This is a genomic window from Microcoleus sp. T3_D1, from assembly GCF_036700405.1.
Classification (GTDB): domain Bacteria; phylum Cyanobacteriota; class Cyanobacteriia; order Cyanobacteriales; family Microcoleaceae; genus Microcoleus.
Window position 1 is genome coordinate 1 of record NZ_JAUBOV010000045.1, and the last position, 57,671, is coordinate 57,671.

General features: G+C 46.5%; 56 protein-coding genes and 1 tRNA gene (1 of these 57 running past the window's edge). 31 read left to right on the forward strand and 26 right to left on the reverse strand.

Annotated elements, in window-relative coordinates:
* Window positions 1-85: 85 nt before the first annotated feature.
* Entirely contained in the window at window positions 86-2,404 is a 2,319-nt protein-coding gene (locus tag QT992_RS20075) for an IMS domain-containing protein (protein ID WP_333339998.1), read from the reverse strand.
* A gap of 445 nt (window positions 2,405-2,849) precedes the next feature.
* Between QT992_RS20075 and pdhA the strand changes: the two genes are divergently transcribed.
* A complete protein-coding gene (pdhA, locus tag QT992_RS20080) occupies window positions 2,850-3,887 on the forward strand; it encodes a pyruvate dehydrogenase (acetyl-transferring) E1 component subunit alpha (protein ID WP_333316602.1) in 1,038 nt (345 codons plus the stop codon).
* A gap of 241 nt (window positions 3,888-4,128) precedes the next feature.
* The gene (locus tag QT992_RS20085; protein WP_333316600.1) at window positions 4,129-4,581 is read left to right on the forward strand and encodes a clan AA aspartic protease; all 453 of its coding nucleotides are present in this window, start codon (window positions 4,129-4,131) and stop codon (window positions 4,579-4,581) included.
* 95 nt (window positions 4,582-4,676) lie between these two features.
* Here the strand turns inward: QT992_RS20085 and QT992_RS20090 are convergent, their stop codons facing one another.
* Window positions 4,677-4,835 carry a hypothetical protein gene (locus QT992_RS20090; RefSeq protein WP_333316598.1) on the reverse strand — a complete coding sequence of 53 codons (159 nt, stop codon included), beginning with the start codon at window positions 4,833-4,835 and terminating at the stop codon, window positions 4,677-4,679.
* A 525-nt stretch (window positions 4,836-5,360) separates the two neighbouring features.
* On the opposite strand from QT992_RS20090, the gene QT992_RS20095 reads away from it, so the two are divergent.
* From QT992_RS20095 to QT992_RS20125, 7 genes are all read left to right on the forward strand, one after another.
* Complete coding sequence (locus tag QT992_RS20095) at window positions 5,361-5,555, forward strand: hypothetical protein (RefSeq protein ID WP_333316596.1); 195 nt, start codon at window positions 5,361-5,363, stop codon at window positions 5,553-5,555.
* A gap of 35 nt (window positions 5,556-5,590) precedes the next feature.
* Window positions 5,591-5,788, forward strand: coding sequence for a 50S ribosomal protein L35 (rpmI, locus tag QT992_RS20100; protein ID WP_006634164.1), 198 nt, complete (start codon window positions 5,591-5,593; stop codon window positions 5,786-5,788).
* Between the two features lie 19 nt (window positions 5,789-5,807).
* Window positions 5,808-6,164 (forward strand): 50S ribosomal protein L20, encoded by a 357-nt coding sequence (rplT, locus tag QT992_RS20105; RefSeq protein ID WP_006634165.1) that lies wholly within the window; start codon window positions 5,808-5,810, stop codon window positions 6,162-6,164.
* Window positions 6,165-6,436: 272 nt separating this feature from the next.
* Window positions 6,437-6,967 (forward strand): tetratricopeptide repeat protein, encoded by a 531-nt coding sequence (locus QT992_RS20110; RefSeq protein ID WP_333316594.1) that lies wholly within the window; start codon window positions 6,437-6,439, stop codon window positions 6,965-6,967.
* A gap of 237 nt (window positions 6,968-7,204) precedes the next feature.
* Window positions 7,205-7,582, forward strand: a complete 378-nt coding sequence (locus tag QT992_RS20115) for a response regulator (RefSeq protein ID WP_333316592.1) — start codon at window positions 7,205-7,207, stop codon at window positions 7,580-7,582.
* A complete protein-coding gene (locus QT992_RS20120; RefSeq protein ID WP_333316590.1) occupies window positions 7,579-8,184 on the forward strand; it encodes a chemotaxis protein CheC in 606 nt (201 codons plus the stop codon). Before QT992_RS20115 ends, QT992_RS20120 begins: the two co-directional genes overlap by 4 nt.
* Entirely contained in the window at window positions 8,181-10,373 is a 2,193-nt protein-coding gene (locus tag QT992_RS20125; protein ID WP_333340003.1) for a diguanylate cyclase domain-containing protein, read from the forward strand. The genes QT992_RS20120 and QT992_RS20125 overlap by 4 nt, the downstream gene beginning before the upstream one ends.
* A gap of 178 nt (window positions 10,374-10,551) precedes the next feature.
* Here QT992_RS20125 and QT992_RS33690 read toward each other — a convergent pair whose 3' ends face one another.
* From QT992_RS33690 to QT992_RS20160, 8 genes are all read right to left on the reverse strand, one after another.
* Window positions 10,552-10,869, reverse strand: a complete 318-nt coding sequence (locus QT992_RS33690; RefSeq protein WP_445305800.1) for a zinc ribbon domain-containing protein — start codon at window positions 10,867-10,869, stop codon at window positions 10,552-10,554.
* On the reverse strand, window positions 10,835-11,812 hold the full coding sequence (locus QT992_RS20130) for an RNA-guided endonuclease InsQ/TnpB family protein (protein WP_445305371.1): 978 nt from the start codon (window positions 11,810-11,812) through the stop codon (window positions 10,835-10,837). Before QT992_RS20130 ends, QT992_RS33690 begins: the two co-directional genes overlap by 35 nt.
* A gap of 331 nt (window positions 11,813-12,143) precedes the next feature.
* Window positions 12,144-13,862 (reverse strand): ATP-binding protein, encoded by a 1,719-nt coding sequence (locus QT992_RS20135; protein ID WP_333340006.1) that lies wholly within the window; start codon window positions 13,860-13,862, stop codon window positions 12,144-12,146.
* Between the two features lie 166 nt (window positions 13,863-14,028).
* Complete coding sequence (gene iscB, locus QT992_RS20140; RefSeq protein WP_333340040.1) at window positions 14,029-15,285, reverse strand: RNA-guided endonuclease IscB; 1,257 nt, start codon at window positions 15,283-15,285, stop codon at window positions 14,029-14,031.
* A complete protein-coding gene (locus QT992_RS20145) occupies window positions 15,272-15,355 on the reverse strand; it encodes an HNH endonuclease (protein WP_333318109.1) in 84 nt (27 codons plus the stop codon). Before QT992_RS20145 ends, iscB begins: the two co-directional genes overlap by 14 nt.
* Window position 15,356: 1 nt before the next feature.
* Window positions 15,357-16,985, reverse strand: coding sequence for a group II intron reverse transcriptase/maturase (gene ltrA, locus QT992_RS20150; RefSeq protein WP_333318105.1), 1,629 nt, complete (start codon window positions 16,983-16,985; stop codon window positions 15,357-15,359).
* A 577-nt stretch (window positions 16,986-17,562) separates the two neighbouring features.
* Window positions 17,563-17,718: an RRXRR domain-containing protein gene (locus tag QT992_RS20155; RefSeq protein WP_445305372.1), complete on the reverse strand. Its 156-nt coding sequence runs from the start codon at window positions 17,716-17,718 to the stop codon at window positions 17,563-17,565.
* A gap of 209 nt (window positions 17,719-17,927) precedes the next feature.
* Window positions 17,928-18,302 carry a hypothetical protein gene (locus QT992_RS20160; protein ID WP_333157049.1) on the reverse strand — a complete coding sequence of 125 codons (375 nt, stop codon included), beginning with the start codon at window positions 18,300-18,302 and terminating at the stop codon, window positions 17,928-17,930.
* Window positions 18,303-18,480: 178 nt separating this feature from the next.
* On the opposite strand from QT992_RS20160, the gene QT992_RS20165 reads away from it, so the two are divergent.
* Both QT992_RS20165 and QT992_RS20170 read left to right on the forward strand, forming a co-directional pair.
* The gene (locus QT992_RS20165; protein ID WP_333340009.1) at window positions 18,481-19,527 is read left to right on the forward strand and encodes a M42 family peptidase; all 1,047 of its coding nucleotides are present in this window, start codon (window positions 18,481-18,483) and stop codon (window positions 19,525-19,527) included.
* A gap of 87 nt (window positions 19,528-19,614) precedes the next feature.
* Window positions 19,615-19,687: transfer RNA gene (locus tag QT992_RS20170), tRNA-Glu, on the forward strand.
* Between the two features lie 245 nt (window positions 19,688-19,932).
* Here QT992_RS20170 and QT992_RS20175 read toward each other — a convergent pair.
* Window positions 19,933-20,424: a helix-turn-helix domain-containing protein gene (locus QT992_RS20175; RefSeq protein WP_333340014.1), complete on the reverse strand. Its 492-nt coding sequence runs from the start codon at window positions 20,422-20,424 to the stop codon at window positions 19,933-19,935.
* A gap of 222 nt (window positions 20,425-20,646) precedes the next feature.
* On the opposite strand from QT992_RS20175, the gene QT992_RS20180 reads away from it, so the two are divergent.
* Together QT992_RS20180 and QT992_RS20185 are read left to right on the forward strand one after the other, a co-directional pair.
* Window positions 20,647-21,501, forward strand: a complete 855-nt coding sequence (locus tag QT992_RS20180) for a hypothetical protein (RefSeq protein ID WP_333340017.1) — start codon at window positions 20,647-20,649, stop codon at window positions 21,499-21,501.
* A gap of 63 nt (window positions 21,502-21,564) precedes the next feature.
* A complete protein-coding gene (locus QT992_RS20185; protein ID WP_333340021.1) occupies window positions 21,565-23,010 on the forward strand; it encodes a hypothetical protein in 1,446 nt (481 codons plus the stop codon).
* An 84-nt stretch (window positions 23,011-23,094) separates the two neighbouring features.
* On the opposite strand, the gene QT992_RS20190 is transcribed toward QT992_RS20185, so the two are convergent.
* Window positions 23,095-24,243, reverse strand: a complete 1,149-nt coding sequence (locus tag QT992_RS20190; RefSeq protein ID WP_333340023.1) for a beta-glucosidase — start codon at window positions 24,241-24,243, stop codon at window positions 23,095-23,097.
* 441 nt (window positions 24,244-24,684) lie between these two features.
* Window positions 24,685-26,568: a glycoside hydrolase family 2 TIM barrel-domain containing protein gene (locus QT992_RS20195; RefSeq protein ID WP_333340026.1), complete on the reverse strand. Its 1,884-nt coding sequence runs from the start codon at window positions 26,566-26,568 to the stop codon at window positions 24,685-24,687.
* 123 nt (window positions 26,569-26,691) lie between these two features.
* On the opposite strand from QT992_RS20195, the gene QT992_RS20200 reads away from it, so the two are divergent.
* The gene (locus QT992_RS20200) at window positions 26,692-26,880 is read left to right on the forward strand and encodes a hypothetical protein (RefSeq protein ID WP_333377613.1); all 189 of its coding nucleotides are present in this window, start codon (window positions 26,692-26,694) and stop codon (window positions 26,878-26,880) included.
* A gap of 1 nt (window position 26,881) precedes the next feature.
* Here the strand turns inward: QT992_RS20200 and QT992_RS20205 are convergent, their stop codons facing one another.
* The 6 genes from QT992_RS20205 to QT992_RS20230 all read right to left on the reverse strand — a co-directional run bounded on the left by QT992_RS20205 (window position 26,882) and on the right by QT992_RS20230 (window position 32,975).
* A complete protein-coding gene (locus QT992_RS20205) occupies window positions 26,882-27,238 on the reverse strand; it encodes an STAS domain-containing protein (protein ID WP_333321317.1) in 357 nt (118 codons plus the stop codon).
* 104 nt (window positions 27,239-27,342) lie between these two features.
* Complete coding sequence (gene glf / locus QT992_RS20210; RefSeq protein ID WP_333321319.1) at window positions 27,343-28,590, reverse strand: UDP-galactopyranose mutase; 1,248 nt, start codon at window positions 28,588-28,590, stop codon at window positions 27,343-27,345.
* A 115-nt stretch (window positions 28,591-28,705) separates the two neighbouring features.
* Complete coding sequence (locus QT992_RS20215; RefSeq protein WP_333321321.1) at window positions 28,706-30,007, reverse strand: glycosyltransferase family 1 protein; 1,302 nt, start codon at window positions 30,005-30,007, stop codon at window positions 28,706-28,708.
* An 835-nt stretch (window positions 30,008-30,842) separates the two neighbouring features.
* Complete coding sequence (locus QT992_RS20220) at window positions 30,843-31,358, reverse strand: aldo/keto reductase (RefSeq protein ID WP_333340043.1); 516 nt, start codon at window positions 31,356-31,358, stop codon at window positions 30,843-30,845.
* Window positions 31,358-32,623, reverse strand: a complete 1,266-nt coding sequence (locus QT992_RS20225; protein ID WP_333340030.1) for a transposase — start codon at window positions 32,621-32,623, stop codon at window positions 31,358-31,360. The genes QT992_RS20220 and QT992_RS20225 overlap by 1 nt, the downstream gene beginning before the upstream one ends.
* A 79-nt stretch (window positions 32,624-32,702) precedes the next feature.
* Complete coding sequence (locus tag QT992_RS20230) at window positions 32,703-32,975, reverse strand: aldo/keto reductase (protein ID WP_333321323.1); 273 nt, start codon at window positions 32,973-32,975, stop codon at window positions 32,703-32,705.
* 424 nt (window positions 32,976-33,399) lie between these two features.
* Between QT992_RS20230 and QT992_RS20235 the strand changes: the two genes are divergently transcribed.
* Window positions 33,400-33,801: a fasciclin domain-containing protein gene (locus QT992_RS20235; RefSeq protein ID WP_333321325.1), complete on the forward strand. Its 402-nt coding sequence runs from the start codon at window positions 33,400-33,402 to the stop codon at window positions 33,799-33,801.
* Here QT992_RS20235 and QT992_RS20240 read toward each other — a convergent pair.
* Window positions 33,781-34,146, reverse strand: coding sequence for a hypothetical protein (locus QT992_RS20240; RefSeq protein ID WP_333340033.1), 366 nt, complete (start codon window positions 34,144-34,146; stop codon window positions 33,781-33,783). The two genes, QT992_RS20235 and QT992_RS20240, sit on opposite strands and share 21 nt — an antisense overlap.
* A 112-nt stretch (window positions 34,147-34,258) precedes the next feature.
* Between QT992_RS20240 and QT992_RS20245 the strand changes: the two genes are divergently transcribed.
* Window positions 34,259-35,419 (forward strand): GTP-binding protein, encoded by a 1,161-nt coding sequence (locus QT992_RS20245; RefSeq protein WP_333321327.1) that lies wholly within the window; start codon window positions 34,259-34,261, stop codon window positions 35,417-35,419.
* Between the two features lie 308 nt (window positions 35,420-35,727).
* A complete protein-coding gene (dtd, locus tag QT992_RS20250; protein WP_333340036.1) occupies window positions 35,728-36,183 on the forward strand; it encodes a D-aminoacyl-tRNA deacylase in 456 nt (151 codons plus the stop codon).
* A 192-nt stretch (window positions 36,184-36,375) separates the two neighbouring features.
* On the opposite strand, the gene QT992_RS20255 is transcribed toward dtd, so the two are convergent.
* On the reverse strand, window positions 36,376-36,675 hold the full coding sequence (locus tag QT992_RS20255; RefSeq protein WP_333340039.1) for a hypothetical protein: 300 nt from the start codon (window positions 36,673-36,675) through the stop codon (window positions 36,376-36,378).
* A gap of 29 nt (window positions 36,676-36,704) precedes the next feature.
* Between QT992_RS20255 and QT992_RS20260 the strand changes: the two genes are divergently transcribed.
* The 3 genes from QT992_RS20260 (at window position 36,705) to QT992_RS20270 (ending at window position 41,084) form a co-directional block, all read left to right on the forward strand.
* Window positions 36,705-37,940 carry a HetZ-related protein gene (locus QT992_RS20260; protein ID WP_333321333.1) on the forward strand — a complete coding sequence of 412 codons (1,236 nt, stop codon included), beginning with the start codon at window positions 36,705-36,707 and terminating at the stop codon, window positions 37,938-37,940.
* 988 nt (window positions 37,941-38,928) lie between these two features.
* Window positions 38,929-39,840 carry a DUF2382 domain-containing protein gene (locus QT992_RS20265; RefSeq protein WP_333321334.1) on the forward strand — a complete coding sequence of 304 codons (912 nt, stop codon included), beginning with the start codon at window positions 38,929-38,931 and terminating at the stop codon, window positions 39,838-39,840.
* Window positions 39,841-40,265: 425 nt separating this feature from the next.
* On the forward strand, window positions 40,266-41,084 hold the full coding sequence (locus QT992_RS20270) for an ion transporter (protein WP_333321624.1): 819 nt from the start codon (window positions 40,266-40,268) through the stop codon (window positions 41,082-41,084).
* Window positions 41,085-41,102: 18 nt separating this feature from the next.
* Here the strand turns inward: QT992_RS20270 and QT992_RS20275 are convergent, their stop codons facing one another.
* Both QT992_RS20275 and QT992_RS20280 read right to left on the reverse strand, forming a co-directional pair.
* Entirely contained in the window at window positions 41,103-42,071 is a 969-nt protein-coding gene (locus QT992_RS20275) for a TIGR03885 family FMN-dependent LLM class oxidoreductase (protein WP_333321625.1), read from the reverse strand.
* 306 nt (window positions 42,072-42,377) lie between these two features.
* The gene (locus QT992_RS20280) at window positions 42,378-43,229 is read right to left on the reverse strand and encodes a DUF1206 domain-containing protein (RefSeq protein WP_333321627.1); all 852 of its coding nucleotides are present in this window, start codon (window positions 43,227-43,229) and stop codon (window positions 42,378-42,380) included.
* A 985-nt stretch (window positions 43,230-44,214) separates the two neighbouring features.
* On the opposite strand from QT992_RS20280, the gene QT992_RS20285 reads away from it, so the two are divergent.
* Window positions 44,215-44,790, forward strand: a complete 576-nt coding sequence (locus tag QT992_RS20285) for a DUF3611 family protein (protein WP_333289664.1) — start codon at window positions 44,215-44,217, stop codon at window positions 44,788-44,790.
* Between the two features lie 430 nt (window positions 44,791-45,220).
* On the forward strand, window positions 45,221-46,852 hold the full coding sequence (locus QT992_RS20290; protein ID WP_333341789.1) for an alpha-amylase family protein: 1,632 nt from the start codon (window positions 45,221-45,223) through the stop codon (window positions 46,850-46,852).
* Window positions 46,853-46,875: 23 nt separating this feature from the next.
* Here the strand turns inward: QT992_RS20290 and QT992_RS20295 are convergent, their stop codons facing one another.
* Together QT992_RS20295 and QT992_RS20300 are read right to left on the reverse strand one after the other, a co-directional pair.
* On the reverse strand, window positions 46,876-47,841 hold the full coding sequence (locus tag QT992_RS20295) for an S-layer homology domain-containing protein (protein ID WP_333341787.1): 966 nt from the start codon (window positions 47,839-47,841) through the stop codon (window positions 46,876-46,878).
* Between the two features lie 50 nt (window positions 47,842-47,891).
* Entirely contained in the window at window positions 47,892-48,812 is a 921-nt protein-coding gene (locus QT992_RS20300; RefSeq protein ID WP_333321632.1) for a DUF2382 domain-containing protein, read from the reverse strand.
* 496 nt (window positions 48,813-49,308) lie between these two features.
* On the opposite strand from QT992_RS20300, the gene QT992_RS20305 reads away from it, so the two are divergent.
* The 6 genes from QT992_RS20305 to QT992_RS20330 all read left to right on the forward strand — a co-directional run bounded on the left by QT992_RS20305 (window position 49,309) and on the right by QT992_RS20330 (window position 54,817).
* Window positions 49,309-49,920: a hypothetical protein gene (locus tag QT992_RS20305; RefSeq protein WP_333321634.1), complete on the forward strand. Its 612-nt coding sequence runs from the start codon at window positions 49,309-49,311 to the stop codon at window positions 49,918-49,920.
* 155 nt (window positions 49,921-50,075) lie between these two features.
* A complete protein-coding gene (locus QT992_RS20310; protein WP_333321636.1) occupies window positions 50,076-50,414 on the forward strand; it encodes an SH3 domain-containing protein in 339 nt (112 codons plus the stop codon).
* A 14-nt stretch (window positions 50,415-50,428) separates the two neighbouring features.
* Window positions 50,429-51,550, forward strand: a complete 1,122-nt coding sequence (locus QT992_RS20315; protein WP_333321638.1) for a hypothetical protein — start codon at window positions 50,429-50,431, stop codon at window positions 51,548-51,550.
* A 170-nt stretch (window positions 51,551-51,720) separates the two neighbouring features.
* Window positions 51,721-52,725 carry a mechanosensitive ion channel family protein gene (locus tag QT992_RS20320; protein ID WP_333321640.1) on the forward strand — a complete coding sequence of 335 codons (1,005 nt, stop codon included), beginning with the start codon at window positions 51,721-51,723 and terminating at the stop codon, window positions 52,723-52,725.
* On the forward strand, window positions 52,722-54,047 hold the full coding sequence (locus QT992_RS20325) for a DUF2254 domain-containing protein (protein WP_333341785.1): 1,326 nt from the start codon (window positions 52,722-52,724) through the stop codon (window positions 54,045-54,047). Before QT992_RS20320 ends, QT992_RS20325 begins: the two co-directional genes overlap by 4 nt.
* A gap of 17 nt (window positions 54,048-54,064) precedes the next feature.
* Complete coding sequence (locus QT992_RS20330; protein ID WP_333341783.1) at window positions 54,065-54,817, forward strand: hypothetical protein; 753 nt, start codon at window positions 54,065-54,067, stop codon at window positions 54,815-54,817.
* Between the two features lie 92 nt (window positions 54,818-54,909).
* On the opposite strand, the gene QT992_RS20335 is transcribed toward QT992_RS20330, so the two are convergent.
* Window positions 54,910-56,046 carry a transposase gene (locus tag QT992_RS20335; protein WP_333341781.1) on the reverse strand — a complete coding sequence of 379 codons (1,137 nt, stop codon included), beginning with the start codon at window positions 56,044-56,046 and terminating at the stop codon, window positions 54,910-54,912.
* A 141-nt stretch (window positions 56,047-56,187) separates the two neighbouring features.
* Between QT992_RS20335 and QT992_RS20340 the strand changes: the two genes are divergently transcribed.
* The 3 genes from QT992_RS20340 to QT992_RS20350 form a co-directional block, all read left to right on the forward strand.
* Window positions 56,188-56,445: a hypothetical protein gene (locus QT992_RS20340; RefSeq protein WP_333341780.1), complete on the forward strand. Its 258-nt coding sequence runs from the start codon at window positions 56,188-56,190 to the stop codon at window positions 56,443-56,445.
* On the forward strand, window positions 56,442-56,948 hold the full coding sequence (locus QT992_RS20345) for a hypothetical protein (protein ID WP_333341778.1): 507 nt from the start codon (window positions 56,442-56,444) through the stop codon (window positions 56,946-56,948). The genes QT992_RS20340 and QT992_RS20345 overlap by 4 nt, the downstream gene beginning before the upstream one ends.
* 172 nt (window positions 56,949-57,120) lie before the next feature.
* On the forward strand, window positions 57,121-57,671 hold the beginning of the coding sequence (locus QT992_RS20350) for a bifunctional serine/threonine-protein kinase/ABC transporter substrate-binding protein (protein WP_333341776.1). 1,876 nt of this gene lie beyond the right edge of the window; the window shows 551 of its 2,427 coding nt (coding positions 1-551); the start codon lies at window positions 57,121-57,123; the stop codon falls past the right edge of the window.

Genomic DNA, 57,671 nt, shown 5'->3' on the forward strand with positions numbered 1-57,671 from the left:
CAACTGTCAACTGTCAACTGTCAACTGTCAACTGTCAACTGTCAACTGTCAACTGTCAACTGTCAACTGTCAACTGAACAATTCCTTACTTAATCACTTGCCAATCCATAATCCGCCACTGTCCCTCTTGACGGATCAAGTCGTAGCGCACCCGCAGGTTTTCATTACGCGATGAAACGAGTTGAGAACGATCGAACACTTCGGCTTTTTCCGAGACTTGTGCTTCTACTTGGGCGCGATCGGGATTAGTCGGATTTGTGGTAACTCCATTAACTTCCAGCTTGTGTACATAACGCTGGTGCGCGTTGTTACGCTGTTGAGCTTCTGCCATCAATTGCCAGCGAGACAAAGCCGGTTCTGTCAGAACTTGCTTTAATTCTTCGACAGCGTGATTGGGGCCCAAAGCCGCTGCTTTCGCCGATAGCCAGCTTTGAACTAAGTCTTTTGCTGCTACCTCAGTGATTTCTCCCGACACTGCGCCTGCTGCGCTCGGCTCTGGGGCCGGGGCCACGGCAGGGATTTCCAGCGGCGGTTCTTCGAGGCGAACCAGGGCTTGCTCTCCTTGGAGGGGGCCCGATAGGGCTTGCATCGCGCTAGCCAAGAGACTGAGTATTAACCACAGGAGTAACAGGCTCAGGACACCTGCGACTAGAAACAAAGCCAGCCTGTTTGGAGGCATGGACTTGACTTGGGCGGTAATTTCTGCTGCCTTGGTGCGCGCTCGATCGGCAAAATCGCCCTTTAGCCCTTTGCCGCTGGCTCCGCTGCGCCCTGAATATTGGCGTCTGCGATGTTTGGAAGTCGATTCTGCAGGGTGTGGCACTGTAGCTATCGGGAGAGAGACGGGGGCAACAGCGCTAGGCGCGGCCACCGTTCCCTGGGATTTCGCCCCCGAAGCTGCGGTAGAAGCGTCGCCCGGTACGGGGGTCAAGGTGACGGTACTGGCTCCCTGCTTGGCTGTGGGTGGCTGTGGGGGTATGGCAGCGGGCGATCGGCCTGCTGTCGGTTGCAGTCGCCCTGGGGGCTTGCCGGCGCGGGGCTGCACGACGACCCATTCGTTGGCGGTTTCTGCGTCTTGTGGCAAAGCTTCTAGGTAAGCTTGTACTTTCGGGTCGGCAAAGTAGTCTTTCAAGGACACTGACTCGTTGGCCAAGTCGCGGAAGTGGGGAAACACTTCTTCTTGTAGCCAGTGTTCGGCGTACAAGCACAGTCCGGGCAACAAGTCGGGTGAATCTTGGGAATGTTCGCGAATGAAGGCCAGGGGTTCTTTTTCCGAACTGAGTTCGAGGGCTCTGCTGGCTTCTTCTGTCTGGCCCAGCAGCAGGGAACAGACGGCTTTTTCCAGGTGAACGTCTTGGCGGCGACCGAGCTGCATCAGCATCAGCTTTGCCCGACGGATCATCGATGGCTGTCTGGCTGCAAATCCTTGGGCTAACAGGGTGTAGACCGAGAGGTAAGTGGCTACTGCGGAGGGGCGGCCGGCTTCGGCTTCAAATAGCGCCTGCTGCTCGCTGCTGGTTAGGTGTTTACGCATTTGCTGCACGAACCGGAGGAAGTCTTCTATTCCTAAACCCGATCGATCGTCTCCCGAACCGTCGATTCCGCCTCGTTCTTGAAGCATTTCTCGCAGGATTTCCAGTCCCTTGCGACGCTCGGCGACTTTTTCTTCGGGAAGCGATAATAGCTCTAAAATGTTGTACGGACGGAGTTTGTATATGTCGGCTTGCATTTCACCCCTCACGCTTGCAAATAGGCTTTCGCGCAGCAGCAATTCTTGACCTGCTTCTAATGATTTTGCGGCATTTTCGTACTGACCTTGCTGCCACTGTTCGCGGCCGAGTTCTAGACAGGCAAGGCTGACGGTTAAAACTATATCTGGCCTCACGAGCTGAGGGTCGCCGAAACGACCTTCTGCGATCGCGATGCTGCCATTGTTAAGATACGGGCGACCCAGCTTCTGTACGATTTCGTATTCTCCCAGTTCTTGCAGTATGAGCAGGGCTCCTACGAATTGGTTGTCATCGATTTCAATACTTGGAGTGTGGGGGTCGGGAGCAGCCTCTAAAGCCTTGGACTCTGCCGGAGCGGTTTCTCCTGCGTCTTGCAGGAAGGTGGCCGTGCCTGCTGAGGTTTTTGACCTCTGGTGCTTGGCTTCCTGTGCCGCTTCCGACTCTCGATCGTAAGTTTTGGCTAAAAAACTGGCATCGTAAGCTTTGCGCCCCTCTGAGTCTGACAGAACGGCGCAGGCTTCATCGAGCAGTTGTTTGCGGGCGACGATCGCAACTTCGGAATACTCCCTGCGCGGAAGCTGTAAAGTTCGATCGCGGTGAGCCTGCTGCAACTGTTCGGCAGTAGCTTGAATCGGTAGACCCAAAATCCGGTAGTAATCTAGTGGAATTAACACTGTCCACTTCCCCAAAGCGCTAGCAACTGAATTAGCCTATCTTAAGTGAGATACTCCCGCAAACCAAATCAAAAATTCTGGTGTTGGCTTCCAACCGCCCAATTCACGGTATGTTGGAGTTACCGTAGAGATCCTCTGATTTTTTTCCCTCTACAGCGTTTTACAGTGAGGAAAATGGAAAGTCCCACTGCCCCTGAGCTAAATGAGTTGTTTGACTCTTGAGCATTTTCGGGTTTGAGAGTAATGGAATTATATCATTGGTTGGCATGGGGTTTGGATGGGAGTTGGTTCTCCGAGTCCGGGCAATCCGCCCCGATGGCCAACTCAATTTAACAATTGGTGAAGTGCTGCACAGAAAAGGTGCGATCGTTTTCGGCTGCGGTTGTGTCCCATCTCGGTTTAAATTTAGATGTCAAGGAAGCTGATCGTCGGGTATTAATTATTTATGGTTCAGGAACGGACTTTACCAGTTTTTGACGCGCAAAGCGTAAACATTTCTCGGGATGAGGGCTTGATGCTCTACGAGGATATGGTCTTGGGGCGCTATTTTGAGGACAAGTGTGCTGAGATGTACTACCGGGGCAAAATGTTTGGTTTTGTCCACTTGTACAACGGTCAGGAAGCTGTGTCTACTGGCGTGATTCGATCGATGCGCCGGGATGACACCGATTACGTCAGCAGCACCTACCGCGATCACGTTCACGCTTTGAGCGCGGGCGTGCCGGCGCGGGAGGTAATGGCGGAGTTGTTCGGGAAGGAAACTGGTTGCTCGAAGGGCCGCGGCGGTTCGATGCACATGTTTTCGGCCGAACACCGACTGTTGGGAGGTTATGCTTTTGTGGCTGAGGGGATTCCTGTAGCTACGGGGGCGGCTTTTCAATCGAAGTACCGCCGCGAAGCTTTGGGGGATGAGAGTTCCGATGGCGTGACTGCTTGTTTTTTTGGCGATGGTGCTGCAAATAACGGGCAGTTTTTTGAATGTTTGAATATGGCGGCTTTGTGGAAGTTGCCGATTATTTATGTTGTGGAAAACAACAAATGGGCGATCGGGATGGCCCACGAGCGAGCTACTTCTGACCCGCTGATTTACAAGAAGGCTCATGCTTTTGGCATGGCTGGTTTTGAGGTTGACGGGATGGATGTTTTGGCGGTGCGGGAAGTGGCCAAAGAAGCTGTGGCGCGGGCGCGGGCCGGCGAGGGACCGACTTTGATTGAGGCTTTGACTTATCGCTTTCGCGGCCATTCTTTGGCCGATCCTGATGAGTTGCGTTCTAAGGAAGAGAAGGAATATTGGTTCCCCCGCGATCCGATTAAGAAGTTGGCTGCTGAGTTGATCGATCGAACTTTGGCGACTGCTGAAGAATTGAAAGAGATCGATAATAAGATTCAAGCAGTAATTGATGATGCAGTCGATTTTGCTGAGAAAAGTGCCGAGCCAGATCCTAGCGAATTGTATCGGTTTATCTATGCAGAAGATGAGTAAGCTGTGGTGCATTTAACTTGTATGTTTAGGGCGGGCAGGATGCCCAACCCCTACTCCCCACAAGAGTGATATATCCCCGTAGGGACACGGCGAAAGCCTTTGTCCCTACTGCACTTCATAAACCGGAAATGCGCTGTAAGACTTACGTACAAACTTTACTTGTAGGGTGTGCAGTGCGAACCTTACAACCATCAATTACGGCTAGAATCAAAGGTAGACTTTCTAGACGAAAAGAGGCGATATGATAAATCTCGATCGCGATCTAACTCAAGCCAGCAAAAATATGGGTGCAGTTCGAGTCAAAGTCAAGCTAACGAATGCCATTGATGAAGAGTTAGTCAAGAGAGGATTGCTCAATCCCAATCTGTTGCGCGTGTACGAAGCAGAAGCACTGATAGATACTGGCGCAGTACGCACAGCTATTCCTGTAGAAGTCTGCGAACACCTCGGTTTAAGAATTCGGAGTCAGGAAATAGCAAAATATGCTGATGGCAGACAAGAAACAGTGGGATTAACAGGGCCTGTTATCCTTGAAATAGAAGGGCGCGAGACAATTGAGGCGGCAATGGTTTTAGGCGATATGGTGCTAATCGGTCAAACTGTGTTAGAAACTTTAGATTTGCTGGTAGATTGCAAAAATCAGCGTCTAGTTCCCAATCCCGAAAATCCCGAAAGACCTGTATTGAGAGTTTAATACTCAATCCAGCTTAAATACCTCCTTTATTTATTATGTTCGACTGCCGCGATCGGTATGATATCAGCATTTTTAATCAGCACCTATTCCAAGGTTTATGAAGGCTTGTAGCCGTAGAACCATTCTTGAAACTCATCTTTATTCATTGGCGACGGCTTCATCATTTGCCAGAATGTTGTCTCGCTGTCTGCCTTGTAGGAGCGTTCACCCTGATGGGTACACTGACTCAACCTGTTAACTAACAATGCACCCACTCAAAGAGCGAACCCCCCAGTAAAGCAGAAAAAACAGAGCATGAAAAACTGCTGACGTAAACCCCCCATCCACATTTACAAAAAAAACACGGGAGGCGGAAAGCGAGCGTATCTTCCGATCGCAGATGCAAGCGACACGGGGGTTTCAACAGCCTTGAACCTTTCTTAGTTTTTCTTAATTAAATAGCTCAAATATATCGTGTAATATAAACATATAAGTCAGTTATAAAATTCGTATTAAATTGTTTGAGCGCGGATGCTAGTTGGTAATGATTAAACTCAAAACTTGAATATGTGGCTGCAAAGTCCGTCAATCGATTTTAGATTTTAGATTTTAGATTTTAGAGGCGACCCCACGGATAAATGCGGGGGCAATAAGTGATTTTCGATTTTCGATTTTGGATTGATTCCACGGATAAATCACGTGGCGGGTACCACCTTTGAAATTCGTGGTCAAGAAACTTATGGTTTAATTATTGCGAAATAAATCCACCGAGAAAGGTAAGGCTCAGCTCGCCGGAACCTGTGGAACTAAATCTTTTTGAGATGGAATTTTATGAACGCTTAATGATACAGCAAGTGCGGCATAACATTTTATACCAGGTGTCAACTCCCGCAAACTACCGCAAGATTACCCGATCGCCCATCCTGTATATGGCAGCAAATGCAGCGCTACCCCCAAACCGCAAATCTCCCTTGCAGAAAGTAGCACAAACGTGATACGGTATAAGCTTGTGTCCAAATAACACCAGTTCATGCCAAAACTCAAAACTCGCAAAGCAGCCGCAAAGCGCTTTAGAGCGACCGGCAGCGGTAAAATTGTGCGCCGCAAAGCTTACAAAAGCCACTTGCTACAGCACAAAAGTTCAGCTCGCAAAAGCCGTCTATCTAAGCTGGTCGTCATCGACGAGACCAACGATGCTAACGTGCGGTTAATGCTTCCATACTTGTAAAGTTTAACGGAAATTAAAGATGACACGGGTAAAACGCGGTAATGTCGCCAGAGCGCGCCGCAAAAAAATTCTCAAATTAGCCAAGGGTTTCCGAGGCGCACAGTCGAAACAGTTCCGCACAGCTAACCAACGGGTGATGCAGGCCCTGCGTAACGGTTATCGCGATCGCAAAAAACGCAAACGCGATTTCCGCCGCCTGTGGATTGCTCGGATCAATGCCGCATCGCGCCAGCACGGCACGAGCTACAGCAGACTGATCGGCAACATGAAGAAAGCCAACATCGAAATCAACCGAAAAATGCTGGCACAAATGGCGATAATTGACCCCGCAACATTCGGTAAAGTTGTGGAAATGGCCAATCGAGCCGGAGCCTGAAAGTTCGCTTGATTTTCAGAATGCACAAAGCAGAAGTAAGAAAGATTTAACTGTCTGCCAGAGAAGGAAAACTCCTGATGAATTTAGGAGGTTGAGACCAAGTTTCCTTCTTTGTTCTTACTTCTGGATTTTTGCTTTTTCAGAAATCGCGATCGGGCCGGTCGATCGCTATTTCCTTGTTTTTTATACAGTTGCAGAGGCACATCTCAGAGATTGCTAGCGCCTTAAAATAAATAAAACCTTCCACAGACATACCTAAATTTAAGAAAAACATGGATAGTAATTTGCTCATTCTTTACCTGACAGTCCTGCTCGCTATACTCGGCAGCACTTCCTGGTTTGTGGTGCGCCAGATTCTCAAAACTCGGAAGCTGGAAATGTCTCTGGAACGCTTAGAAAATAAGCTGACGGTAGAAAAAGGAACAGCACAGGAATACTACGAATTAGGAAGTATATATCTAGATAAGAAGCTTTACTCCCAGGCGATCGTACTGTTTCAAAAAGCCCTGAAAGCCAAAGACTTAGAAGGCGAAGAAAATCAAGCTGTTATATACAACGCCCTCGGTTTTGCACACTTCGGCCAAGAACAGTACGACATCGCGATCCGCCAGTACAAAGAAGCCCTGAAGTTGCAGCCAGAATACGTTACCTGTCTCAACAACCTGGGTCACGCCTACGAGCGCAAGAAATTAACCGCTCAAGCCTTGGAAATGTACGAACAAGCTCTCGCCTGCGAGCCAGACAATACCACGGCCAAACAGCGAGTAGAGTCCCTTCGGAAGCGTTTGGTAATCTATAATTGAGCGCCCCTGTTAGGAGCAATAGAGATCCCGCAAACCTGGTTTCATTCAGAAACCGGGTTTTTTCTTAACATAGTCCAAGATACTAAACTATCCAACACATTAATGCGTTAGTTTTTAAGAACAGGAATTCCAAGTGAAGCTCGATCGCACACCGTCCCAGCACTTTAAATTACTGTCAAGATAAAACCAGTACCTGCAACGTCGGTCAGTCCTAAACAATAGAAGGAGGAGAACGTAGTGACATCAATTCTCGTTGTCGAAGATTCGTGGTTGACTCGGAGGGTAATCTGCAAAATCCTGCGAGCAGAAGGATACGAGACTTGGGAAGCATCCAGCGGCCCAGAAGCTCTAGAACTGCTCGGCACTAAAACCCCAAACTGTATGCTCTTAGACCTGCTGATGCCGGAAATGGAAGGTAGGGAAGTCCTGCAAGCCATGCGCGATCGAGGATATAAAATTCCAGTGATCGTAATTACCGCAGACATCCAAGCAACCACCCGCTCCGAGTGCATGGCACTCGGAGCCCTGGCAGTCATTCACAAAATGCCCAACTCAGACGAACTAATCGGGTGGATCAAAAAAGCTCTGAGTGTCAGCGAGGAGAGCGCACAATGAAATTAAGCACTCGACAGCTCGATGCTTTGCAGGAACTCGTCAACATCGGCATCGGTCAAGCCGCAGGGGTTTTGAACGACATGATCGACTCCCCGATTCGCTTGCAAATCCCCTACCTTCAGATTCTGACTCCCATCGACGTGGAAGAAGAGTTAGAGCAACACCTCAACGGCGAGCAAATCGCCGCTGTCCAGCTCAAATTCACAGGCTCCTTTGGAGGCATTGCCCAGCTAGTCTTTCCCACAAACAGCGCTGCTATGCTGGTGACGATGCTCACAGGGGAAGAAGGAACTCAGGATCTCGATTCAGTCAAAATTGGTACGCTAAGTGAAGTGGGAAATATTGTAATTAATGGGGTCATGGGTGCAATCAGCAACGTACTTCAGCAGCGCCTGAACTATTCAATTCCCACTTATAGCGAAGGGACGATTGCTAGTTTGCTGATCTCTGGCGGTTTAGCTACTGATACAGTTGTTTTATTAGCCCAGACCAGTTTCATGATTGAAAGGCTTCACATTGAAGGAGATATCATTCTTATTTTCAATGTTAATTCCTTTGACACCTTGTTGACTGCTATCAATCAACTTGCCGGGGGTCTATGATTGAGGAGAGCAAAAGTATTAAGGAAAAGTTTGGGGTTCTCGACAGCGTACCAGTCGGCGCCTGCTTGCTGCAAGATGATTTTGTGGTGCTGTTTTGGAACACTTGTCTGGAAGAGTGGACTAAAATTCCCCGCAGCCAAATATTGGGAACAAAGATCACAACCCATTTTCCTCACCTGAGTCAGTTAAAGTACGCCACTCGCTTCAAGCAAATCTTTGCAGGAGGCCCGCCAACAATTTTTTCTTCTCAAATTCACAAACACCTGATTCCGGCAACTTGGCAAGACGGCCAGCAGCGAATTCAGCAAACTACTGTGACTGCTGTGCCGGCACTGGAGGCTGGCATTGAAGAACAGGAGATTAGAGACTGGATTCTCCATACTCTTGAGTTGGAACCAGAGGGTAGTGTCGGAGTCGGCTCATCAAGAAGTGCTTTTTTGTCTAGGGAATCTCCACCCTCAGCTTCGTCATCAATATGGCCGGGGGTCAATGCCCCATCGTTCTACGCGCTGCTGGTGATTCAAGACGTGACCGACCTCACCCACCGCATCCAAGCTTACCGCACAATGCGGGATCAAGCTTTGGAAGAAGTGCAAGTGCGCCAGCGGGTGGAGGAAGAATTGCGATCGAGCCAGCATTTCATCCAGCAAATTGCTGACGCGGCGCCTTATTTGCTCTACATCTACGATTTGACCCAACAGCGCAACGTCTACGTCAACGGTCAAGCTTCTAAATTGCTGGGCTACACTCCCCAAGAAATTTTACAGATGCAAACTGCTTTGTACTCGAGTTTGGTGTACCCAGAAGATTTGCCGAGGCTCAAAGCCCACCAGAAAAAATTTCCCTCGACTCAAGACGGGCATATTTTGGAGTTGGAGTATCGGCTCAAACATCGATCGGGCGAATGGCGCTGGTTTCGCTGCCGCGACCAAGTTTTCGCCCGCACAGCCGACGGCTGCCCCAAACAAATTTTCGGCACCGCTCAAGATATCACCGAGTACAAACGGGCACAAGAGGCGCTGCGGCAGCAGAACGAACGAGAACTGCTGATGGCGACGATTACTCAGCATATCCGCCAGTCTCTGGATTTGGGTGAAGTGCTCCGCACGACAGTGACAGAAGTGCGTCAGTTCCTTCAGGCCGATCGAGTGATGATCGTGCGCTTCAACCCCTGTACGGGCAGTGTCTGCGCCGCCCCGGCGACGGGGGCGGTAACAGTGGAATCTGTAGCGACCAACTGCAAGCCGATGTTGGGGGAAACCCTGGAAAAGTTCTGTTTTGACGAGTTCTATCTCGAAGCGTACCAACATCGGGCGATCCGACCGATCGCCGATGTCTTGAGCGCCGATTTGCCGCAATATCAAATTGACTTGCTCGCACAATTCGCGGTGAGAGCTTATTTGGTTGTGCCTTTAGTGCAAGGAGACGAATTGTGGGGGCTGCTGATGGCCCACCAGTGCAGTCCCCGGCAGTGGATGCAGTTGGAAGTAGAGTTGCTGTCTTCTCTGGCCACCCAGTTGGCGATCGCCATCAAGCAAGCAGAACTCTACCAGCAGTTGCAAGCAGCCAACCTCAAGTTAGAGCGCTTGGCTACTTCGGACGCACTCACGCAGCTAGCAAACCGCCGACGGTTCGATCAGTATTTAGAAATGGAGTGGCGCAGACAAGCGCGGGAACAAACGCCCATGTCCCTAATTCTGTGCGATATTGATTCTTTTAAAAGTTACAACGATACTTACGGGCATCAAGGCGGGGACGAATGTTTGCGACAAGTCGCCGCGGCGATCGCCGATGCAGTCAATCGCCCCGCCGATTTAGTAGCTCGCTACGGAGGCGAAGAATTTGCCGTTATTTTGCCAAATACCTCGATTCAAGGCGCAGTGATCGTAGCCGAACACATACAGCTCACAATCGCAGCTTTGCAGCTTCCGCACGCTGGTTCTCAGGTGAGCGAGTACGTCACTCTCAGCCTGGGCGTAGCGAGTATTGTTCCTGGATCTGAATCGAGAGCCGAAATTCTGATTGCCGCAGCCGACCAAGCCCTGTATCAAGCTAAACGACTTGGGCGCGATCGTATCCAACTTTACCAGCCCGATCCTGCTGGCAAGGCGAATGGCACAGGCACTTCGATACTTCCTGTAGATTTTTCTCTCCCACACACTAATTTACCATCTCCCACAAGCGCTTGACAAATTCCCATATTTGTGCATTCTGAGTAGTTATAGCACTCCACAAAAAAATGCCACTGTAAGCCCGTGAGCCAAACCCTGATATCCCTCTTCTGTCACTCTGCGGATTAAAGAAGTAAGAAATAAGCCAGCTCATATGTGACATCACTCCGACCTGAAGGTACGGAGCTTCTAAGAATCACTTCTTAGATTTCCTAGTTGTTCCCTTGCGGGTTTTCGACTTTGACCTAGACTGAGATATCTCAACCCCTGGCAAACCGTCTGCATAGGCGCTTTGGATTCCCGACTGTCCATCGGTACGTTGCAGTTCTATTCCCCTATTTCTAATCACTTGACTGCTGGCAACGTCCCTATCCGTTGTATAGCCACAATTAGAACAAGCATGAACTCTAACACTCAAGTCTTTTCTAACTTCTGTACCGCACTCAGGACACTCCTGAGAAGTTCTCCTAGCGCTGACTTCACCTGCATAATTTGCCACGCTTCCAACACACATACTTGGTGATAGTTCGGAACTGCCCAAACCCAGCATCAAGCATTTGTTTGCCCAGCATTCCTTTGGCTAGGATTCGGTAATCCAAGTCTTCCATGAAGACCATATCGCCAGCATCACAAAGGGTATGAGCTTGTTTGAAGTGGAAATCTTTACGGGTGTTATCAACTGTGTGGTGAAGTCTAGCAACCTTAATACGTTGTTTCTCGTAATTTTTAGAGCGCTTCTTCTTTCGAGAAAGTCTGCGTTGCAGCAATTTCAGCTTGCGGAGCATTACTTTCAGGAACTTGGGCGATTTTACAAGAACTCCGTCGCTAGTTGCCAGAAATTTTTCAAGTCCCACATCTACCCCAATGGGATGACCATGTGGCATTGGATGGGGAACGCTAACATCACATTGAATATTGATGGAGGCGTACCAAATATCTGCTTTGTTGATTATTCGGACTTGCTTTACTACAAACCCCTGTGGGATTGGGCGATGCAGTTTAATTGGAATTAACCCCAATTTTGGTAAGGCAATATGTGCTCCCGTCACAGGATTATCCTTGAACTGGGGAAACAACAAAGACTTAAATTGCCCAAACTTCTTGAATCGAGGGAACCCATGCCCAACTTTTTGAAACCCATCAAGGGCTCTGTGCAATTGTTTTAGTGCCTGTTGTAACACTTGACTTGGTACTTCGCTCAAACGGGGAAATACCTTTTTAGCGCCAGGCAGCGCGTTAAGTTGTTTTAATTCGCTGGGGAAAGGAGCATTCGCAGCTATGATGTACTCATGGCTTATAGAGCATCTGTCAACCAGGCATTTCCGACTATTGCACCAATCCTTGATTTCTCGCAGCCCGTAGTTATAGGCGACGCGACAAATGTCCATCCACTCAAAAAGCGACTGTTCTTGAGCGATGTTTGGATAGATTCGATAGCGGTAATTCAAGGTTAGCATTCCAGTATTTTAACACATTTAGTGGTGAATGTGTCTCTGGTAAATATAAAGCCGTCCTACAAGGACGGGGTTTTCAACCCAATTTTTCGATAAATTAGGATTTGGAAATATTTGTAATCAAGGATAAATCAACCCAAATATAAGGATGGGTTGGATAAGCTGTTGTGCAGTTAAACAGTGATACAATAATTACCCTTGTTTGTGTTTTTAGCCTCCAACTAATAATTAGGGCTTGCTGAATAATCGATCGCATATTACGTGGTCTGGGTTAAGAGATAGTGCGATCGAGAGTGTCAATCTCAAACGCAACATTTGTTCTTGAACACCTGGGTTAGAATCTGCTTATACGTCCGGTGAGGCTGGCAACCACCGCCACTAACTCGGCAGCATCTACGGGTTTGGTCAAATGTATCTGAAAACCTGCTAATAGTGCCTGCTGACGATCGTCATTCCGGGCATAAGCCGTCAGCGCGATCGCGGGTAGCCTACCGCCCCGCTGCACTTCAAGTTGACGCAACTTGCGGATCAGGGAGTAGCCATCCTCATCCGGCATCCCAATATCGCTCACTAAAACATCGGGGCTGCGATCGCTTGCGGTTTCGATAATGGTCAAGGCGTCCTTTACCGAAGCAACAGCCATGACATCAGCACCATACTTTTCGAGAATCGTGCTCAGCAACTCTAGCGCGTCAGCCTCGTCCTCTACCACTAAGATTTTTAAGCCTTCAAGGGTCGGCGAGCCCTGAAACCTCCCCTTCGCCTCGACGATCGAGTTTAATGGCTCTGGATCGCTGGGTGGTAGATGGATAATCATCACAGGAAGTTTGACTGTAAAGGTCGTCCCCTGTCCTATCCCTGGACTCACTACCGTTACAGTCCCGCCATGTAATTCAACTAATTGACGCACAATGGCTAACCCTAAACCCAACCCCCCATAACTGCGAGTGGTCGTGCTGTCGTGCTGGCTGAAGCGATCGAAGACAAACGGTAGAAATTCCGAGCTGATGCCTGCCCCAGTGTCGCTGACAGTAATTTCCACATGGGAATTAACCCGCTGCAAACGAATCTCGACTCGCCCGTCTTTAGGCGTAAATTTGAGGGCGTTAGAAAGTAGATTCCACACAACTTGCTGCAACCTATCGGCATCACCCAAGAGCGGGCCAACTTCAGAATCGAGCCGGCTTTGCAGGCGAATTGACTTTGCCTCAGCCGCCAAGTTTACAGACTCAATCGCCGATTCAATCACCGGCACGAGGTTGACAGGGCGGACTTGGAGGCGCAGTTTACCCGTGATGATGCGAGAAACATCGAGGATGTCTTCGATGAGCTGGGCTTGAGACTTCGCGTTTCGCTCGATCGTCTCCAAAGCCCGCGCCACCTTATCCTCACTCAGGCTTTTTTGCCGTAACATCGTTGACCACCCTAAGATCGCGTTGAGAGGAGTTCTGAGTTCATGAGAAAGAATCGAGAGAAACTCATCCTTGGCACGGTTGGCGGCCTCTGCGTCTGCCCGAATTATTTGTTCACGCATCAATAATTCGTCTTTCGTGCGATTAGACGCTTCCAGTTGGGCAGTGCGTTCATGCACCCGTTGCTCTAGCTCCACATTAATCGCCTCGATACGGCGGCGACTCTCTTCTAGTTCCTGGTTTGTAAGGGCTAGTTGGGCTGGACTTGGCGCATCGAGTGCCACTGGAATTAAGGGAATCAGTAAAAAGGTGAATGTATAGAAAGACCAAACACCAGTGAGAGCTTTGATCAGTCCTGAAACCCAATAAATGGGGTGCCAAAGAGTCACTATTCCCATTAGGTGCGTCGTGCCACATAAGGCAAAGATAAAAAAGAAACCCACCAGCAGCATCACGGTGTGAGCAGGCAGATCCTTACGCTCATTCGTAAAGTAAACAATGGCAAACGCCACCGAGTAATAAGCGAGGGTAGTCAAGGCATCGGACGTTAAGTGCAGCCAGACTAACCCTGGTTTCCAGAGGTAACAATGCCCGTGAGGAATGAAATTATTAGAAAAGAAGGTGCTCAAGAGGTCAGGCATATTAGTTTACGGCACTGTCAAGTTAATTTAGGGGGTGTCATCAATTCAACCAGATGACCGCAGCAGCCAGAAGAATCGCACGCCGGAAGATTCACCAGAAAACGAGCGAGAAGCCCCGGGCTTTAGACATGGGGAGGAAAACGGCTGCAACTTCAGTCGCCTTGAATCAAAATCCATAGGAATAGCCATCTTTTTTGTGAATAGGTTGACAATATTTATGGCTGATTCCTGCTATTCTTCCCTTCGCTGTAGCGATGTCGAACGAGCCGGATGCACGGCAAAGAATTCGTCCCACGTAGGAACCAACTTTCTTGCCTGCGGTGACGGTAGCGCTGACAAGATCGCCAGTTTGAAAGCCGAAATGGATTTGCTTTCTTGATTTATGGCGAGTTGGAAAGCCAAACCGATCTGTGCCACACATTTGTCGAGTACCGTGTCCTGCTGCTTTTATTAGCAGCGGTTGAGAAGTCAGCACCTTTAATTCTTCGACTTTTCCAACACAAGCTGCATCTAACCAGTGAGTTTTAGCTAAATTCAATCGAGTGCGGTTGAACTTTGTCAAGCCGCCACTGCCAGTAGAAACTGGCAAATCAGTCATGCAAAGTCGATTAAACAGTGCCCAACGAGTCGAATTAACGGCTGTCGCGTCTTTTAATGGACGTTTTGCTTGAGATTGAATCCGTTTCAAAACCTCTGGCTTTTTAGAGAGGAATTGCTCAATACCTTGAGTGCCTTTCTTTTTATTGCAAGCATCGCACGCAAGGCAAAGATTAGAAACGCGGTTAGATCCGCCTTTGGCTTTGGGATGAATGTGTTCGACCTGTAGCGGTGTATCCGTAATTCCACAATAGGCGCACTTTCTGTCCCATTTATTCAACAAATATTCGCGGATCTCGTAGCCACACAAAACGCCTTGCTGGTATTCAATTCCAGAAATTTCGGGGTTTTCTAGTTGCTGTAAATCGAACCGCACAAGTTCTTGAACAATAGAGACAATAGGAGCGAGTTTCATCAATTTAGTTACCCAGGTTAGGGTTGTTTCGACACGATGTTGTAAGCTTGGCGCTAGCCACCCTTTAGGGCGAACCCTATTTAGGAATCTCGCTGGACGATAGCGGGTATGGCGATTTCTTCTACCTCTACGCAGTGAACGGCGAGACTCCAAACTGGCTTTGATTGCTTGTCCTCGGTGAGCTAGTTCTGCACCAAAGATTATGTTTTCTCCTTGCACTAATGCGATTCCAGTAGTTTGGGAACCAGGGTCTAATTTAAGAATGATTGGTTTTTGAGGTCCTATAACGTCTGCTTTGAGGTCGGGTAAGAGGGCATACGTCGCCGTATCCCCCTCCCCAACGAACCGGACGTGACACTTTCGCATCATCCGGCTCTGGCATTCTTGGACTCCGAGGTTATTTAGTACCATGAACCTTCCTGTGACAAATTTGGTGAAGGTGTATAAGATTGTCGATTTCATCTGTGCCTCCATTTGTCACTTCAGTTATGTGGTGAGTGTGGATTTGTTCTCCGTTTAGCAGGTAGTCTCCGCATGAGCGTGCATCTCCAGTGCTGGAATTGAGCCACTTTGTAGAGCTTTGAGCCTTTAGCCCATACGCTACTACCCAGTTTTGATTGGCGTTTCTTCCAGTAATCTACTTTGGTTGAGTCATCTGGACTAGCTGTGCCTTCAACCTTTGTATGTCTCAGGATTGGGATGTCACTTACATCCAGGAGATAAAGTCTCTTTCTTTTTCCTGTTCTATCCTTGGTGTCGGCAAAGAATGTCCAGTGGTCATTTCCCAGTACGGTAAAGTATTTGTTCTTTACCCATTTGAGATGTTTCTGGTGGTGTCGTCTTTTACACCATTGCCATAGCATTTGTATCATTCTATGGTTGAATGTAGCGAAGATTTCCTTGCTGGAGCAGTGCCTGTAATAGTTCGCCCATCCTCTTAGTATAGGGTTTAGATGTTTGATGACTTCTTCCGGTTTTACCGTTTTGTGTCTTTTGAGCCATCCTCTAATTTCTCTGAGTTTGGCAATCATCTTATCCTTTTGAGGTTTGCAGAGCGTCGTTCCGTCTGAGTAGCTTCGGATTGTAAAACCAAGGAAGTTAAACCCATCTCGCTTATTTACGATTCGGGTTTTTTCTTCGTTTAGCTCTAGTCCACGCTTGTTCAGCCATTCCTTTATTTCAGGCATAACGGCTTCCAAGTCTTCCTTTGTTTCGGCTGTGACAAGGAAATCATCGGCATATCTGATGTACCCAAATCTAGGATAATACCTGTTTGTGTAGTAGGTTTTGCCTTTGTATTCCCCACTCTTGCTCTGTTTGACTTTCTGGTGGTTGGATAATACTTCTCCTTCCAGTCCGTCTAGGGCGATGTTAGCCAGAAGTGGGCTAATGATACCGCCTTGGGGAGTGCCTGTTTCTGTTGGGTTAAACTTGTTAGCCTCCACGTAACCTGCTTTTAGCCACTGTTTGATTAGTTCTTTGCTAGGAATTTCTCCAATAGCATTGAGTACGTATTCGTGGCTGATGTGGTCAAATGCTCCTTTAATATCTGCGTCTAGAATCCATTCATCGCCTCCCTTTCGTAATCGGGTATGAACTTGTTCTATTGCATCGTGACAGCTTCGCCCTGGTCGAAAGCCATAGCTGTTGGCTTCAAATAAGGCTTCCCAACTCGGCTCCAGTGCGTTTTTGACCACTGCTTGCATCACTCTATCCTTGAGAGTTGGTATCCCCAAAGGACGCTTTTTACCATTTGCTTTTGGAATGTATATCCTTTTAGCAGGCTTTGCTTTCCAAGGGTTCAGCTTCAGGATTTCGTGTATTAGTTGGATTCTCATCTGAGGGTTGAGAGCAAGTTGGTTATCCACTCCTGCTGTTTTCTTCCCTTGGTTAGTTTGAGTGACCCGTCTAACTGCAAGTAGCAGGTTGGACATACTTTTTAACATGAGTAGAGTAAGGCTCCTGACCTGATTCCACTCATTCCTCTGAGTCGCACGATAAATCCTCTGTCTGAGATTTCTCACCACCTTTGTAGCAGCTTTCCAATTCAGGTCTACCCATTTCTCAGGTAATGCGTCTGTTCCGATTTCGTTACCGAATCTATCTTTCACAGAAGTTTGATTTCCTTACATTGGTTTATCGTTAAATACCTGCCAGAATTTGGCTTCCTTTGAGTTGGAGCAAATCTTGAACTCCTATCTGTGGCATTACCCACAGCATTCGCTTTTTCTGGCATCCTTTACCCTCTAAGTATTCTGCTTTCCTTACGGTTGGCTTACTCAGACTTCGACTTGTACTGAGAACCTATAGGGCTTTCCGCAGTTCTATGTGTTTGAGATTCGTCACGGGTCGGGTTCCATCTCTGCTCCGGTGGGATTATATTTCGTCGAACTAGAGAATCATCAACTCTAGTTCTACCCACTTACCTTTTGGTGAGAGTGTTTCAGCCTTATTTCACTCTTTATTCATCACGAAGTGTACAAACGATGGTTACTGGTGATTAACCCTTTCGTGCTTCCCCTTGCTCCTTTCCAACGCGAGGCTGTTAGATGAGGCTACTTTCGTGGTCTGCATTCCATTAGGTTCATTATTTACTACTAACGTGACCGGGGTAGCGTGACCCTTTTACGTGGGGACAACGGGACGAAATCCGTTGGGAGAGAAGGCTCTCCACTCATAACACGTAGCTTAACTACGTCGCGCAATTATTGTGAACGGATACCTTTTAAAAACAGCAGCTTTGCCAGTGGTTAGCAATTTACGAGCCAGTCCTGGGCGAATTGGATCGAGCGGTCGTTTATGGGTATCAATTACAAAAACGAAATTAGACACCAAGTCCTCCATTGCTGGGTAATGTTCGCTTCGAGAATGTTTCCTGAGCTTGTTATGTCAAAAGCACTGGTTTAACCCCGTAATCCTGTTTAACTTTTGACGACAGAGCGGAAAACTAGCGTCGCATTTTCCGGTGTCGTGACTCAAGAAACGTAGGTCTAATCCTGTCTCTGGTAAGGTTCGGGCTTTTTTCTTGCACCGCTCGGAACGAGCCGGACTTCCTAAAAGCCCCCGCTTTTAAGCGTGGGGTTCCTTACCGCCCTAGGGTGACAGCGCGTCGCGATTGCCTGATACTGCTTGAGCTTGGGGAAAAAGTTCTCAATCAAATGACCGGCTTTGTACAATTGAGCATCGTAAGTTTCCAGGGTCTTGCAATTGCGACGAGGTGAAATGACGGTGATCTTCCCCTCGGCATTGAGGCGGTCAATCACACGCTGATCTGGATCATAGCCCTTGTTAGCCAGCAGTGTATCCGCCACCAGTAATGGCTGCAGTTGGTCGCCTCCTGCTCGCGTCACCAGTTTGTCGGGGGGTGAGGTGAAACTCCAACGGATTGCCCAACGCATCCACGCGATCGCATGAATCTTGTTACTCAATGGCCCTTTGCGGCCTCCAATTGCTTCATTCCTACGCTCCTCAAAAAGCTCAGCAGGAAGATGTTTCTTTCAAGTGGGAAAATGCCTGAATTGAAACTAAGTGTACCGCCGGGAAATAGTGGGTAAATGTGCTTTAATATATGTCGTCAAAATTCGCTCCTAAAAACGAAAATAAAAAATGTTAGAGTTCGATCGCCTATTCCAAACAATCGAAGAATTAGTAATGCTGCACTCACCCAGCGGTGCGGAATCGGAAATTAACCAGCGGTTGATGGAAAAATTCGCCGCCCTGGGAGTGAATGCTTGGCTCGATCGCGCGGACAATGCGATCGCCCTAATTAAGGGTCGCAATCCCGAAAAGTCGATCGCCATTACCGCCCACAAAGACGAAATTGGGGCCCTAGTTAAAACAATAGGCGAGAGTGGCCGCGTGGAAGTCCGCAGATTGGGCGGTGCATTTCCTTGGGTTTACGGCGAAGGCGTGGTGGATTTGCTCGGAGACAAGCAAACAATTAGCGGCATTCTCAGCTTCGGTTCCCGCCATGTTTCTCACGAATCTCCTCAGAAAGCTCAGCAGGAAGATGTTTGTTTAAAGTGGGAAAATGCCTGGATCGAAACTAAGTGTACCGCCGAGGAATTAGCCGAGGCCGGAATTCGACCGGGCACGCGGATGGTGGTGGGAAAGCACCGCAAGCGCCCGCTGCGGTTGAAGGACTGGATCGCGAGCTACACTCTGGACAACAAGGCTTCAGTCGCGATTTTGCTGGCTCTGGCGGAATGTTTGAAAGAGCCTGCGGTGAATGTTTATTTGGTAGCGTCGGCGAAGGAGGAGGTTGGGGCGATCGGAGCTTTGTATTTCACGCAGCGCCAGCCGTTGGACGCGCTGATCGCTTTGGAAATTTGCCCTCTGGCGCCGGAATACCCGATTCGTGACAGCGAAAACCCGGTTTTGCTGGTTCAGGACGGCTACGGAGTCTACGATGAAGGATTGAACGCGCAATTGCGCGCAGCCGCCACAGCAGCCGATGTAGAGGTGCAGTTGGCGGTAATTAGCGGTTTTGGAAGCGATGCTTCGATCGCCATGAAGTTCGGCCACGTAGCCCGCGCCGCTTGTTTGGCTTTCCCCACCCAGAACACCCACGGCTTTGAAATTGCTCATCTCGGGGCGATCGGCAATTGCGCCGCCATCCTCAAAGCCTACTGTGACGTGCTTTGGGACGAGTAGAAAAAAAAGTTTCGCAAAGTAGTTGACAGATTGGGAAAGATTAGTTAAGGTAATAAAGGTGCGGAACACAAGCAAACGCAACGACGCGCCCCCATCGTCTAGAGGCCTAGGACACATCCCTTTCACGGATGCGACGGGGATTCGAATTCCCCTGGGGGTATTAAAAATTTAAGTCTGATATCAAAGCGATATCTAGTATGTGGGGTGGGCATTTTGCCCGCCCTTATTGCTATTAGGACTAACATTAAGTTGATGCGTTCGATCGCACATCTTGCACCATTCTCGCTTAACAGGCTTTTCGGCCTGTTCCACAAAAAGTGAATTTTCTTGTGGAACAGGCCGAAAAGCCTGTTCATAAACAAGTAATTGAGAATGGTGCAACATCTCAGTTCGATCGCACTTTCCTTAGTTTGCACCATTGCGATTGATATCAAACTTTTCTATAATGGGAATTTCTGAAGGTGAGGAGGCCACTATTCGCAGGTTTATATCAACTATGATTTGATTTTTCTCAAGAACTACATTTGCTTTTTTTATTATAATTTTTGCCGATAAACAATCCTCTGATTCAGGTTCGGGAGACGACTGAGTTTTATATCCTGCGTCCTCCAGCCATTCACAAATCTTCCTCCAGTTTTCTACCTTTTCATCAGCTTTACCTACAAGGTTTTTTACATATTGGTATAAAGTATTACAAAAATCTACCGCAATTCCCTTGGGGTTTTTACTGAGCCTTTCGGCAATTTCGGCGGGACTGTAGCCGCAGAGTAGACCCCGTAAATGTTGTTTCTCTGTGGGCGTGAGCCGCTTTCCCTTGGCGGATGCTAGGTCTGTGTAAAGAGTTTCTAAGTCCCAGTCGCGCGCAGCTTCGGAGAAGCGATCGTTAGAGGATGCCATTGCAGGGGATAGGTTTCTGGATTTTTTATAATCAAAGTCTAGCACAATTCCTAATGCTGATTAGTTTCTTTGTTAAAGGTAGTTAGATTAAGATCAGGGAAAGCAGGATCGTGATTAATTTTACACAGGAAATTCTGGCAAGGCTCACTTCTTGCGAGGTGCCGTTTTCTGCTCGACAGAGTTATCAACACAAACTCCTCATAATTAGGTATTTACCCGTAAATGTTTAACCACGAATACAAAAAAGAGGCACAAGATAGACTGCGCCGTGCAGTAGAAAAGTACCAAAGAGATTGTGAGTATTTACAAAATGCCGCTGGAAGTCTTTATCAAACGCGAGTCAATCGTGGGGTTGAGATCATCCAACTATGCGAAAATTACATTAACACCTTGGCCAACTCGCCAAAAGAGTTTAGCAAAGTCGTTACAAAACTGAAGTTTCAGCTCAAGGAAATTACTGGCAAAGATTGGGATCTAATTTATTCGGCTCATAACAGCAATGTAGCCGCCGCAGCAGGTGGTGCAGGAGTCATGGCTGGAGCAGGAGTTGCCTGTTTTGGGCCAGCAGCCGCAATGGCAATTGCCACAACTTTTGGAACAGCCTCAACAGGTACTGCGATTGCTTCTCTTTCCGGTGCAGCCGCCGTTAATGCTGCTTTAGCCTGGTTAGGAGGTGGCGCTCTTACTGTGGGTGGTGGCGGTATGGTGGCTGGAAATGCACTGCTGGCACTAGCAGGGCCGATTGGCTGGGGGATTGGTGGTGTAGCTTTGGCTGGTAGTGCTTTTTGGACAAATAGCGAGAATGAGAAAATTGGGAACGAAGCCAACAACCGCGCTCTTGAAATTGAAGGTGACACAGCTAAAGTCAACATAACCAAGAAAGAAGTCAATCTTCTGGAGGGGGAAACTGTCAAACTAGCTAACTTGATTCAAAGTGAACTGCAATACTTCAAGCAGAATGCACCTTTAAATTACCTGAATTTTAGCCAAGCTCTCAAACAAAGGCTGGGGACTTTAATCAATTCGATTACTTCCCTGAGCGAGTCTATTAAAAAGACTGTAAACCTGACAATGTAATTATAATTTGGAGTGCAGCATTAGGCTCTAGCAATTAGGGAGTAATGCTGCATTTTTTTAAACATGGAAAACAGAGAAGATAGACATCTGACAACTCAATTCGTTGCTGCAATAGTAGCCCAGGAAAATCTGCGCCATGCAGAACAGCTTGAAACGGAACTCAGTAAACAAGACCGAGCGTTTTTTGCAGCGGTCGGAGAGATTGATAAAGTTCGTGATTTTGTAGGTAGTCCCGAAAAAATTCTGGGAAACACAAGCACAAAACACGGTGAAATAGCTGAGCAAGTGGAAGTTGGTATTCGCAATGCAAAATCTCTTTTGAACTCCTCTGAAACTCGCGCTACTTTTGAGGGAGTGGGTAGAACAGCACCGGAAGATTATTTAATTGATGGTATTAAAGTACAGTCTAAATTTGTGAATGGGGTTGGCAATAATTTAGACCACGTTCTCGACCACATGAAGAAATACGAAAACTTTGGCAGAGATGGGTCATATTACCATATCCCTAAAAACCAATATGAAATTATTGATAAAATATTGAAAGGGCAACAAGTCGAGGGAATAACAAGTCGTACTGCTCAAAAAATACAAGAAAAAGCTCAAGAAATAGAGCAGATGTCTGGTCGTCCTTTCAGTCAGACTGTTCAAGCTGGATCGTCTAACTATGAAGATGTGCAAATAGGCAAAGTTGACGAGACGCTAGACCGCAAAGAGCATGAATTAAAGCAAGAACACAAACAAATTAAGGATGGGATACGCTACGAGGCTCAACCTACTCTGGCTGATTTTGGTAACGTTGCTGTTAAAGGCGCCGTTATTGGTGGTAGTATTCGATTTGCTACTAAGCTTTACGCTAAGTATAAGCAAGGTAAAAACGTTTTTAAGGGTGAGTTAACCCCCGAAGACTGGCAAGAAATTGGAATTGATACCGCAAAAGGAGCTGCACTTAGTGGTATATCGGCAACAGTTATTTATGGGTTAACCAATTTTACCCAAATGTCTGCACCTTTAGCTGGTGCTTTTGTTAGTGCAGGCTTGGAAGTTGCTAGTTTAGTGGGTAGTTTGAACCGAGGGGAAATTACTGCCGATCAATTCGTTGAATTAAGTTTATTTGCTTGTGCTGATTCAGCCATTGTTGCTGCTGGAGCTACTATCGGACAAGCTTTGATTCCGATTCCTGTTGTTGGCGCTGTCATTGGTGCGATCGCGGGTCGAATCGTGACTGGTTTTTGCAAGCAGTTATTGGGACAAGATACTCATCTTGCTCGACAAGTGGAACAATATTATCAACAGTCCCTCGCTAAAATTGATCGCGCTTATAAGGCAGCCGTTGCTAATCTTGTTGCTACCTATGAACGATTAGGTAACTTAGCGGAAGCAGCTTTCGATCGTAACTTAAACCTTGACTTGAGATTGCAAGCTAGTATCGAATTAGCTGAAGCCTATGGCGTTCCTGATGCCAAGATTATTCACAATGTAGATGAGCTTGACTCTTTTATGCTGGGTTGAGCGAATACAAAGGAAATCAAATTTAGTATTGTTAACGCAGATTTAGTATAAGGTGCGCCGAAGCGCACCCTACAGAAGCAATTATCAATCGCGCGACTTCAGCAACGGTTCAATCTGCTGCCTTTGAAACTGCAATTCATCCGCCAAAGGCTGGTAAATTTCCCGATCGCCCGATTCATTGCAATAATCCCACAAACCATTGTAACAGTGCCTGTCGTCGTCCCAACCCGGATGGTTAACAATCGGATACAAGCAGATTCCCTCTATCGGAACTCCTGCTTTCATCGCCGCCGCTACCTCAGTGCACACATAATTAAACCAGACAGGTCTAAAATCGTCTTCAGTACCCGTTTCTGCTATGAATAAGGGGCGGCCGTAGCGCTCAAACACTTCTTGCAGCATTTCACGAAACGGGCGGTACAGCGGATCGGTGTATTTCATCGGCTCTTCATTGTGAATCCACTGATTGCGATCGTAATAATTCACCCCAATAATATCGAGATATTTTTCCTTACCGCCGAGTTCCGGGCGAAAACGTCCAGCCAACATATCCCAAGCTTGATATTGAGATAAGCGATAACCTTCCGCTGCGTCCCGATCCTCCGGTTTGTCAGGGTCAGCAATAATGTTAATTGTGGGGTCTATTTGAACGATCCGGGTGCCGGGATTGACTTCCCAAACTGATTCTATCGCTGCGATCGAAGCTTTGATTAACTGGATTTTTAGCTCGTCTCCCCGCCCTTTTGCAAACGGATTGATGTAGGCGACATCGCCGCCGGCCCAAGCAATAAATGAAATTTCATTGACAGGTGTCACGAAAGGTGTTTGGTCTGTTTCCTCAGTTAGCACTTCCATAAAAGCGCGCACCATGCTTGCAAACCGGGACACAAATTCGGGACTGAAAATATCAATATCGTCTGGCCAGCCGTAGTGAAACAAATCCCAAATTACCTGCATTTTCATGTCGCGGGCGGCCCGGATAATTGGCAGGGAACTGGAAAAATCGTATTTTCCGGGTGTCTGTTCGATTAAGTGCCAGCGGAGGCCTTCGCGGACTGTGTAAATGCCTTGCTGCTGCAAGCGTTGGTAGTCGGCTGCTACAAATTTATCGTGGCCGGTGGCGGCTGTGACATCGAGACGCTTTCCTGATAGCAATTTGTGGGTGGAACATTCAAAGCCGCCCATGAAAAAACTTTGAAACATCGATCGAATGGGTAATGGGTAATGGGGCATGGGTATCAACAAACACGTCAAACCCTGTCACAGACTGCTGTTTGACTATTAACGCCAGATCCCCCTGGCGCCAAGGGCGGGCACGGGGGCACCGCCCCTACGAAGGGGGGGACTGGAAACGTCTTCAAGTTTCAAAAGCGAACATCATTGCACGTTCTGCCTTTTCCCCTTCTTAAGGCAGGGCGGTTTCATTCTCAAGAAAACGATGATTTTGTAGGGGTAGTGCCCCCGTGCCTACCCTCCCCATCCACGATTTGCTCGTGTTTCAGAGATTGGGGCAGCCACGGGGGGCTGCCCCTACAAGAGAATGAAACAGCCCTGCTTCTTAAGGGGGGGGACTGGAAACGTCTTCAAGTCCCCCTTCTTAAGGGGGATTTAGGGGGATCTCAACTCGGGTATAAGCGAGATTTCTCAAAGGTTTTAGTCTTAAGTTGACACCAATTAGCCGTGAGTAATAGCTGGCGGCTGTGAACTTTCTTCGGGAATATCCCAGCCAAGAGTTGCCGCCGAGATGACCTCTAGGGGGAACTTGGGAGTGCGATCGGCATACAGCAAACCGTTAGCTTCTTGGTAAGTATCGGTTAACTGCGTGTAACAAAATCCGCTGAACATTTCCACTCGGTTTACCACCTTCAACAGCGCGCTGTAGCGCCTTTGGAGTTCCAGCGTGTCCTCCGCGCGCACGTAGCCCCAAACCCTGTAAAAATCGGGGTTTTCGCGACCGGCGCAGGCGATGCCACCGAATTCTGTCAGCATCACCGGCTGTCCTTGATGCGGGTGGCCGTCGAGGGTGAGGACTCGCCCGCCGGGACGCCCGCGATTAAACAAATCGGCTAGCTGGACTTCGGGCCCGTAGCGCTTGGCTAGGGTTTGCGGGTTGTTGTCGTAGTCGTGAATCGCCAGGATGTCGGTATCGATACTTTCCCAGCCGTCGTTACCGATGACGGGGCGAGTCGAATCGAGGGTTTTGGTCAAGAAATACAGCGCTTGCACGTAGTTGCGGTGGGCTGCGGCTTCGACTAAATTCGGAACTCCCCAAGATTCGTTGAACGGCACCCAGACTACGATACAGGGGTGGCTGGCGTCGCGGTCGATGACTTCCGTCCACTCCCGCGTCAGCCGTTGCACGGCTTTGGGAGTGAAGCGGTAGGCGCTGGGCATTTCTTCCCAAACTAGGAGCCCGAGCACGTCAGCCCAGTACAAAAATCGGGGGTCTTCGATTTTTTGGTGCTTGCGGACGCCGTTGAAACCCATTGCTTTGACTAATTCGACATCGTGGCGCAAAGCTTCGTCGGAAGGGGCGGTCATCATGGTGTCGGGCCAGTAACCTTGGTCGAGCACCAGTCGCAAATAGTAGGGGCGGCCGTTTAGCATGAAGCGATCGCGCTGGATGCTGACCGTCCGCATGGCGGTATAAGATTTAACCTCGTCGAGTAGTTTGCCGTCGGCCCACAACTGCACTTGAGCGTTGATTAGCGTGGGCTTTTCGGGACTCCACAGCAATTCGTTGCGGTAGTCGTCGATACCAGGGTCGGAGAGGGCGATGCGACGGTGGATTTCGCCGTTGATGACTTCGTAGGTGTCGTTGACCAGCAGCATACAGCCGATCGACAGTTTAACTTTAATTTGGATTCCCGACTGGCGATCGCCGGCGACAAACGCTTCAAAACCGATTTCCCAGCGTTCAAACTGGGGAGTCCAGCGGATGCGCTCGATATAAGTGTGAGGCACCAATTCTACCCAGACTGTCTGCCAAATGCCAGTCGTGCGCGGATACCAAATACTGTGGGGCTCTATTTGCCAGTCTTGCTTGCCGCGCGGTTGCTCCAAATCTTGTGGGTCGTCCTGGGCCCAGACTGTCACCCGCTGTGGCCCGTTGAGGTTTACAACTGGTGTAATGTCTACGCTGAAAGGAGTGTGTCCGCCTTCGTGTTCGATGACATACTGACCGTTCACCCAGACGCGGGCGCGGTAGTCTACGGCCCCAAAGTGGAGGAGAACTCTGCCTTCTGTGTGGGGTACGTCAAATTCGCGTTCATACCAGCAGTTGGCGTGAAAATTCGTGTCGCCGATCCCGCTTTTTGCCGATTCTGGAGCAAACGGCACTTCTATAGTGTGAGTCCACTCAGAAATATCGATCGGCTGCACGCAGCGGCCTGCGTCATCGTAAGCAAATCTCCACTGACCGTTGAGACAAATCCAGTTGCTCCGGCGCAATTGGGGGCGCGGATAACCTGTTTTCCGCCCTTGAACAGTCACCTTACTATCAAGAGTGGAAGACTCTTCAATTTCGCAATTTTCTAGTGCTCTTCCTAACCAACTCATCGGCACATCTACCTGAAGTTATATATATAGGTTAACGACAATTGCCCTGACTTTGACAAGTTTTTTGCTGATTAATTTGCAAAAGTTCTGCACCTTAAAACAGCCTCATCTAAAGGCTGTCTTGTGCTCAAGGCAGAAGTCATTAGTCAGAAGGAACGAAGAAGGAAGAAGGAAGAAGGAAGGAAGAAGGAAGAAGGAAGATTTTTCCCATCCCCCACTCGCACACTTCGTCACTCTGGGCCTCTCCGAGTCTCCCTCTCTCCCCCTCTGAGCCACTCTCACTCGGAAACTCTCCCCAACTCAAAACTCTAGTTTAGGTGGCAAGACTGTGCAAACCTCCTAACGGTTCAGTTAGCTCACTTTTGAGAGAAAATTCTTCGGCAAACGGCAAACAATGAAATATTTGCTGTAGTCCCGTGAGTTCAAATAGAATTCTAACTTGTTCGCTCATGGCAGAGATCAAAAGTATACATTTGCTGTCTCTAACTAATTTCACGATCGCCACTACAGCCATTAACTCGGAATTTTTCAGGAATTTTATTTGTGAGAAATCCAGCATAAGAATTTTGCCACCGCTTTCAATGAGGCGCTGTATTTCTTTCTGAAACTGAGCAAATTGAGAATTTTCCAAAACCTCATGAGACAAAACAATTTTCACTAGAACGTTCATTTTTACCTCTATGCTTGTTTGAATTATTAAATAACTTTTGATGAAAACCGAGTAAGGTGCTCTCTCGGCACCTTACCGTTTTACCCGTAACTCGCAGCTTCCCGCTACTTGCTAGCAGATTTGCCGTTGCCGTTGGCGTTGCTGTTGCCGTGGTTGACAGCAGCGACTTCTAGAGAAGTGGTGGCGGGGCGATGGGCGACTCCATTGGATGTGCTGACATTAGAGGCAGAACCGTTAACATTTTCTACCAATTCAATCACCGGCTTGGTAGTAATTTGTTTGTAAGTTGTCAGAGCTTGAGCGACCACTTGATCCATGTTGTAATACCTGTAAGTCGCCAGCCTTCCCACGAAAGAGACTCCCGGAGTTGAATCAGCCAAAGCCTTATATTTCTTGTAAATTTCGGCATTTTCTGGACGCGGAACCGGGTAGTAAGGGTCTCCCTCAGCTTGGGGATATTCGTAGACAATGCTAGTTTTTAGATGCTCTTGTCCGGTGAGGTATTTAAACTCGGTACAGCGAGTATATAAATGCTCGTTGGGGTAATTTACCACCGGTGCTTCTTGGTGTACGGCTACGTTCAGTGTTTCGTGCTTGAATTCCAAGGAACGGTAAGGAAGTTTGCCGTAGCAATAATTGAAATAGGAATCGACTGGCCCGGTGTAAATCATTTCTCCGTAAGGGATAAAACCCTCAATTTCCCGGTAGTCGGTATTCAGCATCACTTTGATGTTTGGGTGAGAAAGCATCTTTTCAAACATCCGAGTGTAGCCGTGCAGCGGCATTGCTTGATAGGTATCGGTGAAATAGCGATCGTCCCGGTTAGTGCGAGTAGGTACGCGCGCAATCACTGAGTTGTCGAGCTCCGACGGGTCCATTCCCCACTGTTTGCGGGTGTAGTTGCGGAAGAATTTCTCGTAAAGTTCGCGACCGACTTTGCTGACAACTACATCTTCGGAAGTGCGAATGTAATCCTTTGGTTCTGCTACTTTCGCGAAGAAATCTTCTACTTCAAATGAGGTGAGATTCAGTCCGTAAAGTTTATTTACGGTGTTGAGATTGATCGGAATTGGCAGCAGTTGACCGTCAACGCTGGCGAGGACGCGGTGTTCGTAGGGCCGCCACTCGGTGAAGCGCGAAAGATACTCGAAAACGGGGCGCGAATTGGTGTGAAAAATGTGGGGGCCGTATTTGTGTACGAGGATGCCATGATTGTCGTAGTGATCGTATGCGTTGCCGCCGATGTGGTTGCGGGTATCAATTATCAGGACAGTTTTTCCGGCTTCATTTGCTAGTCTTTCGGCAATGACGCTACCTGCAAATCCTGCTCCGACGATTAAATAGTCAAACATGGAAACACCTCTGAGTTTGGGTAAGGGTAAGGGTAAGGAATAATTGGTAATTGGAGATACAGCGAGGAGTTTTGAATCCGTAAAGTGTCACTCTTTAACTTCAACCTCAACATTCCTAACTTAAAACTTTCATCCGGTCTTCGGCTTTCTGCTTTTTATCGTCGATCGCACTTTCGATCAACCCCAGCATTTGGCCCCAGGTATTGTCCCAAGAATTGTCTGCTAAAAAGGCGTCTACTTCACTCAGCCACTTGGTGCGAACGTCCGAACTTTCGCTGAGGATTTCTTGGGCACAAGCAACGAATTCTTCAGAATTGCTAGCAATCCGAACCAAGCCGTTTTCTCCGTAGGGCCGCACCACGTCGCGGATAGGAGTAGAAATCACAGGTTTGCCGGCAGCGAGGTATTCTGGAGTTTTCGTGGGACTAATAAACTTAGTCGATTCGTTAATCGCAAAAGGCAGCATTGCGATCTCCCACCCGCCCAGATACGCTGGCAGTTCTTGATAAGATTTGCCGCCGAGATAGTGGATATTTGGGTGAGTTGGCAGAGTTGCCGGATCGATTTTCACCACCGGGCCAATGATGACTAAATGCCAGTCCGGCCTTGCTTGGGCCATGCCCGCCAGCAGTTCGATATCCATGCGTTCGTCTATGACGCCATAAAATCCCAAACGCGGGTGAGGAATGTCTTTTTGATCCGCCGGTTCTTCTGAAAGATTCCTGGCTGTCGCAAAGTGTTCTTTTTCGATACTGCTGGGGAAGGGGTGAATATTTTCGTGCTGGTGCTGTTTAGCTTCGTAAAGGTTGTGACCCCCGGTAAATACTACGCTGGCGCGCTTTAATAATTGGTTTTCATTGGCTTTTAAATCCGGGTGCGCGCCTTGGAATGCTGACAGTTCATCCATGCAGTCGTAGACTACAGCTAGCGGCTTTAAGTGGCTTGTGAAACTGACAGCCATTGGTGTGTAATACCACAGGATGTACTGGCTAATTTCGGCCGCTTGAAACAAATCATCTAGCATGGCTTGCTGAGCAGTTTGTGCTGTTGCTTCGCTGGTTCCTTCGCTCAGGTGCGGTACTATTACCCAGACTCCGCTTTCGTGGATGCTGACATCAAGCCACCAATCTGTAGCTGCGCTAAAAACAGGTTCTTCTACAAAGAAGACGCGACGATTTTTCGCACAGCGACTCAAGAGATGTTGCGGACGCTGATAGACAAAATTCCACCGCAAATGAGACAGGCAAACTAAATCTGGTGCATCTAAAGCCTCAGTTTTTGATAAGTTGGCGCGCAATGCGGGCGAGGGAGCGAATTGAGAGGGCGATTTGGCTGGATCTATAGAGGTAAATCGGATCTCCCATGCTCGCTCTTTATTGCTATAATTATTGTTTACTGAGTTTTCTGGGGGCGACATATTAGCCTCTGGAATTTGTCAATGAAAATTTGTCCGTTAAAATTGGTCAATAGGATATATTTCTCAGCAGTGTCTTACTGAAAGTCACAAGCATAAATCTGAGAAGTTTTATTGACGAGCAAGCGCCGCATTCATTGAGCAAAACAAAGAAACTGTTTAGCTGCGGAAAAACAGGCTTATCTGCTTTTTTCAGAAGTGAAACGGGGAGATAAGTTAATATTGTTTGACTTGCTATTGCTGTTAAATATAACGCAGTTTTTCGGCCCTAACTTCTATCTGAAGGATGACTTTTATCTCAGGAGACACCTAGCTTGCACGCTGGGTTCAAAAGCCGTTAAAATGCCGATCGACCTTGTAAAATGACTTTTAACGGGCCGGTACGGGGTGAAAAAAGAGCGAGTTTTATTGCTTTATTGGAAGATGAGAGAAAATTTGCCATCAAGTTTATGTTGCTTTTTGATTTGACAAACCTTGCTTTTTTTTAACTCATCCGATCGCTAATTTGGGAAAATTGTATCCTAATATACCAAGTAGCCCCAGAGATATCTGACTTCCGATAGATTAACAATTGACTGTTTATGCACTGAGGTTAAACTCACGGAACAGCACCTGTCTCAACAATACCAGAGAAACCAGGCAACGGCAACGATAAACCTAAGATTTTGCGCGAGTATAGGCCAAGAAACCAAGGTGAGGACTTTTGCGCTGTGGGCGTGAGTTTAACCTCGCGCCCACAGCACAAATGTCAATCATCCCTCTAAGGGCGGGTTCGCCGATATCTCCAATCAAACGCCAAATATCCACGTAAACCCGCGACTAGAAAATAGCAGCAACTTTACAGTCGGCGGCTGTCAATTTTGGCGATTCCTCCTCCAAAGGCAAAATCTTGCACCCTCGAACTCTTTAAGAAATCGTGAGGGAAACCCAATTCAATTGCACTTACTTTGTCTAACTGCTGCATTTGTTCCGGGGTTAATTCAAACTCCAAACAAGCGAGATTTTCCTGAAGTTGCGAGAGTTTGCGCGAGCCCACAATCGGAATAACTTCGACTGGCTGTTGGATCAGCCAATTTAGGGCTACTTGAGAAGCAGGTTTGCCAATTTCGGCTGCTATGAAGCTAACTTCGTCAGCAATTTTGAGGTCTCGTTCGTTAATTGTTCCAGATTCAGGTGAATTAAGCCGTTTAGCTTCGCTGGCGGTTTCTGAAGTGTTGTATTTTCCTGTCAGCAAACCGCCTGCTAGGGGACTCCAAGCTGTGACGCCAATATCAAAGGCTTTTGCCATAGGGATCAAGTCCCGTTCAGGAGTTCGCTCTTTTAAAGAATAGCTGGCAAAAGTATAGTCATTTATTACATGGCATGGGAGGCGTTAAGTCCCTCCCCCTTCACTTTTACTTCGAGCGGATTAACCCGCCTCGGCTGAACTACGCAGCTCTCTATCCCATCGCTGAACGCATTTGGGATTGCTTTTCTGAGGATGTTGTAAGACCCGTTCACATCGGAATTAATTAATTGCCCGACCGATGTCTTGTACAAACCTCTCTTGATCCGCTTGCCACTAAATACAGCATCCTTATCGGTCTTTCCATAAACAGGAATCGGATCTAGAGTCAGAAAATTTGATTTCGAGGTATAAGATTCTTCTTGTACAATCACCTTAATCCCAACCAATCGAGCCTTATATTCCAACATCTCAATCAGTCGAGTATGAGGAATGCCGACGAAGTTTTGGTTGGTTTGCTTTCCTAAATCAATCTCGGTTTTCCATTGTGCATTTTTGCCTACAACTAGCGTCCCAATTTGATGGGCGACCAAAAGGTCAACAATTAGGCGACTGGTATGATGCAAGTAATTATCGACTTTTTGGTGGCGACAGCGAGTTAAGCGTTGAATGCGGGGTGAACTCTTGCGACTTCCTTTTAACTGAGATTGTAACCGTGCTTTACGTTTGTTGTAGAACTGGTTGATTGATTTCAACGGACGCCCGTTAATCAACAGAGGTATAAAACCCGGCTGATTTGAAGTTAACGCCGCTAAATTATTCAGACCTAAATCAATACTAGCTACGAATTTATCGTCGCTGGCGGTGGGCTCCGGTTCATCGTATATTACCTCAATCACATAAGAATCACATTTGGGAACCAGTCTAACTTGACAGATTCGATCGGGTTCGAGCTGGGTTTTGATTGAGAGATTAGTTCCCGAAAGCTTGACGATTCCTTTCTTTAATTGCTTGCTACTAATTGCCTGAATCGTATAGACAAGGATATTCCGACCCTTGACTTTATCTTTGTACTTCGGTAGCTTCGGGCGGCCAGTAAATTTAGAGTCATCAGCTTTGTAAGCTTTAACTGCTTCAAAAAAGGACTTCCAATTCTTGTCCAATATCATCAGTATTTGCTGACTGACCTTTGCTGGCAAAACCTTGTATGCTTGATGAGATTTCATCAAACGGTTCATCTCGTTGTAATTAACGTAACCCCATCCATAGATAAAACTCTGACGAATGACGTAGTTAGCGACATTGTAGAGATTTTTGGACTTAAATGCTAATTTATCAATTTCGGCGAAACGGTGTTCCGTAGATTTAATGATGTGCCTCTCTGCTAGTTGCATTCTGAGCCTCCATCTTTTAACAATCACAACATTTTTTTGACTTCCATGACTATACGATACTACTATTGTTTATTGATGCTTACCAACTTAATGAAGTTTCACAATACTTAGTGGCAACTACCCATTTTGCGCGATCGGCTGCGATGAACTCGCCCACATATTTTTCGCTAGTACCGTTGGTGTAGAGATTCGCGGTATCAATGAAATTGCCACCCGCTTCTGCAAAGGCGTCGAACATTTTCCGGCTTTCGTCGTAGGAACTCCCCCAACCCCACTCTTCCCCAAAAGTCATGGTTCCGAGGCAGATTTCGGAAACGCGAAGTCCGCTGTGACCTAGTAGTTTATATCTCATGTCACTCTTCCCCTAATTAATGGTTGTTAACAGTTTAAATCGGGATTTCCCAAACTGTTGCCATCAGTCGGGGTGGCGAGTTTTACGGGGCCTTAGTGCTGTGCTTAATGTTGAATGTTTTGCCAAGTCAATCAAAATGCCTTAGCTTCCGGGGCTCCTGGCCGTCGCCCCTGCGTTTACTTTTAACACCGCGCAGGGGCGATCGGCTTACCAATGTATTTAGGATTACATTGCTTTCTTAAAATACAGCAAAATCGGTAAATTCTAATCTACCTTTAGGTAGGTATTTACTGACATGAGTTATATATAAAAAAATGTTCTATTTTATATAAGAAAACCAAACTGAACGATAAAAAATATCTGTAGCTAAATTAACTTTTTAGCGTTATAGTGATTTATAGATTACAAAAACTAGGTGACTCTCTTGGCTGACATCGTTGATACCGCCGTTTCGGCAGGCTCTTTTACTACCCTAGTTGCTGCCGTCCAAGCCGCTGGTTTAGTAGATACTCTCAAAGGCGCTGGCCCCTTCACCGTTTTCGCTCCTACAGACGAAGCTTTTGCTAAGCTTCCCGCAGGTACTGTAGAAGCACTGCTTAATGACATTCCTAAACTCACAAAAATCTTGACTTATCATGTCGTTTCCGGCAAAGTTATGGCCGCTGATGTGGTCAACCTGACATCTGCCAAGACAGTTGAAGGTTCAGAAGTGAAAATTGATGCTTCCAATGGCGTCAAAATCAATGATTCTACCGTTACAACAGCCGATGTTGCTGCTGATAATGGTGTCATCCACATTATTGATTCAGTCTTGCTTCCTGCGTAAGCACAAACTTAGATAGCGCAATACTATCTTGAGGGCGGTGGCTATAGTTAGCCGCCGCCCTGTTTTAGTTGATAGTTGAGATTTAAATATTTTACGCAGGTTGATAATTAAAACTATTATAGAGTAGCGGGAATTTGCCGATCGCACTGGGCTTGAGTCTGCCCCAAATTTGTCGCTGCTGGATTTACCGGGAAAACTCGTTGCAGGCAAACACCGACAGGTACTCGGAAAAAAATTATCCAAAAAATAAAAAAGTGCGATCGACCGGGTTAGCAATTGCCGATAATTAGCGGCCCACTTATTTTGCACTCTTGGGCTGATTCCCGGTTGATGCGTAGATACCATGCCACCAAACCCAACATTTCTCCGAGAAACTGGGTTTACGAGGCCTTGTCCTAATTAAGATACAATAAGAACCACAAAGAAAGTGCGATCGACATTATTTGACATTCAAGCTATGCAATCTACAACTCAGTCCGAGACAGAACTGGCGATGGACGCTCCCAAACACGGATTGCCCGTTACCATCATTACAGGATTTCTCGGCAGCGGCAAAACAACCCTGCTCAACCACATCCTGACCAACCAGCAGGGTTTGAAAACAGCAGTTTTGGTAAATGAATTTGGCGAAATCGGCATCGACAACGAACTGATTGTCACCACCGACGACAACATGGTTGAGCTGAACAACGGCTGCATCTGCTGCACAATTAATGAAGATTTAGTTAATGCAGTTTACAAAGTTCTGGAACGTCAAGAAAATCTCGATTATCTGGTAGTCGAAACAACCGGACTCGCCGACCCGCTGCCAGTAGCAATGACTTTTTTAGGCACAGAACTGCGCGACCTGACGCGTCTCGATTCGATAGTTACAGTAGTAGACGCAGCCAACTACAGCTTAGATTTGTTCAACTCTCAAGCAGCTTACAGTCAAATAGCTTACGGCGATATAATTATCCTCAACAAAACTGATTTGGTTGAGGAAGCAGATTTAGATTTGTTGGAAGTTAAGATTCGCGATGTCAAAGAAGGTGCTCGAATTCTGCGAACAGTAAAATCGCAAGTTCCCCTGCCGCTAGTCCTCAGCGTCGGATTGTTTGAATCGGACAAATATTTCCAATCTGAAGAAACTGCTAGCAGTCACGACCATCACGACCACCACGACCATCACGACCATCACGACCATCACGACCACAGCCATCACGACCACCACGACCATCACGGCCACGAACATCACGACCACCACGACCACAGCCATCACGACCACAGCCATCACGACCACTCCGACCATTTAGAAAATGACGGATTTACCTCAATTTCTTTCCTGAGTGACAAGCCGTTTTCTCTGAGAAAATTTCAATATTTCTTAGACAAACAACTGCCAACAAATGTGTTTCGCGCGAAAGGGATTATGTGGTTTGAAGAAAGTCCGAAACGACATATTTTTCACTTGAGCGGCAAGCGATTTACGATGGACGATGACCAGTGGAAAGGCGATCGCAAAAATCAGCTTGTTCTCATTGGTCAGGGTTTGGATACCGAGACTTTGCGATCGCAACTCGAAAACTGTCTTTGTATGCCTTCCACCAGTCGCGGCAAAGGTTTTGGGAAAAACTAAAGGTTGAAAATTAAACAGAACAGACGTGCGCTGGCTAGAAACCCGGTTTTTTTCGTCGAGACTTCGCGGTTAAAACTTATATCTTGCACCACTCTCAATTAGCCTTTTAGGAACAGGCTTTCCGGCCTGTTCCACAAGAAAATATACTCTTTGTGGAACAGGCATCTTGCCTGTTCTTGAGAATGGTGCAAGATATAAGTTTTAACCAAGATTTATCGGAGAAACCGGGTTTTTTTTCATAATTCCTATTCAAAAGGTAAGTTTACCTTTTGATTTTTAGTTTTAAATTTAAGCATTTCTAATTTCCCATGCGAGTCATCATCCAGCGAGTAAAATCATCTCAAGTCGAAATAGACGATCGAATTGTCGGCAAAATTGGCTGCGGGCTTAACTTGCTTGTAGGTATTGCAGACACCGACACCGAAGCAGAACTCGATTGGATGGCTCGCAAATGCCTGGAATTGCGTTTGTTTCCCGACTCTGCCGGGGATACCGGCCGTTGGAACAAGTCCGTACAAGACATCGGCGGCGAGTTGCTGGTTGTCAGTCAGTTTACGCTCTACGGGGACTGTCGCAAAGGTCGGCGGCCTTCATTTGACCGAGCAGCGGCTCCTGAACGAGCCGAAATTTTTTACGATAAATTTGTCGAAAAGTTGCGCCAGAGCGGCTTAAAAGTCGAAACAGGCTTGTTTGGAGCGATGATGCAAGTCTCGATCGACAATGACGGGCCGGTGACTTTGGTATTAGAGAGAGAATCAGGGTGAATTGTTGGCAAACAAAGCTCTCTGTGCTTCTTTCTGATTCCTTCTTCCTTCTTGAATAAGATCAAATTTTCAGATTAACCGGGTTTCCTAACTGCTGTTGCGTAGGTTCTGAAGACATTGCAGTTAGCTACACTCTGCCAAGTCTCGATTCCACAATCTCTAACGGCCAAAACCCCCTCAAATAGCCAGTTATTAGATTGTCCACTCAGCGGCCTGGCAGCACCCTCCATTTTCCTCGCGATCGCCCCACCAAAATAACAGCTCAGAATGCTTGTACAGTAAGGCTTTAACGGCAATAAAATCAATCTTCCACAGCCAGCGCTTAGAATCAGATTCAGCAGCCAAAAACTGTTGCATGAGAGAGTGGAACACTGGCATAACTACGGTTATCTCTACTTCCGTAACATTCAATGTATAGAGAGTTGAATCCGCCGTGCCAAGCGAAACCGCCAGCAACTGCCACCTCACTCTCTGACAAATGTCCTCGCACACCCGCTGTGCCCTACCACCCGATAAATGCCATGACTGTCAAAACTGCCACCACCGTCAACTGCAACACCGCTTCTGGCTTCAACTGCATTCCGGCTACCTCCAGCGAACCAAACGCCGAAATCAATACTGTTCCCAGCATCAATGTCCTGGCTTTGGCTGACTTCGCCCTCAAAGAATTGCAAGCCGAAATGAAAACTGCCAGCCGCAGCGCTCAAGCAGTGGCGATGCGGATTGCTAAGGAAGTCGAACGGATTTGCCAAAAGAGCGATCGCATCCAAATTTCCGGCGAAGTTGAAGCTTGGCAAATCACCTTGGCGGAGCACCGGTTGCAAAAAACCCTGCAATACTACCGCCTCGGTTCCAAGCAAGGCCGCGTCGAACTGCATTCTCACCTCGCGGCTATGATTTACCGCCATGTTGCTTCTTTCCGATCGAACTTGAACTTCCAAGCTCGCTACAACATGATTGAAGACTTTTTGCAAGGCTTTTACATCGAATCTCTGCGAGCTTTCCGCCGCGAACATCAACTCGATGTCACCTACCAGCCCCGCACGCAGCTAGAATTGGCTGAGTACATGGCTTTTACCGAGCACTACGCTAAGCGCCAAATCGGCTTACCGGGCCGCAACCGCCAGCGCCTGATCGTGTTGCGTGCTCAAGGATTTGCCAAGGGCCAGCCTCCCGAAACTGCGATCGACATTGAAATGGCTGTAGAGTCGGGCAAGGGAGAAGATGCGGAAATTTACAGCCGCTCTCCGGCGCTGCAACAAGTGCGCGAGCAAATGGTATCGGAAACTGTCGATCCGGCTGATGCTGTGCTGCGCGATCGAGTAGTCTCGGAATTGATCGCCTATCTGGAATCGCAAAATCAGCCAGAATGCGTGAATTACTTAACTTTAAAATTGCAAGACCTTTCGGCTTCGGAAATTGACCGCGCGCTCGGTTTGTCTTCCCGCCAGCGCGACTACTTGCAACAACGTTTCAAGTACCACGTCGAAAAATTTGCCCGCACTCAAAATTGGAAACTCGTCCACGAATGGCTGGGTGCTGATGTCGATCAAAAGCTGGGAATGACTTCGGACAAATGGGAAGCATTTCGCGCTCAACTTGCGCCCGAAATGCAGCAACTGTTAGAAATGAAGCGGAATCAAGAAAGCGACAAGGCGATCGCCACCGCGCTCAAATGCACTCCCAAACAAGTCCAAAAACGCTGGGCGCAACTGTTGGAGCTGGCTAGCCAGACTCGCAACAGCAGCCAAGCTTAACTGGTACTCAAATATGAATGCAACTGTTTTCTTGAGACTGGAAAATGCGATCGGGTGCGGCATCTACACTGGACTGCCCGCCCCGGCGTCCGCTCTCAACTCAACCAGGGCTGCTACTTATTTATCGCCGCTTTTTGGCAAATTCAATTTATTAAAACAACATTACTTTTTTTAATATCTTTCGTTCCCTGGTTAGGCCGGGGAATTTGTTTTTATTAGTCATTAGTTATTAGTCATTAGTCATTAGTCATTAGTCATTAGTCATTAGTCATTAGTCATTAGTCATTAGTCATTAGTCATTAGTCATTAGTTATTAGTCATCAGTCATCAGTCATCAGTTATTAGTCATTAGTTATTAAGCTTTTGCACATTTAAACTGTGAACTAAAATTTGATAAAGTTCTTGTGGGGTGGGCGTCTCGCCCGCACAAAAATACGATTTAGCTGCAGAACAGCTTAGTTATTAGTTATTAGTCATTAGTCATCAGTTATTGGAAATTGCTTGCTGAAGAGGCTGCCTTGCATATATTCATAATGATATTTAAACATACGGAGTAGCATAATCAAGGCAAAGTTGTTCCAATGTGTTTCCCCAAAATATCTCATATAAGAGTCTATTTTTAAAGTAATAAATTATGTATATATAGCCTTTCTCATAAAGATGAGGTACTCATGGGCATAGGGCATAGGGCCTACCTCACTTTTTTGAGAACCGCTATTTTTTTTTATCCGTTAATGTACAGTATCAAAGTCTAATTTATAAATGTATTTTTTTATAAAAATAGTTAAAAACCTCTTGTGAAACTTGAGGGTGCAGAATTTATATCAAAAATGACCAGTCATCTATCCAAAGACAGAAAAATTTTAAAATAAATCTACTCATCCTACTATTCTGTTTCACTAAATCCTTCATAAGAAGGAAGCATCAAATTTAAGCTCTATCTAAAATGGGGTCATAAGTTGATATAGATAGAAAGAGAAGGACTCCTATGTTACTTTACAAAATTGAAGATTTTAATCCCAACTACCGCGAAGCTGCTTTTAATGGCGAAGATATCAAAGGTCTGGATATCTATGCTGGAAATACAGATGAGAAGATTGGCTCCATCGATACCGCGCTAGTTGATGAGACAGGGCGTTTCCGATATTTTGTTGTTGACACGGGTTTCTGGATATTTGGCAAGAAGGTATTAGTTCCAGTTGCTCTTTGTCGAGTGGAGGTTGAGGCAGAACGCATCTACGCGACGGGTTTGAAGAGTAAAGACCAAGCAGAAAGACTACCCAGGTATGAGGATGGGATGGTGGTGGATTACGATTATGAAGAACAAGTTCGGGGTGTTTATCGTACTCTAACTGTAGAAGCGTCTGCACCTGTAGAAGCATCATTGCCTTTAGAAACCTCATTGCCTGTACAAGCATCTGCACCAGTTTCTATGCCGCGTTCTGTCTCTAACCAAGCTAGCGCTGCTGGTTATGACCGCAACACCTACACTTACGAACAAGAGCCTCAATTGTATCAGATGAACGAGCGCGAGCATCACAAATTTCGACTCTACGAAGAACGACTGGTTGCAGAAAAAAGCCGTCACAAAACTGGCGAGGTAGCAATTGGCAAGCGAGTTGAAACCGAAACGGCACGAGTTTCAATTCCCACAGAAAAAGAGCGAGTTGTAATTGAGAGTATAACTCCCGAAAAGGCAGGTGCGCCAGTAAATCGGGATACTCCCTTCAAGGAGGAACCGGTGATGCGTATGGAAGTTTACGAAGAAACTGCTGATATCAAAAAAGAAGCTTTCGTGCGCGAAGAAGTTAACATCAGGAAAGAAGTTGAAACGGAGATTGTTGAGGCAACGGAAACACTGCGTCGTGAAGAGTTGGACGTGAAGAGGGAAGGGCGTTAGAGTGTGAATGAATTTAAGGATCGCGAATTAAATAACTTACAATTTTAATTGTTATTGTGGGATGGGCGTCCCGCCCGTCCAAAAAGGACGGGCGGGACGCCCATCCCACAAAATTGTGGAAGTTATTTAATTCTCATTCCTAACAAGGGTTTGTAGTTAGTTGCGCTGTCTTCGACCACATGAGCTGGGTCAGCTAAAAAGCTGGCAAGATACTTTGTTTTTAGGATGGTTGGGTCCTATCGGTGGGGCAGCGATTTTCTATGCCATGCTGGCGCTACGTAAAACGGGATTAGAGTCAGCTTGGGTCATTAGTAGCCTAATTATTTGCGCGTCAATAATCGCCCACGGCTTTACTGCTGTGCCGTGGGCTAAAGCTTATGCTAAAATGCAGCGTAAAAGACAACTTCTAATGATTTGGTAGGTAGATGAAGACCCCGAACCAGGCAGAAAAACAAGCCATAGAACAAGAGCAAAACGAGATTTTGCAACAGCTAGAAGATTGGCTGGAAGCTCCCATGCTGGTGCTGGCATTTGTGTGGCTAGCCCTATTTATTATTGAATTAATTTGGGGGTTAAATCCACTGCTAGAAGTCGTTAGCACTACTATTTGGATTATCTTTATTGCAGATTTTCTAGTTAAATTTGCCTTGGCTCCCCGCAAAATTTCCTATATCAAAAGCCATTGGATAACGGCTTTTTCTCTGCTGTTGCCAGCTTTGCGTACCTTTCGGATTGTACGAGTTGTGCGAGCATTCAAAACAGCACGGGCTGTGCGAAGTTTGCAGTTGTTGCGAGTTATGACTGGTACGAATCGAGGGATGCGGGCATTAGCTGCGAGTGTTAGCCGTCGCGGATTTGGCTATGTCGTAGGACTAACGATAATTATTACCTTGGTAGGTGCAGCAGGGATGTATGCTTTTGAAAAAGAAGTCGCCGATGGTTCCTCCGGGTTAAATAATTACGGCACAGCGTTATGGTGGACGGCAATGCTGATGATGACAATGGGTTCGGAATATTGGCCCAAAACGCCAGAAGGTCGCATACTTTGCCTTGTTCTGGCACTCTATGCGTTTGCGGTTTTTGGTTATGTAACTGCGACCATCGCCACATTTTTTATTGGTCGCGATGCAGAGGATGACGAAGCAGAATTAGCAGGAGCGAAATCAATGGCAGCACTTCAAACTGAAATTGCTGCCTTGCGGGCTGAGATTCAGCAATTATTGAATCAGAATTCAAAGTCTTGAATTAGGTAGATGCCAAGATCAAGTTTTGGTCAGCGCTGGCACTACTTTTTCGCCAAACACCTCAATAAACTGCTCTTGTTCTCGGTTAACGTTGTGCAAAATTAGTTGATCGAACCCCAATTCAATATCTTTTTGCAACCACTCAATATGCTGCTCTTGGTCTGCCGAGATGCGGACGTGTTGATATAACTCCTCTGGTTGCACAAACTCCCCGGCGGCATCAAATCGATCGGGTGTTATCAGTTCTGTCAGCATTTTACTTTTGAAGATGTTACTACGCCATTGATGATGAGCGCCTTGTAGTGCTTTCTCTGCATTACTGTCATAGGAAAGCTGCACTTTCAAAATCATTGGTTTCCCTTCTCCACCACCGCGACGAAACGCATCGACGACTTTTTTTAACTGTTCGGGTGGGCGAGAAGTAGTAATTAATCCATCTGCCCAACTGCCCAACCATTCTGCGGTTTCTGGGGTAACTGCGGCGCCGATAATTAATGGGAGAATTTCCGGGCGGGTATAGAGTTTTGCATCTTCTACGCACACTAAACCGCGATGGGTGACGGTTTCTCCTGCCCAAAGGGCGCGGATAATATCGACACATTCTTTGAGGCGCGCGTTGCGATCGCTCTTAGTAGGCCACTTATCCCCAGTAATATGTTCGTTCAACGCTTGACCGCTGCCAACCGTAAGCCAAAAACGATTGGGAAACATTTCTGCCAACGTTGCCGCAGCTTGGGCAATAATAGCCGGATGATACCGCTGTCCGGGAGCGCAAACAACTCGATAGGAAAGCCTCGGCGTTGCTTGCATTGCTGCACCCAACCAAGACCAAGCAAAACCACTTTGTCCTTGCGCTTCACTCCAAGGATGAAAGTGATCGGAAGAAAGGGCATGGGTAAAGCCAGCTTGTTCTGCAATTTGGACATATTTCAGCAGTTCGCTGGGCTTAAACTGTTCGTGCGAAGCATGATAACCAATTTGTGCCATAAGTTTTTAGGAGTTTTGAGTTGAGTAGGGGCGGTGCCAAGAGTGCCCGCCCTGAGTTTTGAGTAGGGGCGGTGCCAAGAGTGCTCGCCCTGAGTTTTGAGTAGGGGCGGTGCCAAGAGTGCTCGCCCTGAGTTTTGAGTAGGGGCGGTGCCAAGAGTGCCCGCCCTGAGTTTTGAGTTAAAATATCCCGACTTAAAAGCAGGTGATTTTATCAGGACGCCTAGTAAAAGTTTTGAGTTTTGAGTTGGATAAGTTCTTAATTCAAAAAACTTGTTGTACTCAAAACTCTCTGTATAACGCGCCAGTTTACGATCGCAAAATTTTCCGATAGCGAGCTTGAATTACCGAGTAGATGCCATAGGCAATTAAACCCAAAGGTACTAGGCCCAAAATCACTGGACTAAAAGGCTGTTGTCCCAGAATTGCCAACACCTCGCCCAATCCCTTCGTTTGACTGGCATCTGATAGCTTGGCTGCTTGAATTAAGAAAATACCGATTATAACGAAAACAATCCCACGGGCCGCAATTCCGAATCGACCCAAGCGTATCGCCCAAGTTTGCTCGGCTTGGCTCATTTCATCTAGCTTGAAATGGCGGCGAAATTTGGCTTTATATGCTTCGTAGAAATAAGAAAATCCTACGCCAATAACAATTGATCCTGCCAATCCTACTAGCCATTGTCCAAACGGTTGCGCTAAAATTTGGGCTGTCAAATCTTCGGTTGTATTGCTCTTACCACCGCCCGAACCCATTATCAGTTTTACAGCCGTTAAAGCCAAACCTGCGTATCCTAAAGCACTTAAGGCGTAGCCAATGCGTTGGGCAATTCGCTTGGCATCCAATTTGTCTCCTTGGTGTTCTGGGTCGAGAATTGTCTGAACGATACGCCAAAGGGCATAACCAATAAGGCCAATCGTTACCAGAAATAGCAGAAATTTACCGAAGGGTTGGTTAACAATTTCTGATAATGCACCGCTAGTATCGGTTGTCCTGCCGCCCATACTAAAGGCTGCTTGTGCTGCTAAAAAACCGACAATAAAGTAAACTAAGCCTTTGGAAGCATATCCCAATCTTGCCAGTCGCTCAAACCACACATGAGAAGCTGCCTGTCCGATTGACTGTTTAATGCTGTCGGTGGGTGAGTTGGGCTGTTTCATATTTTTTGACAATTTAGTTGTTCACGACTGCTGCCATAGGCAATAGTGCATTCTTTTCCAGTTAACTGAGTTCTTAAACAGATAATTTATGTTATTATTTCTTAAGTTAAAGATTAGCTTGTTTAGAAAATTTTTAAATCTGTCTTGAGCGGGAGTGTCATCGGTTGATTGAGTAAGAAATTTCACATTTATTGGGCTTGACAAATATAGCTTTAGGGGCTATAAGATGGCTTGCCTGATGGAGGAGTCTGCCAGCGGTATAGTAGATTTTTGATGAAAACTTCTTTAACCGAAGTTTGAATAACAATTAGAATTGGCGACGCTAAAAAGAATGTCAAAAAAAAATCCGAAGGCTATCAAGAGCTAAGGTGTAAACGGAAAGCAAAAATACCTGCTTTTCCATAATGATATATCTGACAAATCTGCAATAACGGCCCTAACTAGCTTATGGACGTTGCAAGAATAGATGCGCCCCGGTGCGGGAGTTGGGAATCCAGCATCTATCGCCAATAGTGCGATCGCACTTAACTCAAAGCTCTATCATAAATTTTTCCTCAATCATCCTCCATCAGGGGGATATTTTCTTATGGCATCAGACAGATGGCAAGATTGGGCTAGTTAGATTAAATAGAGATAGAAGCAAGATTTTGAAATGGTGAACAGAAACAATAGACGTTTTGGCTAAGTCGATTTTTAAGACTCTAAATTCCCATTGTCGCAAGAAGTTGATTGTTCAGAACCGGGAGGATTTTAGGAAAATCAAATCAACCACAACGGCAGTTTCTGTGTTGAGTTCAACCTTTTTGTTACCGGAAATTGCCGAATTCGGTTCCCAAACATCCGGCATCCTGTCCTGCCCTTAACTGACTTTTAAGGAAAACTCTAATAGCTAACCACAAGGCGATCGCTTGCGACAGGAAGACAAGCAGAACCTATTTCTTACGTCGTTTGCTTTGACGATCAATTCAGCAATAAGGTGTATATAATGAATCAACTGAATCAACCAGAATCCTTGTCGCAACCCTTGACCCAAAGCGAATTCGTCGCAACTTTTCGCTTGTTCAGTAGATTTAGCTTCTGGATACAGTTATTCTTGGGTGCTGTTTCCGGCATTGTTTTATTATTTGCTATGTTGGGTCGCAACATGAGCGAACAAGCCAATAATGCAGGTATTGGTTTCGGGGTATTTTTAGCAATAATTGGCCTATTATTGCTGTGCTTTAGAATTTTTTGGGATTTTCGCTATAGGCTTTTAGGCCGACTTTTGCACGCCGAAAATTCCCAGGTATATCCCAGCAAAGAGCATATTACTCACACCTTACGGATTGGATTAGTTTCTAGTTTGGTGGGGGTATTAATCGCGTTTGTCGCTTCTGAAGAAACAGTTGCTGTAGTGCTAGCGAAAACTCTTAGTCAGCCCCAAGCGATGGCAGCTTATGCGCCAGAAAATGTGATTCGTTCCCTAGATATTTTTGTGACGATGGCAAACGTCAATCTGATTGGCGCTCACTTTTTTGGAGCTGTTACTTCTCTTGGGTTACTCAATTGGGTAGAAGATTAGTTGGCAGCATGGGCGATCGCTAAAGGCAAACACAACTTCTAGGTCGTTAGGATTGACAAGGGCTGACCGATTTAACTAAGGTTGGTGGCGAAAGCACTGTCTTGGCGAAAAAGAGCGAAGACAGTGCAGCTACAAGCTAAACAAGGTGGCTCTTGGGGTGAACATCTAATCGGAAATAGCGATCGCTCCTGCTAATGGTAGTCAGCCCGATCAACCTTTTTTTTATTTAAAAAACGTAACTTATTTATTATCTTGATAGATATTTCATCTACCTTTATATTGATAGATTTCTAATGGGGACAAACAAAACTTAGGCTCATATTGCGAAAGATGAGCTATATTCGTGGCATTCAGCTTCCTAAACGATCCAGTGACCGGGTTTCTGAACAAAGCCATGTTACACCGTTTCTCTATTAAGAAATTTACTGCAATGAAAGACCTCTGGTATAAAAACGCAATTGTCTACTCCCTCGATGTTGAAACCTTCATGGACTCGGACGGCGATGGTGTCGGCGACTTTCAGGGACTTATCAACCGCCTAGACTATTTATCAGGACTAGGAATTACTTGTTTGTGGTTGCTGCCGTTTTATCCTTCCCCTAACCGGGACAATGGCTACGACGTGATGGATTACTACAACATTGACCCGCGACTGGGAACCCTGGGAGATTTTGTCGAGTTCATGCACCAAGCAAGGGAACGAGGAATTCGCGTGCTGATCGATCTGGTAGTAAATCATACGTCCAATCAACATCCTTGGTTTCTTGCAGCTAAAAGCGATAAAAACTCCAAGTATCGCAATTACTACGTCTGGTCAGAAAATCCACCCAAAACCGATCCAGAACAACTGATATTTCCCGATGTCGAGGACAGTATTTGGGAGTACGACGAACAAGCAAAAGCTTACTATTTGCATCACTTCTATAAAGAACAGCCAGATTTGAATATTGCCAATCCGGCGGTACGAGAAGAAATCTGCAAAATTATGGGTTTCTGGCTAGAACTGGGCGTGTCGGGATTTCGCATTGATGCTGTTCCCTTTTTAATTAAGGGGATTGGCATCGAAGGTGCAGACCCCGAAAGCCTGCGAGGTTTCTTGGAAGAAATGAGAGAGTTTGTGTCATCGCGTCAGGGTCATGCTGTGTTGCTGGCAGAAGCAAATGTCGATCGCGAGCAAATTCCTGTCTACTTTGCTAAGGGCGACAGAATGCACATTCTGTTCAACTTTTTGCTGAACCAGCATCTGTTTTTGGCCCTGGCGCGTCAAGAATCCACAGCATTGCGCGATGGACTAAAAACCTTACCGGATATTCCTCCTATTTGTCAGTGGCTTAATTTTGTGCGCCACCATGATGAACTGACGCTAGATCGCATTACTTCATCGGAACGAGAGGAAATTTTTGCAGCGTTTGCCCCTGAGAAAACTATGCAAATTTTCGGCCGCGGGATTCGTCGTCGCTTACCACCGATGATGGGAGGTGACCGCCGCCGGATTGAACTTGTCTACAGTTTGCTGTTTACTCTGCCTGGTACACCCATGCTGCGCTATGGCGAAGAAATTGGCATGGGCGATGACCTTTCGCTGGAAGGTCGAGACAGCGTTCGCACGGTGATGCAATGGTCAGATGCAGCGAATGGTGGCTTCTCGACGGCTGCAACTGATACTCTTGCCAGACCTGCGATCGCGATCGGAGAATACGGTTACAAAAAGGTCAATGTCGCCGCAGCGCAGCGCGATCGTGATTCATTAATTAACTGGATGGATCGTGCAATCCGCATCCGCAAGCAATGTCCTGAGTTGGGTATGGGGAAGTGGCACATTCTCGAAACCGACTCTCCCTCGGTTTTAGCCCACTGCTGCGACTGGGAAGGCAGGAGGGTGATAGCTGTCCACAATCTAGCCGACAAGCCTTGTACCGCGACGCTCAAATCTAACGAATACACCCCTCTGTTCGATTTATTTGGCGATCGCCTCTATGAATCTCTCGATGCCGACTCGCCCTCTATTCCCTTAGAAGCCTACGGTTATCGCTGGTTTCGAGTCAATCGAATCCAGGGGTAAAAAAGTTAAAGTTGATGGCAGAACTAGCGACGTGGACTCGTAGGAATGTACTTAGCAGTATTCTTGTCTGGAAGCGGTTCTATCTGACCTTGATTGACCAAAGCTTGATGAATTAGGGCAGTAGCACTACCCCGACTGAGTAACTCGTTCGGATTAAGAACTCTGGGATCTGGATAGTTGACCACTATCTTTGCCTTTGTCGCTGCTGCCACTGGCTCAACCGCATATTTAGGAAGTTTCTCGGCATCTTTATAGTACGAATTGAGAAAATCTAATGCCGAATTTTTAGCAGCCGCAGTTGCAGCTTTTGTCGTCGTTGGTGGAACAGCCTTAGCCGGTTTAGGTGCGGGCGCAGCCGCAGGCTGCAGCCTTGCCACTACAGGTAATAACGGCTGCATCAAAACAGTCGCTGCGAGGGGAAATGCCAAACGGTTCCTAGCAATTCGACGTTGATTTACTGGAGTTGGCTTTGCTGGAGTTGCAGTCGCTCGATCGGTTTTGACAACAGGGGGATTGTAATCCATATTTAAACCCCTCATTAACACAACTAATGCTTGTGCTTTAGTCAAGGGCTGCTTCGGACGAAACTCCTTTCCGGGAAAATCATTCATAAATCCCGTTTCATAAGCTTCTTTAATCGGAGTTTCTGCCCAGTAGTTTTTAGGCACATCCTTAAAGTAACTTCCGCTGGGTATCTTTCTAACGCTTGCTCGATTAAAAGCTTGGCGGATCATCGCCGAAAATTCATCCCGATCCACAACCTGTTTTGGTCTAAAAGTTCCGTTTACATATCCGGTAACAATCTCTTTTTCAGCTAAGGAATCAATAAACGGACGCGCCCAGTAATTCGGCGGTACATCAGGAAATTTCGACTTAGCTTGTTGAGCAGCAACTTCCTGGGAACTTAGCACAAAGCCAGTGCCACTGACACTAATGGCTAAAGCTAAAAAGGCTACGCTGATTGACGGTAAATACCTGCGAGTAGACATGATAAATTTCCTCCTGATTTTTGCATTTTTAACGAGACTATTTGGCTGATTTAAAGCGGATTACTTTTTTTCCGATCCGATTCCCATTCTTTTTTTACCTCTAACTCTTCGCGACGTACTGTGTCTGTTGCCTCAACCGTATCTTGCTCAACCTCTTTTCGGACTTGCACTTCCTCGCGCACGAACGCTTGCTTTTGGATATCCACACTTTCTTCGTAGATATCAAAATGTACCATTTCTTCTTGCTTGAAGGCGGTATCTGGAGTTACTCGACTCCCTGCATATTCTGGAGTAGTGCGCTCAATCACAACTCGCTCTTTTTCTACAGGAAGCTGCAGTTGTACCGTTTTGGTTTCAACTTGCTTGCCAATTATTACCTCGCCTGTTTTGCGACGGGTTTTATCTGCAACTAATCGTTCTTCGTACAGTTTGAGTTTTTGATGATCCTGTTCGTTCATCTGATACAATTGGGGCTCTTTATCGTAAGTATAGGTATCCCGGTCATAAGCAGGATTACTAGCTTGAGGCGAGACAGCATGCCGTGTAGAAACTCGAACAGGTGCTTCTAAAGGTAATGATGCTTCTACGGGTGCAGACCCTTCTACTGTTGCAGTCCGATAAATACCCCGCACTTGTTCTTCATAAGCGTAATCAACTGCCATCCCATGCTCATACCTGGGTAGTTTTTCCACTTGGTCTTTACTCCGCAAATTTGTAGCGTAAACACGCCGCCCATTAAAATCAATGCGACAAAGAGCGATGGGAAGTAAAACTTTTTTGTCAACAATCCAAGAACCAGTCTCTACCACAAAATAGCGGAAACGTCCTGTCTCATCTACCAGCACAGTATCGATCGTGCCAATTTTATCGTAGGTACTTCCGCCATACACATCCAGCCCTTTGATATCGTCCTCCTCAAAAGCTGCTTGGCGGTAGTTGGGATTAAAATCCTCAATTTTGTAAAGTAACATTGTTGTTTTCTGTACCTATGTACATCAAGCTTTGCACCTACTTTAGATAGATATCAGTTCTAATACTTCCTTCTTATGAAGGATTCAGCCAATTGAAAATCATCAATAGAGCGATTTTTTTTTAGATTTTTCTATCTTTAGGTAGATGAATTGAGCTCTACCGTACTGAACGTGATAAATTTATCTAATTATTCGTAGGCTGGGTTGAGTCAATTTACAACTTTTATGCCAAAAGCTCTCACAAGGATTTCTCAGGTTTTATTATCACCTCAACTACGCGAGCTCCTACAAAATTAAGGACATTTCTAACTAGCTGCTGGGGTTTTTTCTGAATGAGATTTCGATTTATGAGCGAAATTACTACTTTCGATCGTTAAAATCATAAAATAAGAAAATATTATGCCCGTCGGTAGATATTCTAGTAATACTTATTAAGTAAAATTAAATTACCATCAAGGGAAAAAAACTCACAACGTAACGCAAGGGTTAATCTTTTATGACTTATCCAGATCGATCGGGCAATCCACTCACTGAGCCTACAATCGTCAATCCGCTGGTGGATTACCACGACCAAGTGAGGTGGGGGCCAATTTTGGCAGGAATTGCGATCGCTCTGGGTACTCAACTAATTTTAAGCGCTTTGGCAATGGCGATCGGATTAAGCGCGGGTGCAACAGGCGCGGATGCAGGTTCCGTTGGTTTTGGGGTCGTAATTTGGTCGATTATCAGTTTGCTGATTTCCCTATTTTTGGGCGGTTGGGTAATGGCTCAAAGCTGCGGGCCGATGACCAAGAAAACAGCTTTTTTGAATGCAGCAATTCTTTGGGGAGCTACATTAGCACTTAGTGCTTGGTTATTAGGAAGCGGGATATCGGGTGCTGTTGGCGCTGCGGCTGCTAATGCTGGAGAAATTGCCAATCAAGTACAACAACAGGGCGGCGTTAATATACCCAATCAAGCGCCGAATGTAGACCCAAATCAAGTTCGCGATATAGCTGGTAATACAGCTAAAGCTGTTTGGTCATTTCTACTTGGCTCTTTGCTGAGTTTGGCAGCGGCAATGATTGGTGCTGCTCTTGGCGCTCGCAAACCTCGCGTTTATGCTTGATTAGGGATGATAAAACCTGACAATTCAACAAGCACAGCAGCGAGTCGAATTATTTTATACCGTTGGGATGATGATTCATCCTTTCTTGGAGAAGATGAACGAGCTAAAAACCTTTTCTAAGGTTTTGGCCTAGAGATTTAAAAGAAGATAAAGCGATGCAACAGCAGAGGATCTGGCAAAAATATACAACGTTAACAAGTTCGATATTGTTAACGCCAACGGTTTTAGTTGCTCCCTCGTTCGCCGCTGATACAAATCAAACACAGATTCAAGGTGAATCTTTACTAGCGCAAGTACCGGATAGCTGTCGCCAGGTTATTGCGAGGAATGGTGTTAATGTTCGGCGACAACCGACGGCTAACAGCGAAGCGGTTGGCATCATTGATTCCGCACGAAATGTGACGATTCAAAATCTTGGTGAGAATGGCTGGGTGCCGATTACAGTGCCTTTGAGAGGCTACGTCCAAGCGGGAAACCTGGCGTGTTGTAGTTAATTGAAAAAACAGTGATGGATGACCAATCAAACCTAAAAAAAGAAACTAATTCACAGCAAAAACCTGGTTTGTTAAATTTCATTGCCGAGACAACAGAATCTGCACTGAATACAGGCAAAGCGGTTTTTGACACAGCAGTTGATTGGGGGCAAGCTGCTGCTAAACAAACTTATCGATTGATTGGACAAGCGACGCAAGGAACCGGAGATGCGGTAACTTATGTGGGCAATCTTCCCTTTGTTAAACAAGTGGCGGGGGTACTCAGGCTTGATTGGTTAGTTGGGGTTAGCGATCGCATTGACTTAGCCAAAGCCGAAGCTCAAGTCAAGCAACTCCAACAAAAGTATCCCAATGAATATCCCAGCGAAATTGCCCATCGCATTATGGTGGAAAAAGCGATCCACGCCGGTGGTGTCGGATTTGCTAGCAGCATTTTACCCGGTGTCGCGGCTGCACTGCTGGCGATCGATTTAGCCGCGACTACTGCAATTCAAACCGAAATGGTTTATGAAATTGCCGCCGCCTATGGGATGGATTTGCAACAGCCAGCCCGAAAAGGCGAGGTTTTGGCAATTTTTGGGTTAGCGCTAGGCGGTAGCAACGCAATGAGAGCTGGTTTGGGCTTTTTACGCAACGTACCGCTGGCTGGCGCGATGATTGGTGCGAGTACGAATGCTACGATGCTGTACGCGCTGGGATATGCGGCGCGCGAGTTTTACGAAGCCAAACTGAGGGAAGATACTGAAGAACCTGGAACCGAAACATTGCAAGCGATTCAGCAACAAAGCGAGAAATATCTCGATCGGGCGATCGCGCAGCAAGCAGTGATGGATCAAATTATGGTTCACATGATTTTGGCAAGTTATCCCAACAAAAACTGGGAAGATATTCTGCCAGAATTGAAGGCATTGCAATTAAATGCCGATTCTCTCAAAAGGATTGCTGCTAACATCAAGTCCCCCAAACCATTGGGTGCATTGTTAGAGCAACTTAACCCCGACTTTGCAGTACCGCTATTAGCTCAATGCCGTCGCATTGCCGAAAATAGCGGAGAGGTTTCCGAAGCAGAACAGAGGGTGCTGGATGCGATCGCACAAAAACTCAACGGTCAAGATGTGGCTTCGATATCCACTTGAAAAAAATTGTTGGTGCGTTAGCTTTCTGCGTAACGAACCATCCCCAATATTTACTGTGGCTGTGTAAGTCCTAAATTAGCCTCACGTTACAGTAATTTACCGCCTTAAGATAGAGTTTGACATGGCTAATTTTAATACAATCAATAACCACTGATGCAAGAGGAAGTTTTATGAAAGCAGAAATATCCGGAGTCTGGGACAAGATTGAGAGCATGATCGATGGCTTCATTGTCCTGCTGCCTAATATGATACTAGCGTTAGTTGTTTTTGGAATCTTTTTCTTTGTTGGGAGGTCAATTAAGATATCGGTCAGGCGGCTTACCCGCAACCACCGCCAATCCCGGAATTTGGGACTGGTGTTGGGAAGGTTAGCGCAGGGTATTACTGTTTTGGTTGGTCTGTTTATTGCCTTGTCGATTATAATTCCCACATTTAAAGCAGGCGATTTGGTGCAACTGCTGGGAATTAGCGGGGTAGCGATTGGTTTTGCCTTTCGCGATATCTTACAAAACTTCCTAGCTGGTATCCTAATTCTTTTGACTGAACCGTTCCAAATCGATGACCAGATTGTGTTTAAAAACTTTGAGGGAACCGTAGAAAATATTGAAACTCGCGCTACAACAATCCGAACCTATGATGGTCGCCGGATTGTAATTCCCAATGCGGAATTGTTCACCAATTCTGTTACTGTTAATACCGCCTTTGATAAACGCCGGATGGAATACGACGTTGGTATCGGCTACGGCGACGATCTTCACCGAGCCAAGCAGTTAATGATGGAAGCCATGCACAGTGTGGATGAGGTTTTGAAGGACCCTTCTCCTGACGTGCTGCTGATGGAACTTGCAGGAAGTAGCGTCAATATCCGCGCTCGATGGTGGATTGCTCCGCCGCGACGAATGGACGATCTGCGATCGCGCGACAAGGTACTTTCTGCGATTAAGGAAAAGCTGAGTGCCAATGGCATCGACTTGCCCTTTCCTACGCAGCAAATTTTGTTTCACGATCAAACCGAAGAGACGGATGGCGATCGCAAACGTCAACGCGAAGGATGGCCCGCTGGTAATGGCGAAGTTCCCAAACCCCGCAGCATCAGCGGTTCTCTGCAAAAACTAATTGAACTGCGATCGCAACCTGACGGCAACGGACAATCTTCACGCCACCCCAACTCATGAAAAATGTCAAATTAAGCAAAATTTGGGACTCGCTGCACTCTAGCTACTGGTTTATCCCAACGTTGATGGCGGTGGGATCGATGATTTTAGCGATCGCAATGCTGACACTTGACCGCACGGGTAATATACCAAACTGGAGGTGGATTTACACGGGTGGAGCCGATGGTGCGCGAGCGGTTCTTTCATCGGTTGCCGGTTCAATGATCAGCGTTGTTGCTACAGCTTTTTCTATTACTATTGTGGCGCTTCAGTTGGCGAGCTCCAATTTTGGGCCCCGATTGCTGCGTAGTTTTATGCAGGATACGGGCAATCAAATCGTGCTTGGCACTTTCATTGGCACGTTTATTTACTGTTTGCTCGTACTGCGAACCATTCATGCAGAAGGAGAAGGATACAGTCTCTTTGTACCCCAACTCTCGGTTACAGTTGGTACCGGATTGGCAATTGCCAGTATCGGCGTACTGATTTACTTTATCCATCACGCATCAACCATTATTCAAGCGTCCCATGTAATTACTCAGGTTAGTGGCGATTTAGACAAAGCTCTAGATCGTCTATTTCCCGAAAAAATCGGAGAAGGTAAAGCGAACAACTCGCGACAAGTGGGAGAACTTCCTGCAAATTTTGACTCAGAAGCAAGTCCAATCAAAGCCACTGGTGAGGGTTATTTGCAAGCAATCGATGACGACGAATTAATGAAAATTGCCCGTCAGTACAATCTGCTTCTACGTCTTAAAACTCGACCGGGAAAGTTTATCGTCAAGGGCAGCGATGTAGCGATGGTTTTCCCGGAAAAAGGGGTGAATCAACGCCTGAGCCAACAGATTAACGATGCTTTTATTCTGGGCAAAGAACGGACGGAATATCAAGATGTAGAATTTCCCATCGATCAGTTAGTTGAAATTGCCTTGCGTGCGATTTCTCCTGCTATCAACGATCCGTTTACTGCGATTCGGTGTATCGATCGACTCAGCGCCGGATTATCCCGCCTCGCTCAAAGGGATTTTCCCTCGCCGTATCGCTACGACGATGAACAGAATTTGCGCGTCATTGTTGAAGGAGTGACATTTGAAGGGTTAGTCGATGCTGCATTTAACCAAATTCGCCAGTACAGTAAATCAGATGTGGCGGTAACAATTCGCTTATTGGAAGCTATAGCTTGCATCGCCACTTACACCCGCAATTCCAAACAACGAGAAGCTTTACGCCGTCACGCGGATATGATTTTAAATAGTAGCCTCGAACAAATATCTCAGGAGCAAGACCAGAAAGATGTGCAAGAGCGGTATCACCAAGTCCTTAAAGCTTTAAAACAGGATTAATTTGGTTGAGCAGAATTATGGTAATAACAGCAGCTTTACGATCGGCTCCTAATACTTTAGCTTTAACCGCGCTGATTGCCATTGGTTTAGCGCTGACACATTTATTTTGCGGCAAGTTGCGGTTTGCTCCTATTCCTCGCAGTGGCTGGCTTTCTGCGGCGGGTGGGGTTTCGGTAGCTTATGTTTTTGTGCATATTTTACCGGAATTAAATCTGCACCAAGCGGTATTAGAGCAAGTAGAAGCAGGAGTTATTTCCTATCTAGAACACCACGTTTATTTAATAGCTTTGTTAGGATTGACTGTATTTTACGGCTTGGAGCAAATTGCAAATTTATCTCGTCAGCGTGGCGAAGAGGATGTGACCAGTCCTGGTGTTTTTTGGTTGCACATAGGCTCTTTTTCAATCTACAACGCTCTGATTGGCTATCTGCTGGTGCATCGGGAAGAACCGGGCATTACCAATCTCCTGTTGTTTTCTTGTGCAATGGCCCTGCACTTTGCAGTGAACGACTCTGGTTTGCGGGAACACCACAAACATATTTATGACCGCATCGGACGCTGGATACTAGCAGCAGCTATTATTCTGGGGTGGGTGTTGGGTAGCGCTACTGAAATTGGAAAAACTGCGATCGCAGTTTTATTTGCTTTTTTAGCGGGAGGAATTGTTCTCAACGTCCTCAAAGAAGAATTGCCAGAAGAACGAGAAAGTCGGTTTTGGGCATTTGCTCTTGGTGCTGGAATTTACAGCGCTCTTTTATTGGCTTTTTGACACTCCTGGGCCTAAAGGCGTGAGGATTCTTAGTTCAAAGACTGGACTTAAATTAAGAACGTTGCCGCACCTAATCCAGAGGTCTAGTCTCCCTAAGCGTTTACGATCTCTAGGATCGAAGTTCCGACATGACCTGTCGTACCTATCCCGCGATTCAGGATGTTAATTGCAGCATTATGATCTCTATCGATTTCGCATCCACATTTACAAATATGAGTACGAGTGGATAGAGACTTCTTAACGATTTCACCGCATTTACTACATTCTTGGCTAGTGCAAGCAGGGTTTACTGCTATGGTAATCCGACCAAACACTTTTCCAAAATATTCTAAGAACATTCTGAAATGATACCAAGAAGCATCGCTAATTGAATTTGCCAGACAATGATTTTTAACCATGTTGGACACTCTCAAATCTTCATAGACTACTACATCGTTTGATGTGATTACGCACCTTGCTAACTTGATAGCATGATCTTTACGTTGCCTACTTATTTTGAGGTGTCGCTTACCTAAAATTACTCTAGCTTTGCGGCGATTTGAACTCCCTTTTGTTTTCCGACTTACTAAGCGTTGAGCACGTTTTAACTGCACTTCACCCTTACGCAGAAATCTAGGATTAGGAATCATTGCGCCATTTGAATCGGTGTAAAACTCCTTTAGCCCTACATCTAAGCCGATAGTTTTCCCGGTTGATGGGGCTAACTCAATTCTGTCTACTTGAATGCAAAATTGAGTGTAATATCCATCTGCTCTTTTAACCAGTCTCACCCGTTTAATCTGCTCTGGCTGATAGAAATTTAGGTCACGAGTACCTTTTAACTTTAATCTGCCAATCCCGCATTTATCGGTAAAGGTGATTGACTTTCTATCTGCTGAGAGTTTCCAAGAATTGGTCTTGTACTCCACAGAACGGCAGTCTTTTTGGAACTGTGGGAAACCAACTTTTTTCCCTTTAATTCCTTTTTTGACGTTTTCATAGAATCGAGAAATACTAGCCCACGCTCTTTCTGCACTTGCTTGCCGAGCCATTGCGCCTAACTTGTTTGCAAAGTCAAACTCTTTAGCCCAAATAGCACAGTATTTAGAAAGATCGAACCAAGATTTAGCCCCACCATCCATCCACAAGCGAATAGACTTGTTGCGAATGAATTGACAAATTCTAATCGCTTCATCAATCGCTTGAAATTGATTCGGTTTTGCATAAATCTTAAATTCTAGAGTTAGCATCTTTTTTTCTCCTGTTATTCCTATGATAACATATCCATCATAGGAATAGATTAATTAATAAAAGTCCCCCTAGAAGGGGGAGGCTCTAACCCCGAATTTTTGGTAGGCGGGCATAAAAAATTTTCCTCTGAGGTAGGGCTGATGCTTCCAGTGTGGTTGCAGGCAGAATTTGGGGGTTTAGTGGGGGGTTCGGCGCTGCTACTGGGAGTGGCGGTGGGTTACTTTGTGAGCATTCCTCAGCGGGCGATCGCGACAATTATGGCTTTTGGCGCTGGTGTGCTGATGTCAGCGCTATCCTTTGAACTGATGGATGAAGCTTACAAGCGCGGCGGTTTCGACTCGACAGCGATCGGCTTTTTGGGGGCGCTACTGTCTACACAGCCGCCAATTGGTTTTTGAGTCAGCAGGGAGCAAAACACCGCAAGCGATCGGGCGCTTTGCACCCAGCTAAAACAGAGTCAGGCGATGGCGGATTAGCCATCGCCCTCGGCGCGCTGTTAGACGGGATACCGGAGTCGATCGTCGTTGGCGTCAGCATGATTTCTGGAGGCGCTGTCAGTTGGGTGACAGTAGCGGCAATTTTTCTCTCCAACATTCCCGAAGGGCTCTCCAGCGCCGCCGGTATGAAAAAAGCAGGGAGATCGATGGGTTACATTTTTGGAGTTTGGGGTGCGATCGCAGTTATTTCCGGTATCGCAGCATTGTTAGGATATACGGTTTTCAGCGGCTTTTCTGCAGAAGTAATAGCCGCTACTACCGCCGTAGCAGCAGGGGGTATTTTAGCAATGATCTCAGATACTATGATTCCCGAAGCATTCGAGGAAACTCACGATTTTGCCGGACTAATTACTGTCTGCGGATTTTTAGCTGCTTTTGTACTCAGCAAGTTAGCAGAAAGATAATTGATAATTAGCGATCGCTCCTCACTAATGTAGAATTGCCAATTGCTGAGAGTTATAGTATTTTTGATATAGACACAGATGAATTTGATATGTTGCCAAGCTGTATTGGGCAACAAAAAAGCTTATAATCAACATTAAAGGCCGCAGCCTGTCAAGAGGTGTTGGAAGATTTATGTGTGTCAACTTAGGGCATATCCTACATGAAAGGTACGAAATTCTCGCTTTGTTGGGAGAGGGAGGGTTTGCTAGAACCTACACGGCTGTACAAATAAACAAACCTAATAATCCTCTGTGCGTTGTTAAGGAAATTCCTTTTCCCCTATCGAACGATCCGCGCGTCTTGGAGAGGGCAAGGAAGCGATTTGAAAGAGAGGCTAGCGCTTTGCGCCGTCTCGGCAAAAACTCGCGCATTCCCGAATTATTCGATAGCTTTGAAGAAAACGATTATTTTTACTTGGTTCAAGAATATATTGAAGGACATCCGCTTAGTCAAGAACTCACTGCAGGCGATCGGTGGAATGAGCAAAATACCGTTGCTTTGTTGCGGGAAGTTCTGGAAATATTAACATCTGTCCACAAAGAAAATATTATTCACCGCGATATTACACCTTCTAACTTAATTCGGCGCCAAACAAATCAACAAATTGTTTTAATAGATTTTGGGGCGGTCAAAGAAATCAGCACTTTTACCTCTAACTCTACTGGTGAAATATTAACATCGCA

Excerpts from the sequence above, each read along its gene's own strand:
- pdhA (WP_333316602.1), top strand. The coding sequence starts at position 2,850 with ATGGTTCAGGAACGGACTTTACCAGTTTTTGACGCGCAAAGCGTAAAC.
- QT992_RS20085 (WP_333316600.1), top strand. The coding sequence starts at position 4,129 with ATGATAAATCTCGATCGCGATCTAACTCAAGCCAGCAAAAATATGGGT.
- rpmI (WP_006634164.1), top strand. The coding sequence starts at position 5,591 with ATGCCAAAACTCAAAACTCGCAAAGCAGCCGCAAAGCGCTTTAGAGCG.
- rplT (WP_006634165.1), top strand. The coding sequence starts at position 5,808 with ATGACACGGGTAAAACGCGGTAATGTCGCCAGAGCGCGCCGCAAAAAA.
- QT992_RS20110 (WP_333316594.1), top strand. The coding sequence starts at position 6,437 with ATGGATAGTAATTTGCTCATTCTTTACCTGACAGTCCTGCTCGCTATA.
- QT992_RS20120 (WP_333316590.1), top strand. The coding sequence starts at position 7,579 with ATGAAATTAAGCACTCGACAGCTCGATGCTTTGCAGGAACTCGTCAAC.
- QT992_RS20125 (WP_333340003.1), top strand. The coding sequence starts at position 8,181 with ATGATTGAGGAGAGCAAAAGTATTAAGGAAAAGTTTGGGGTTCTCGAC.
- QT992_RS33690 (WP_445305800.1), bottom strand. The coding sequence starts at position 10,869 with ATGTGTGTTGGAAGCGTGGCAAATTATGCAGGTGAAGTCAGCGCTAGG.
- QT992_RS20130 (WP_445305371.1), bottom strand. The coding sequence starts at position 11,812 with ATGCTAACCTTGAATTACCGCTATCGAATCTATCCAAACATCGCTCAA.
- QT992_RS20135 (WP_333340006.1), bottom strand. The coding sequence starts at position 13,862 with ATGCCTGACCTCTTGAGCACCTTCTTTTCTAATAATTTCATTCCTCAC.
- iscB (WP_333340040.1), bottom strand. The coding sequence starts at position 15,285 with ATGGTACTAAATAACCTCGGAGTCCAAGAATGCCAGAGCCGGATGATG.
- QT992_RS20155 (WP_445305372.1), bottom strand. The coding sequence starts at position 17,718 with ATGGAGGACTTGGTGTCTAATTTCGTTTTTGTAATTGATACCCATAAA.
- QT992_RS20165 (WP_333340009.1), top strand. The coding sequence starts at position 18,481 with ATGTTAGAGTTCGATCGCCTATTCCAAACAATCGAAGAATTAGTAATG.
- QT992_RS20175 (WP_333340014.1), bottom strand. The coding sequence starts at position 20,424 with ATGGCATCCTCTAACGATCGCTTCTCCGAAGCTGCGCGCGACTGGGAC.
- QT992_RS20180 (WP_333340017.1), top strand. The coding sequence starts at position 20,647 with ATGTTTAACCACGAATACAAAAAAGAGGCACAAGATAGACTGCGCCGT.
- QT992_RS20185 (WP_333340021.1), top strand. The coding sequence starts at position 21,565 with ATGGAAAACAGAGAAGATAGACATCTGACAACTCAATTCGTTGCTGCA.
- QT992_RS20190 (WP_333340023.1), bottom strand. The coding sequence starts at position 24,243 with ATGCCCCATTACCCATTACCCATTCGATCGATGTTTCAAAGTTTTTTC.
- QT992_RS20195 (WP_333340026.1), bottom strand. The coding sequence starts at position 26,568 with ATGAGTTGGTTAGGAAGAGCACTAGAAAATTGCGAAATTGAAGAGTCT.
- QT992_RS20205 (WP_333321317.1), bottom strand. The coding sequence starts at position 27,238 with ATGAACGTTCTAGTGAAAATTGTTTTGTCTCATGAGGTTTTGGAAAAT.
- glf (WP_333321319.1), bottom strand. The coding sequence starts at position 28,590 with ATGTTTGACTATTTAATCGTCGGAGCAGGATTTGCAGGTAGCGTCATT.
- QT992_RS20215 (WP_333321321.1), bottom strand. The coding sequence starts at position 30,007 with ATGTCGCCCCCAGAAAACTCAGTAAACAATAATTATAGCAATAAAGAG.
- QT992_RS20225 (WP_333340030.1), bottom strand. The coding sequence starts at position 32,623 with ATGCAACTAGCAGAGAGGCACATCATTAAATCTACGGAACACCGTTTC.
- QT992_RS20230 (WP_333321323.1), bottom strand. The coding sequence starts at position 32,975 with ATGAGATATAAACTACTAGGTCACAGCGGACTTCGCGTTTCCGAAATC.
- QT992_RS20240 (WP_333340033.1), bottom strand. The coding sequence starts at position 34,146 with ATGGTATCTACGCATCAACCGGGAATCAGCCCAAGAGTGCAAAATAAG.
- QT992_RS20245 (WP_333321327.1), top strand. The coding sequence starts at position 34,259 with ATGCAATCTACAACTCAGTCCGAGACAGAACTGGCGATGGACGCTCCC.
- dtd (WP_333340036.1), top strand. The coding sequence starts at position 35,728 with ATGCGAGTCATCATCCAGCGAGTAAAATCATCTCAAGTCGAAATAGAC.
- QT992_RS20260 (WP_333321333.1), top strand. The coding sequence starts at position 36,705 with ATGACTGTCAAAACTGCCACCACCGTCAACTGCAACACCGCTTCTGGC.
- QT992_RS20265 (WP_333321334.1), top strand. The coding sequence starts at position 38,929 with ATGTTACTTTACAAAATTGAAGATTTTAATCCCAACTACCGCGAAGCT.
- QT992_RS20270 (WP_333321624.1), top strand. The coding sequence starts at position 40,266 with ATGAAGACCCCGAACCAGGCAGAAAAACAAGCCATAGAACAAGAGCAA.
- QT992_RS20275 (WP_333321625.1), bottom strand. The coding sequence starts at position 42,071 with ATGGCACAAATTGGTTATCATGCTTCGCACGAACAGTTTAAGCCCAGC.
- QT992_RS20280 (WP_333321627.1), bottom strand. The coding sequence starts at position 43,229 with ATGAAACAGCCCAACTCACCCACCGACAGCATTAAACAGTCAATCGGA.
- QT992_RS20285 (WP_333289664.1), top strand. The coding sequence starts at position 44,215 with ATGAATCAACTGAATCAACCAGAATCCTTGTCGCAACCCTTGACCCAA.
- QT992_RS20290 (WP_333341789.1), top strand. The coding sequence starts at position 45,221 with ATGAAAGACCTCTGGTATAAAAACGCAATTGTCTACTCCCTCGATGTT.
- QT992_RS20295 (WP_333341787.1), bottom strand. The coding sequence starts at position 47,841 with ATGTCTACTCGCAGGTATTTACCGTCAATCAGCGTAGCCTTTTTAGCT.
- QT992_RS20300 (WP_333321632.1), bottom strand. The coding sequence starts at position 48,812 with ATGTTACTTTACAAAATTGAGGATTTTAATCCCAACTACCGCCAAGCA.
- QT992_RS20305 (WP_333321634.1), top strand. The coding sequence starts at position 49,309 with ATGACTTATCCAGATCGATCGGGCAATCCACTCACTGAGCCTACAATC.
- QT992_RS20310 (WP_333321636.1), top strand. The coding sequence starts at position 50,076 with ATGCAACAGCAGAGGATCTGGCAAAAATATACAACGTTAACAAGTTCG.
- QT992_RS20315 (WP_333321638.1), top strand. The coding sequence starts at position 50,429 with ATGGATGACCAATCAAACCTAAAAAAAGAAACTAATTCACAGCAAAAA.
- QT992_RS20320 (WP_333321640.1), top strand. The coding sequence starts at position 51,721 with ATGAAAGCAGAAATATCCGGAGTCTGGGACAAGATTGAGAGCATGATC.
- QT992_RS20325 (WP_333341785.1), top strand. The coding sequence starts at position 52,722 with ATGAAAAATGTCAAATTAAGCAAAATTTGGGACTCGCTGCACTCTAGC.
- QT992_RS20330 (WP_333341783.1), top strand. The coding sequence starts at position 54,065 with ATGGTAATAACAGCAGCTTTACGATCGGCTCCTAATACTTTAGCTTTA.
- QT992_RS20335 (WP_333341781.1), bottom strand. The coding sequence starts at position 56,046 with ATGCTAACTCTAGAATTTAAGATTTATGCAAAACCGAATCAATTTCAA.
- QT992_RS20340 (WP_333341780.1), top strand. The coding sequence starts at position 56,188 with ATGCTTCCAGTGTGGTTGCAGGCAGAATTTGGGGGTTTAGTGGGGGGT.